This window comes from Kitasatospora sp. NPDC058162, assembly GCF_042884005.1.
GTDB lineage: Bacteria > Actinomycetota > Actinomycetes > Streptomycetales > Streptomycetaceae > Kitasatospora.
This window is the reverse complement of sequence record NZ_JBHVUS010000049.1, coordinates 1-44,280: the sequence shown is the minus strand read 5'-3', so window position 1 is coordinate 44,280 and position 44,280 is coordinate 1. Positions and strand designations below refer to the sequence as shown.

Here is a 44,280-nt window from a genome sequence, read left to right as displayed (position 1 = left end):
GCCGTGTTATCTCCGTGTACTAACTCTCGCCCCCCCCCGCCCATGCCTTCCCCGGGGGCATATTCGCGGCCCGGCCCTATTCCCCCCCCAACGGCGGTCAGACGTCGGGAGTCCCGTCGTCGCGCACCTGCTCGAACTCGACCACCAGGGAGCCCCGGCGGCGCATCCGGGAGCCGGGGGCGGGATGCTGGGCGGTGACGACCCAGACTCCCGGCCAGGTCAGGGCCCGGAGCGGTGGGCCGTCCGGATCGGCGGCGGCGATGACCAGGCCCGCCTGCCAGGCGACTTTCCGCGCGTGGGTCACGGTCAGTCCGACGATGTCGGGAACTGTCACCTCGTCAGCGGTGCTCGGGCCCGTCCAGCTCACGTCGGCTCCCCCTCCGTGCCGTGTTTCGCCGAGGCCCACTGCCACGGCGGTCCGGTGATGCCTACCCGTGCGAGGACTCGGCCACGGCGACGACTTGGGAGCCTTCGCGGCGTACCCGCTCAGCGCCCCAGGCGCCGAGCGGTCTGAGGGCCTGGTCGAGGGTGCGGCCGTGCTCGGTCAGGGAGTACTCGACCCGCGGCGGCACCTCCGCGTAGACCTCCCGGTGGACGAGGCCGTCCTCCTCCATCTCGCGCAGGTGCTGGGTCAGCATCTTCTCGCTCACGCCCGGCAGGGCGCGCCGGAGTTCGGCGAAGCGGCGCACACCGTGGGTGGCGAGTTCCCAGAGGATCAGCCCCTTCCACTTGCCGCTCACCACGTCGAGCGCGGCGTCGATGCCGCAGATGTAGGGCCCGTTCCTCGGTGCCTTGGCCATCACCGATCCCCCTTACGAAAAGGTAAGTACCACAGAAAATAGTGGGTACTTCCGAGGATAGTGACCCTCTCCGAGCATGGAGGGGTGAACGAACGACAGAACCGAACCCCCCGTCAGAACAGCCCCGTCACCGTGATCGGGCTCGGCCCGATGGGCCGGGCGATGACCCGGACCCTCCTCGACGCCGGCCACCCGGTGACCGTCTGGAACCGCACCGCCGCCCGGGCCGACGGCCTCGTCGCCGCCGGCGCGAGGCTCGCGGCGACACCCGGCGAGGCGGTCGCGGCGAGCGACCTGGTGATCCTCAGCCTCACCGACTACCGGGCGATGTACGACATCCTCGACGGCGCCACCGCGGCGCTCGCCGGCCGGACCCTGGTCAACCTGAGCTCCGACACCCCCGACCGCTCGCGCGAGGCGGCCGGCTGGGCGGCGGGCCACGGCGCTGCCTTCCTCACCGGGGGCGTCATGGTCCCCGCGCCGATGGTCGGCACGCCGGCGGCCCACGTCTACTACAGCGGCCCCGAGCAGCTGATGGAGCGCCACCTGCCAGCGCTGGCCCGGCTCGGAACGCCGAAGTACCTGGGCGAGGACCAGGGCCTCGCCCAGATGATGTACCAGGCCCAACTCGCCGTCTTCCTCACCACCCTGTCCGCGCTGATGCAGGCCACCGCGATGCTGGGCACCGCGGGGATGAAGGCCGGGGAGGCGCTGCCGGAACTGCTCGCCGCCGCCGACTCGATCGGCGCCATCCTGCGGGCCGGCGAGGCGAACCCCGGCACCGCGCTCGACGCGGGGGAGCACCCCGGCGACCTCAGCACCGTCACCATGATGGGCGCGACCTCCGACCACATCGTCGAGACCGGTGCCTCACTCGGCCTCGACCTCGCGCTCCCGCTGGCCGTGCAGGCCCACTACCGGCGCGCGATCGAGGACGGGCACGGCGCCGACAACTGGACCCGCATCATCGACGGCATCCGGGCACCGCGCTGACCGGATGCAGATGCAGCGCTGCGCGAGAAGTCGGCCGGGCCGACTTCTCGCGCACACCCGGGTTCACGCCGGGCAGCCCGAGTCGGCGAGCACGTAGTAGCCGGGGGAGGTCTCGGCCAGGGTGTGGGTGGTGAAGAGGTTCCACAGGCCCATGTTCTGCTCGGAGCCGTCGGCGTAGGTGTAGCCGCCGCTCTGGTGGGCGCGGCCGGCCGTGGTCTGGTGGTAGTTGTCGGTGGTGTAGCAGGTCACCGGACTCCCGCCGGTGGTGGTCGCGTCGACGGTGGCGGACCGGGGGCCGACGGTGCCGGAGGAGTCGACGGCGGCGACGCTGTAGCCGTACGGGGTGCCGGCCGCCAGCCCGGTGTCGGTGAAGGAAGTGCCGCTGACCGCACCGGTGTTGACCTGCACCCCGCCGCGGTAGACGTCGTACGAGGTGGCGCCGGCCACGGCGTTCCAGGACAGGGCGACCGAGGAGGCCGTGGTGCCGGTGACGGCGAGGCCGGTCGGGGCCGGGAGCCCGCCGGTGGCGGGGCCGGTGAGGCCCCAGAACCGGGCGGTGTAGTAGCTGGAGCAGATGCCGGCGAGGAAGTACGGGCCGGTCGTGCCGCACTGCTCGGGGCCGGAGCCCGGGTCGACGGCGAGGCCGTGGCCCATGCCGGAGACGGAGTACAGCTGCACGGCGGGGTGGCCGGCGCCGTCGGCGTAGCTGGTCAGGGTGGTGCCGCCGGGCAGGCTCTGGGTGGTGGACGGCGTCTGGCCGATGCCCCAGACGTCGGTCCACTGGTCGCGCAGTTCGGTGCCGTTGACCGGCCGGACGGTGTAGTCGGCAGTGCCCTGCCAGATCGCCACCCGCGGCCACGGGCCGGTGTAGCCCGGGTACGAGCCGCGGACCTTGTCGCCCCACTGGGCCGGGGTGAGGTTCTGGCTGCCGTTCTGGCAGCCGGACGCGGCGCTCTGGGTGGTGGCGCACTGGGCGGGCAGGCCCGAGTCGACGGCGCCGCCCGCGAACACGTCGGGGTAGTCGGCCAGCAGGTCGGCGGTCAGGCCGCCGCCCGCGGACAGACCGGTGACGAACACCCGGTGGGGGTCGGAGCCGTAGCGCGACTCCGCCTCGGTCACCATCTGCACGACGGACGCGGCCTCGCCGTTGCCCCGGGTGTCCTTGCCCGCGTCGAACCAACTGAAGCAGGACAGCGGGTTGTTGCCCGAGTCGGTCTGCGGGAACACCACGGCGAAGCGGTACGCGTCCGCGTACTTGGGCCAGCCGGAGTCGCTGTCGTAGTCGTTCGCGCTCTGGCCGCAGCCGTGCAGGGCGACCACCAGCGGTGCTCCGGCGGGCAGGCCGGCCGGGACGTAGGTGTACATCGCGAGCCCGCCGGGGTTCGAGCCGAAGCCGCTGACCTGCTGGAAGGTCCCGCTGTCGGCGGAGGCGTCCGGTGCGGCGGTGACGGCGAGGCCGGCCGCGAGGGCGAGGGCGAGTGCGGCGCGGGTCAGGGCGCGGGCGAGTACGGGTCGGTGCATGGCGGGGCTCCAAGACGGGTGGGGGCGAACCCGTGGGTGGGGGACGGGATCGTGACGTGAAGCATGGGGGCCCCGGACGGCCGGGGACATGGACCGGGTGCCCATCCTTCGGCGCCGGGCCATGTGCCGGACCGCCATCCCGGTGGGTGCCGCGCCGGACTGGGACGGAGTCGTCGCAAACTCGCTGATGTTCTGTCACACAGAAGCTCTACGTTGTGCCCATGATGCGAATGACTCGTGTGGTACCCGCCGTACTCCTCGGCACCTCCGTCCTGCTGCTCTCGGCCTGCGGCCCCTCCGACTCGTCCGGCTCGTCCCCCTCCACGAAGGCCGCCGCGCCGGACAGTTCGGCGCCGGGCGCCGCCATATCGAGCACCACCGGCTCGGCGCCGGCCGACGCGCCGACGCCGACCGCCCCCGCGACGGCGGCCGCCCCTTCGAAGCCGGCCGGTGGATCGGGCGGCGCGGCGGCCCCCGGCGGTGCGAACACCCTCACCATCACCGGGAGCAAGGGCGGTACGTTCCAGTTCGACCCGGCCGGCTGCCTCGGCAAGAAGTCCCCGTCCGGTGGTCTGACCCTGACCGCGGCGGGCGGGCCCGACAAGAAGGTCGCCCTGGTCGTCACCTTCGACGGCCAGGGGCAGGTGGCCCTGGTGCTGACCGTCGGCGGCGATGCCGGAGACGACAAGGCGGCCGTGTGGGGCGGAAAGGCCGCGGTCGGCGCGACGGTCAGTCGCACCGAGGACGCCGTCAAGATCGTCGGCCTGCCGGTGTCCCAGCTGCCGGACGCCGTCGACGCCACGGTCAGTGGCTCCCTGAAGTGCGAGTCGGCCGACGCCCTGTTCTGACGGCGGCCGGACGGCTCCGCCCCGTCGAGCCGCACGCTCGACGGGGCGGAGTGGTGCGGGCCGGGCTCAGCCGGCCCGGACGGCGCTGACCAGGTCCGGCAGCAGGTTCGCCGCGTTGGGCGTGCCCAGGCCGGTGACCGGGTCCCAGCCGGTGCCGGCCGGGTAGCCCGGGACGGTCGGGTCGGTGGTGTTGTTGCCGAGCGTCACGTCGTTGAAGTCGGCCGCGTACTTCGCCGGGTCGGTGCCGAGCTTGTACAGGGCCGGGTTGATCTGGCCCAGGCCGCCGCCGTTGAGCTGGTCGGCGATCGACACCAGGCCGGCCCACTGCGGGCAGGACAGCGAGGTGCCGCCGATGTCGTACCAGCCGGTGCTGCACGGCGTGGCACCGCACTTGAGGCCCGAGGAGCCGTCCGGCGGCAGCGACAGGTACACCAGCGCGCCGGTGCTGGAAGCGGCTTGCAGGGACACGTCCGGCACGCCGCGCTTGGCGCCGATCGCGGTGGAGCCGGCCGGCAGCGCCGCCTGGTAGGCGGGCTTGTCGAAGACCTGGCTGAAGCCGCCACCCGAGTTGGTCCACCCCACCTCGGCGGAGCCCGAGTCGGCCTGGCAGACGGCCGGGTTGTCGGTGCTGTCCACGGTCCGGGCGCCGCTCGCGCCGGGGTCGGTGCACAGGTAGCTGCCGCCCACGCCGGTCACCAGCGGGTCCGAGGCCGGCCACTCGACCGACGGGTACGGGAGGGTGGAGCCGCCGGACTTCACCGGGGTCTTCTCCGAGCCGGCCGTGCCGTTGTCGCCGGAGGAGCCGAGCACCGTGACGCCGTTCTGCGCCGCCGACTTGAAGGCGTGCCGCAGCGGCTCGATCGACTGGGGGCTGGCGAAGGCGCCCTCGGCGGAGGCGAAGGACTGCGAGATGACGTTCGCCAGGTGGTGGTCGACCACGTACTGCTCGGCGTTCATCAGCGTCGGCAGGCCCTGGACGCCGAGCGTCTCCGCGGTCGGCGTGCTCACCAGCAGGATGTTCGCACCCGGCGCCATCGCGTGCGCGGTCTCCACGTCGAGCGCGACCTCCAGCGCCCACCCGGCCTTGCTCTCCTGGCCGGTGCCGTGGCTGGTGGGCGGCGGCGCGGTGGTGCCCGGGTCGCCCTGGACGTGCAGTTCGCTGAAGGTCGGCATGCCGGGCTGGCAGGTCACCGCCTCCTCGCCGCACATCGCGGTGACGCCGAACGCCTGGTCGAAGACGTGCAGGTCGTGCGCCATGGTGTCGCTGCCGTACGAGTCGAAGACGGCGATCGTCTGGCCGCGGCCGTCGAACCCGCCCGCGTACAACGGCCCGAGGTTGTAGGCGGCCCTGATCGCCTGGGGGGAGAAGCAGCGGCGACCCGCGCTCGCGCACTGGGCCTGGGTGGGGGGCGTGGTGCTCGCCGACACCTGGGTGTAGTCGGCCACGGCGGGGTGCGCGGTCGGGTAGTCGGCGGCCGCGGCGGTGCCGACCACCGGGGCGGCGAGCGCGCCGGAGGCCGCCAGGGCCAGGCTGCTCGCCCCTGCCAGGAGCATGCGGCGTATCGTTCGAGCCTTCAAGTAGTCCTCCACGAGGGATGGTTGGGGGACATCGGCCGGTGACCGGGGCCGGATCGGACGGCCCGGGTGGATGGGGGCTCCGGGACACCCGGTCACGGACGGCCGCGAGTGTAGGCACGGGGGCTGGTGGGCCTCAAGGGGCTCGCACGCCGGATCGACGCCCGTTCGCGGCATCGAAGGGGCGCGTCCGGGCGGTGGCGGCCGGGGGCGGCCGCCCACAAGTCCGTTCGGGTGAACTGTCGCCCGGTCGCTTCGTCCACGGCCGGTCGACCCGCCAAGCTGGGCCGCGAATCCGTAAGAACCTGGTGAGGAAAGGCCGTTCGATGACGCGCGCGCTGATCGTGGTGGATGTGCAGAAGGACTTCTGCGAGGGCGGAAGTGTCCCGGTCGGCGGCGGTGCCGACCGGGCCCGGGCGATCGCCGCACTGCTCCAGGGGCCGGAGCGGGAGGGCTGGTCCCGGGTGGTCGCCACCCGCGACCATCACGTCGATCCGGGCGGCCACTTCTCCGAGCATCCCGACTACCGCGACTCCTTCCCGGTGCACTGCGTGGTCGGCACCGAGGGCGGCGAGTTCCACCCCGACTTCCTGCCGGCCGTCGAGGGCGGCGCGGTCGACGAGGTCTTCTACAAGGGCGCCCGCTCCGCCTCCAAGAGCGGTTTCGAGGGTTTCACCGCCGACGGCACTCCGCTCGCCGACTGGCTGCACGACCGGGGCGTGGACGCCGTCGACGTCGTCGGCATCGCCACCGACCACTGCGTCAAGGCCACCGCCCTGGACGCCCGCCGGGCCGGCTTCGACGCCCGCGTCCTGCTCGATTACACGGCCGGCGTCGCCGCGGACACCACCGACGCCGCCCTCACCGAACTGCGCAGCGCCGGCGTGCACCTCACCGGCGCCCCGGTGGTCCAGGGCTGAACGCCCCACCCGCGCGAACGACGGGGCCGGAGCGCCGGGAGTGCCCGTCGCTCCGGCCCTTGGGGCGTGGGGCGGGTCAGGAGGTGACGGTCCAGGACTGGCCCGCCGCCGAGGAGTTGGCCGGGTCGGTGAGGACCGTCGCGCCGGGCGTGCCGCTGGGCGCGTCCAGGGTCAGGCCGTTGCCGACGTTGGTGATGGTGAGGGCCCCGGCGCCGTTCTGGGTGACCTTCCACTCCTGCCAGGGGTTGTTCGCGGTGGGGTTGAGCAGGTAGGCGCTGCCGGTTCCGCCGCCGGCGGCGAGCACGGTGTGCGACTGGGTGCCGGTGCCGCAGGCGTCGCTGATCCGGACGGTGCCGTCGGGGTTCGCGGTGAACAGCCACTGCTCGGAGGTGTGGGTCGGGTCGTAGGCGTTGACGTCGGCGTTGGCGCCCGGGTTGGCGCTGCAGGTGCCCTGCACCTCCAGTGCCAGGCCGCCGGTGCCGCCGGCCGTGAGGCTGTGGTACTTGCCGTCGCCGACGATGCCCGCCTGGGTGCCGCCGTTACCGCCGTTGCCACCGGTCGAGGTGCCCCCGCCGACGCTGATCCGGTAGAGCGCGGTGCCGTGCGCCGGGATCCAGCTGCCGCCGAGGGTGCCCGTGGTGGTGCCGGTGGCGCCGCTCCAGATCTCCTTGTACGCGTAGCTCGAGCCGGTCAGGCCGAGTTGGCCGAGCGTGACGCTCGGCATGGCCCAGTTGCCCGGGTCCTGGTTGACCAGGGCGACGGCGAGGTCGCCGTTGGCCAGGGTGCGCTTGAGGACGACCGGGGCGGTGGAGGTGGCGGGCGGGTTGCCGACCAGGGTGGCGGGCTTGGCGAGGGCGTCCTGGTCGATGGCGATCATGTCGGGGTTCTTCAGGACCGCCAGCGCCGAGGAGTTGATGCCGGTGGACCAGGTGTACCCGTTGGCGCTGTGCTGGGCGTCGGCCGCGTTGCGCAGGTCGGCGCCGGAGATCAGCGGGGCGGCCATCATGGTGAGGACGGACATCTCGGTGCGGGACTCGTCGTCGGTGAACGGCTTGTTGCCGGGGGAGTTGTCGGTGGTGCCCCAGAGCCCGTTGACGTCCTGCCAGCCGGTGAACAGCATGTCCATGTCGTGCCAGCCGCCGGGCTGGACGGTGCTCGCGTACTTGAGCGCAGTGCCGAGCTGCTGGTCGTAGAGCACGCCGTTCAGCTCGCTGTCGCGGTCGCCGCCGATCCGGCACATGTTGGCGACCTGGCCGCACCAGACGCCGGTGGGGGCGTAGCCGGGGGCCTGGTGCGCGGGGGTGCCGGCCGCCTGGATCAGCGGGTCGGTGCGGGCCGGGTCGTCGGCGCTCAACAGGTAGGGGATGCCGGTGTGGGCGGGCTGGGCGGACAGGCTCAGGATGACCTTGGGCTTGCCCGTGGCGGCGGTGGCCGCGTCGAGGGCGCGCTGGAAGGTCTGGGTGCGGGCGTAGACGGACCGGGTGAGCTCCTTGCCCTCGCCCTGCGGGTAGTAGGCGTAGCCGTCGGGGCCGTAGATGGTGGGGCCGTAGGGGCAGTCGTCGTACTTGACGAAGTCGACGCCCCAGGCGACGAAGTCGGCGGCGTCGGTGCTCTCGTGGCCCAGGCTGCCGGGGTGGCCCTGGCAGGTGGTGTAGGTGTCGGTGGCGTACAGGCCGAACTTGATGCCCTTGCTGTGGGCGTACTGGGCCAGGTACTGGATGCCGTTCAGGGTCCGGCCGTTGACGGTCTGCGGGGGGAACTGGTTGGGGTCGGGCGCCAGGTGGCCGCTGGTGGGGTCGTTGCCGCCGCCGTCGCTGCCGGCGACCGGGTTGCCGTTGGCGTCGTAGAGCTGCATCCCCCAGGTGGAGTTCTTCACGAAGTCCGTGCTCTGGCCGTCGCGGTGGCGCAGCGACCAGCCGTCGTCGATGGTGACGGTGTTGTAGCCGGCCTGCACCAGGCCGTTGGCCGCCATGAAGTCGATGGTCTGCTTGACCTGTTGCTCGTCGACCTGGGGGCCGAGCGAGTTCCAGGAGTTCCAGCCCATGGGCGGGGTGAGGGCGTTGCCGTTGTTCAGGGCGGCGGCCGGGGTGGCGGCGCCGAGGGTCAGGGCGCCGAGGCCGGAGGCGGCCAGGGCCATCGTGACCAGGGCGCCGGCCAGGCGTCGGCGGGCGGGAGCGGGCATGGGGGGACTCCAAGAGGGTGGGGGTGGCGTGCGAGCGGCGGGCGGTGGCTGGGGGAGGGGCGCCGGTCGCAGCGAGAGTGCCACATGATATTGCACTGAACCGAACAGAAGTCAACGCACCTGACAGGATTCGGTTTCCCCTTGTGCTGCCTGCTCCGGGGGTCTTGACGGCACGGGGAGCGCGGGCGTTTGCTGTGTCCCGCTCGTTCGAACCTGTTGGGTTGTGGTCTGTTCTGCGCTTTTGAACGTTCAAATCGCCAGGCCGGTCGAGCGGCCGCCCCACCCCCTCCTTCCCTGCCCCCGCCGCCCATCGAGAGGGATGCAATGTCACACCTTTCCCGTCGCGACCTGCTCCGCTCCTCCGGAGCCGGCCTGCTGGCCCTCGCCGCCGGCGGCGCCTTTACGGCCTGCGGCGGCTCCGGCTCGGGCGGCGGCTCGGGCGGGGACGCCGAGACCGGCACCGTCACCGTCTGGTCCTGGGCCACGGCCGCCGCCGCCCTGCGCGGGGTCGTGCCGGCCTTCGAGAAGGACAATCCGGGGATCAAGGTCGACGTCCAGGACATCGGCAACCCGGCCATCTGGGACAAGATCACCGTCGGTCTCGCGGCCGGCGGCCAGGGCCTCGGCGACGTCCTCCACATCGGCTGCGACTACCTGCCCGGCTACCGGGAGAAGTTCCCCGGCGGCCTCGCCGACCTCTCCGCGTACGGCGCCGACGCCCACAAGGACAAGTTCGCCAAGGGCCTGTGGCCCGTCGTCACCGGCCAGGACGGCCACGCCTACGCGCTGCCCTGGGAGGTCAACCCGCTCGGCTTCTTCTACCGCAAGGACTGCTTCGACAAGGCCGGCCTCGACCCCACCGCCTTCGCCACCTGGGACGACCTGATCGCCGTCGCCGACCGGTTCAAGGCCGCCAACCCCGGGATGTCCCTGATCGGCATCAACAAGGCCGCCAACCCCGACCCCGACCTCGACTTCGTGCAGTCCCTGATGCAACTCCAGGGCGCCTTCTACTTCGACCTCCAGGGCCGGATCACCCTCGGCACCGAGCCCGGCGTCCGCGCCCTGACCACCCTGCAGCGGCTGGACCGGGCCGGACTGGTCGCCGACGCCCCCGGCGACCACGGCTGGGCGAACCTGATGAAGGCCGGCAAGCTCGCCATCGCCCCGATGCCCGCCTGGGCCGCGCACTACCTGGAAGCCAAGTTCGGCGACCAGAGCGGCAGTTGGCGCCTCGCCAAGCCCCCGGCCGTCACCGCCGGAGGCAACCGCACCGCCCTGGTCAACTCCACCCACCTGGCCGTCGCCGCCTCCAGCCCGCGCCGCCGGGCCGCCTGGAAGTTCGTCGAGTACGCGCTCACCCGGCCGGCCTCCGTCAACGCCATGTTCGCCGCCGGCGGCGTCTTCCCCGCCCTCGTCCCGGCCTACGCCGACCCGCTGTACTCCGCGCCCAGCGCCTACTACGGCGGGCAGCCCGTCCTGCGGACCTTCGCCGACCTCGCCACCACCGGCGGTGACCCCACCAACTACTCCGGCGACTACGCCCGCGCCCTCAAGCTCGCCGGCGACGCCCAGACCAAGGTCTTCCTCAAGGACGGCGACCCGGCCGCCGTCCTCCAGGACGCCGCCAAGCAACTCGCCCAGCAGACCGGACGCACCATCGCATGACCGCCGCCACCCCCTCGTCCACCGCCGCCGGCCCGTCCCGCGCCGCCTTGGAACAGCCCGCGCGGCAGTCGGCGAAACGCCCCGCCGCACCGAGCCGCCGCAGCGCGCGCCTGCGCCGCACCGCCCTGCCGTACCTGCTGCTCGCCCCCGCCCTGATCACCTTCGGCGTGTTCAAGGCCTACCCCGTCGTCGACTCCCTGCTGCTCTCCTTCACCACCGGCGCCGGCGCCGCCCGCCACAACGCGGGGCTCGCCAACTACCGCCGCCTGCTGGACGATCCACTGTTCTGGACGGCGCTGCGCAACACCGCCGAGATCCTCGTCGTGCAGGTCCCGCTGATGCTCGGGCTGGCCCTGCTGATGGCCGTCGGCATCAACTCCACCCTGGTGCGCTGGCGGGCGGTGTGGCGGCTCGGCGTCTTCATGCCCGCCGTCACCGGCCTGGTCGCCACCGGGGTGATCTTCTCCTTCCTGCTCGACGCCGGCAACGGCGCCGTCAACCGGCTGCTGGAGACGGTCGGCCTGCCCGCCGTCGACTGGCTCGGGCAGCCGTTCTGGGCCCGGATGGCCGTCGTCCTGGTGCTCACCTGGCACTACACCGGCTACAACGCGGTCATCTACCTGGCCGGACTCCAGGGCATCCCCCGGGAGCTGTACGAGGCCGCGATGGTCGACGGCGCCGGGCCGGTCCGCCGCTTCACCGCGATCACGGTGCCCGCGCTGCGCCCGGTGCTGCTGTTCACGGTCGTGCTGTCCACCATCGGCACGCTCCAACTCTTCGACGAGCCCTACGTGTTGACCGGCGGTGGGCCGGACAACGCCACCCTGACCGTCTCGATGTACCTCTACCAGAACGGCTTCCGGTACTTCGACTTCGGCTACGCCTCCGCCATCGCCTACGCGCTCACCCTGCTGGTGTCGGTGCTCGGCGCGGTCCAGATGCGCCTGATGGGAGAGCGCGACCGATGAGGATCCCCCGACTGCGCGGCTGGCCGCTGACCTTCGCGCTCGCCGCCGTCACCGGCCTGTCCGTCGGACCGTTCTACTGGCTGCTGACGGCCACCACCCGCAAGGACGACGAGATCTTCGACTGGCCGCCGAGCCTGCTGCCGGGCGGCAGCCTCGGCGACAACCTCGACCGGCTGGACCGCAGGATCGGCCTGCTCCGGGTGCTCGGCAACTCCCTGCTGGTGGCCGGGGTCCAGACGGCCGGCGCGCTGGTCGTCGCCCTGCTCGCCGGCTACGCCTTCGCCAAGTTCCGCTTCCGCGGCCGCACCCTGCTGTTCGGGCTGCTGCTCTCCACCCTCGTCGTCCCCGAACAGGTCATGCTGGTACCGCTGTTCACCATGATGACCGACCTCGGGCTGCTCGACTCCTACCAGGCGCTCATCCTCCCCGGCCTGTGCGTCCCCTTCGCGATCTTCCTGATGCGCCAGTCGCTCGCCGCCCTGCCCGACGAACTCCTGGACGCCGCGAGGGTCGACGGCGCCGGTGAGCTCAGGGTGCTGTGGAGCGTCGTGGTGCCGGTCATGCGACCGGTGCTCGCCGCCCTCGCGATCTTCCTCTTCCTGGGCTCCTGGAACCAGTTCGTCTGGCCGCTGATCGCCCTGCGCAGCCCCGAGATGCACACCCTGCCAGTCGCGCTGGCGACCCTGCACGGCAACCAGAACAGCTCCGACTACGGCGCGATCCTCTCCGGCACCGCGCTGTCCACCCTGCCGATGATGGTCCTCTTCCTGATCCTCCAGCGGCAGTTCATCTCCGGCCTGCTGGCCGGCGCCACGAAAGGCTGAGCATGTCCGAGACCGTGGACGACATCTGGGAACCGCACGCCCCCGCCGGCGCCGGCGGCCTGCGCCCGCTCGGGGCCGAGGGCCCGGCCCTGCGGGCGAACGGCACGGCGAGCGTCCGGACGCTCGCCGACGGTGTGGTCGAGGTCAGCACCGAGGGCCCCGGGGAGGTGCGGATCGAGTGGCGGGTCCCCTGCGTGGACGCCACCGCCCTGTGGACCCCCGAACCGCGCGGCACCGGCTGGCTGCCCGCCGCCTGGAGCGCCCCGCGCCGCACCCGCCTCGCCGCCGGAGCGCCGATCGCCGCGCTGGTCGGCACCGGGGACGTCGCGCTCTGCGCCTTCGCCGCCGAACGCCCCGACGTGCTGGCCGGCGCCGGAGTGGTCGAGGAGACCGGCGAGTTCCGCTTCTGGGCCCAGGCCGAGGGCCGGCTCACCGTACGGATCGACACCTCCGGCCGGCACTTCGCCCGCTGCCTGGCCGACCTGACCGCCTGGTGGGGGAGCGGCTACACCGTCGACATCCCCGAGGCCGCCCGGCTGCCCGCCTACTCCACCTGGTACGCGATGCACCAGGACGTCACGCCCGAGCGCATCGAGACCCAGGCCGCGCTCGGCAAGGAACTCGGCCTGGACGTGATCATCGTCGACGACGGCTGGATGACCGCCGACCGCACCCGCGGCTACGCCCACTGCGGCGACTGGGAGCCCGTCTCGCTGCCCGACACCGCCGAGCACGTCCGCCGGGTGCACGACCTGGGCGTGCGCTACCTGCTCTGGTACGCGCTGCCGTTCATCGGCAAGGACAGCGCCGCCCACCGCAAGCTCGGCCGCCACGCCCTCGCCGACGAGCCGAAGCTCGGCGCGATCGTGGCCGACCCGCGCTACCCCGAGGTCCGCGACTTCCTCACCGACCGGCTCGCCCGCGCCGTCGAGGAGTGGGGCATGGACGGCCTCAAGGTCGACTTCGTCGACCGCTTCGCCCACGCCGACCCCCCGGCGGCCGGCCCGGAGGCGGACTGCGCGGACCTGGACGAGGGCGTGGAACGCCTGCTCGCCGCCATCCGCCGGCGGGTCACCGCCGCCCAGCCCGAGGCGATGGTCGAGTACCGCCAGCCGTACGTCAGCCCCGGCCTGTGGCCGTACGTCACCATGATCCGCGCCACCGACTGCCCGCTCGGCGGGCAGGAGAACCGGCAGCGGACCGTCGACCTGCGGCTCGCCGCCGGCCCCGTCCCGGTCCACTCCGACATGCTGATGTGGCACCCGGCCGAGCCGCCCGAGCAGATCGCCTGCCACCTGATCGACGTGCTGTTCGCCGTCCCGCAGATCTCCGTCGACCTCGCCGCGTTGAGCACCGGGCAGCGGGAGGCGTTGGCCTTCTGGCTCGGCGTCTTCCGCACGCACCTCGACACCCTGCAACGCGGCGAACTGCGCCCGGCCCGCCCGGACCTCGGGTACCCCGTGGTCACGGCGCTGGGCGCGGAGACGGTCGCGGTGGCCCGCTACGCCGCGCTGCCGGTGGACGCCTCGGGGGCGGGGTGGCGGACCCTGCTGGTGGCCAACGCCGACGCCGACCCGGACGTCCGGCTGGTCGGCGGCAGCGGGACGGCCGTCGCCACCGTGCAGGACGCCCGGGGGCGTACCGTACGGCGCGGCGAGGTCGAGCTGGAGCGAGCCGAGCCGATCCCGGTGCCGCGCGGCGGACTGCTGACCCTGCGCCGCGCCTGACCCGCGCCCGATCACCGCTGGAGGACCGCATGCCCGAGGGAGCACACCGGCCGCGTGGTGGCGCCACCACCATCGAGGAGGTGGCCCGCGCGGCCGGGGTGTCCCGGCAGACCGTCTCCAACGCGCTCAACGCCCCGCAACTGCTCCGCCGGGAGACGCTGGAGCGGGTGACTGCGGCGATCCGCGAACTCGGCTACCAGCCCGACCAGTCGGCCCGCTCGCTGCGCAGCGGCGCCCGCCGCACCCTCGGCTACCTCGCCCCGGCCGACGACCCCTACGACCCCAACCCGCTGATGGCCGGTTTCCTGGAGGCGCTGGTCGACGCGGCCGGGGCCGAGGGGCAGCGGGTGCTGCTGTTCCGGCCCGTCCCGCCCGCGGCCGATCCGGTGGCCGCCATCGACGAAATGGTGGCGGCCCGGCAGGTCGACGGGCTGGTCCTGGCGGACGTCCTGCCCGAGGACGCCCGGATCGGCCACGTCGCCCGGCTCGGCATCCCGTTCGCCGCCTTCGGCCGGACCGGGCCCGGGCAGCCGCAGCACTGGGTGGACGTCGCCAACGACGCGGCGACGGCCGCGGCCGTGCGCCACCTCGCGACCCTCGGCCACCGCCGGATCGGCTACCTCGGGGCCGCCGAGGACCTGCCCTGGATGGCGGCGCGCCGGGCGGGCTTCCTCGCCGAGACCCGCCGCCTGGGGCTGTCCGCCGTCACCGCGGACGGCTTGGACCGCTTGGACGGCCCGGACCCGGCGGCCGTACGGACCCTGCTGCGCGGGCCCGACCGCCCGACCGCCGTCGTGGCCGGCAGCGACCTGCTCGCCCTGGACGTGTACCAGGCGGTGCGGGCGGAAGGGCTCACCGTCGGCCCGGGCGGCGTGTCGGTCACCGGCTTCCACGACACCCCGCTCGGCCGGCAGCTCCGCCCCGCGCTCACCTCGATCCGGCTGCCGCTGCGGGCGATCGCCACCGCGCTGGTCGGGCGGCTGCTCGACCAGGTGCGCGGGGCGGCGGTGCCCGCCGCGGGGCTGGAACTGGCCGCGCAGCTGGTGGTGCGGGGCAGCTCGGGCCGACCGGAGTGAGGTTGCGTTACGCCCGGTGCGCCTCCGGTCGCTCGGGGGACGCCTCGGCGAGCGCCCGGGTGACCGCCTCGACCCCGGCCCGCAGCCCGTACACCGGCGTGGCCGGCTGCTGCCGCCAGGAGTCGTCGATGCCGCCCGCGTCCACGGTGTCGAAGCCCAACTCGTCGACCAGCGCCCGCACGACCGCCTTCGCCGCCGCGTCGTCCGACGCGATCGGCACGGCCAGCCGCTCCGGGTCGCCCGCCGGGAGCGGCCGCTCCAACAGGTCCTGCGCGTAGGTGCCGTTGAAGACCTTCACCACCGGGTGGCCCAGGTGCTGCTCCGTCCAGCGGCTCTCCGTCAGCCCGCCGTCCTCGATCGCGTCGATCCGGCCGTCGCGCTCCTTGGGGTAGTAGTTGCCGGTGTCGATCACCGCGAGCCCCTCGGCGGCGCCGTCGAACAGCCCCGCGGGCAGGTCCGGCACGTTCTTCAGCGGCACCGTCACCACCACGACCTGCGCGCCCTTCGCCGCCTCGGTGGCCGGCACCGCCTGCGCGCCCGTCTCCTCGACCAGGGCCTTCAAGGACTCCGGCCCGCGCGAGTTCGCCACCGAGACCTCGTGCCCCAGCGCCCTCAGGCGCCGTGTCAGGTTGCCGCCGATGTTGCCCGCGCCGATGATGCCGATCTTCATGGGAACGCCCCTTCACGAGTGCCGTACCGGCCCGTCACTGGCCCGTCGCCCTGCCCCAACCACGCCGTCAGCGCATCTGTTCCCCTCCGTCCGCCACGATCGGGTGGTCCTGCGGAACCCACGGTTGACGCGGGTCTGGTTCCGCCCGGCCGCCCGCCATGAGGATGGAGCCCATGAACAACCCCTCCACCGTCCCCGACCTGCGGGCCCTCCTCGACGGCCTCCCCGCCGCCTTCTCAACCGCCGCCCGTCCCACCGGCATCGACGCCTGCCCGTGCTGCACGTCCCCGGCTGAGCTGGACGCCCTCCTGCGCACGCCCCGCGAGCAGCTCGGCCCCGACGAGCTGGGGCACTACGCCGCCTCCGCGCTGAACACCGTCGGCTCGCCCGCCGACCTGCGCTACTTCACGCCGCGGATCCTCCAGCTCGTCCTGACGAGCGAACTCACCTGGCCCGACCTGGAGCTGGTCGGCATCAAGCTCGCCCAAGCCAGCTGGCAGGACTGGCCGGAGGCCCCGTACCTCCGCCGACTCCTCGACGCCCTCTGGTCGGACGTCCTGCACAACGCCGAGGAGTGGTGGGACGCCGAAGCCGTCCTCTGCGCCCTGGCGGCCGCGGACCCGGACGGCACCGGCGACCGGCTAGCAGAATGGGCCCGGTTCGCGACCCCGGTAGCCGTCGAGCGCCTGTACGAGTTCGCCCTCGGCGGCCGCCTCGAACCGCGGGACCCCTTTTGGGACGAGCAGGGAGCCCCGTGCCGGGCCTTCGCGCAGTGGCTGCGCGGCGCCGACCTCCAACTCGCCGTCGAGGCGGCCGTCTTGCGGATCGATGACCCCACCCAACTCGATCAACTCTTCACCGTCCATGGCATCCTGGCGACATGACCCACGACATGGTGCCGCCCCTGCTCGCAGTCGCACCACTCCTGCTCGTCATCAACCTGGCGCGACGGCGCCGAAACGGCAAGCCCCTGAACCTACTTCCGCGATCACGGCCGGCCCGCGGGACGGCGATGGCCGTCATCGCCCTGGTGGTGGCCTCGGGGGTGGCGGCCGGTCAGCCCTGGGACACGGCGGTCATCGGCGCCGTGGCGCTCGGCGGCCTCCTGGGCTCATTGGTGGACCTCCGCCACCGCTGAGCCCGGGGCCGCCGACCGCTCAACTCGAATCACTCGAAGCGCGCGGGGTCGCCGGCCCCCCGGCGGACGATCTCCGCCTCGCCGTCGGAGAAGTCGATGACGGTGGTCGGTTCGGTGCCGCAGTCGCCGGAGTCCACCACGGCGTCCAGCACGTGGTCGAGGCGTTCCTTGATCTCCCAGCCCTGGGTCATCGGTTCGTCCTCGCCGGGGAGGATCAGGGTGCTGGAGAGGAGGGGCTCGCCGAGCTCGGCGAGCAGCGCCCGGGTGACGGCGTGGTCGGGGATCCGGACCCCCACGGTCTTCTTCTTGGGGTGCATCAGCCGGCGCGGGACCTCCTTGGTGGCGGGGAGGATGAAGGTGTAACTGCCCGGCGTCGCGGCCTTGACGGCCCGGAAGACGTTGTTGTCGAGCTGGACGAACTGCCCCAGCTGCGCGAAGTCCTCGCACATCAGGGTGAAGTGGTGGCGGTCGTCGAGGCGTCGGATCGACCGGATCCGCTCGAGGCCGTCGCGGTTGTCCAGGCGGCAGCCGAGGGCGAAACAGGAGTCGGTGGGGTACGCGATGAGGGCTCCGGAGCGGAGGCTGTCGGCCACGGTGCTGATGGTGCGGGGCTGGGGGGACTCGGGGTGCACGTCGAAGTACTTCGCCATTGGCCGACCTTAAGGGATCCGGGCCGGTGATCGCCGCAACCGCGACGTTCCGGACTTCCGCGAACCACCGGAGATCCGCCACCGAACCACCAACGAACCACCGATGAACCGCCGCCGGACTTCTGGCGGTTCACCGGGGCCCGGCGTACGGTCGGTCACCATGGCACTGGACCAGGCACGGGTGAACCGGATCTTCCTGCCCGGGACGTACGCGGACGGTGTGCCGTACGGGCTGTTCCGCGAGCTGCGGGCCGAGGCACCGGTCTGCTGGGTGGAGGAGCCGGCCGTGGGGGACTGGCCGGCCGGGTCCGGCTACTGGGCGGTACTGCGGCACGCGGACGTGAAGCACGTGCTGCGCAGCCCGGAGCTGTTCTCCTCGCACCTCGGGGCGACCCAGATCCGGGATCCGGACACCCCGGCCGACCTGGCCTTCGTCCGCACGATGATGCTCAACCAGGACCCGCCGGACCACGCCCGGCTGCGCCGGATCGTCGCCGCGGCGTTCTCCCCGCGCGCCCTGGCCGAGTTGGCGGCGGCGGTGGACGAGCGGGCGCGGGAGCTGGTGGAGGCCGTACGGCCCGCCGGGGCCGCCGACTTCACGACGGTGGCGGCGGACCTGCCGGTGTGGACGCTGGCCCGGGTGATGGGCGTGCCGGAGCGGGACCGGGGGCTGCTGCTCGACTGGGCGAACCGGGTGATCGGCTACCAGGACGCCGACTACGCCGATGCGCGCACGGTCGACCCGGCCGCGCTGACCGACCTCGGCCGCGCCGCCCTCGCCCACCGTCCGACGGCCCGGACCACCCCGGACGGCCGTCCGGTGAACCCGCGTTCCCGGGCCGCGCTGGCCGACATGTTCGCCTATGCCCACGCCCTGGCCCGCCGGCCCGCCCCCGACGGCCTGCTGGCCCGCACGCTCCGGGCGGGCCTGACGGCCGAGGAGTTCGAGACGATGTTCTTCCTCTTCGCCGTCGCCGGGAACGAGACCGTGCGCAACGGCTTGCCGGGCGGCCTGCTGACCCTGCTCGGCCATCCGGACCAGTACCGACTCCTGTGCGAGCGGCCGGAGTTGACCTCCTCGGCGGTGGAGGAGATGCTCCGCTGCTGGCCGCCGGTGGTGCACTTCCGCCGCACCGCGACCCGCGACACCCGGATCGCCGGGCAGCCGGTCCGCCGGGGCGACAAGGTGGTGGTGTACCACGCCTCGGCGAACCGCGACGGGGCCGTGTTCCCGGAGCCGGAGCGCTTCGACGTCTCCCGCACCCCGAACGACCACGTCAGCTTCGGCTACGGTCCGCACTTCTGCGTCGGCGCCCAGCTCGCCCGGCTGCAGCTGCGCTCCGCGCTGCGCCACCTGCTGGACCGCCTCCCGGGCCTGGAACTCGACCCGGACCGGCCGCCGCAGCGCCTGGAGTCCAACTTCCAGAACGGCCTGAAGAGCCTGCCGGTCCGCTGGGGGGCGTAGGGGGGCAGGGAGGTGATCAGCCCGCGCAGGCCGGGCAGAGCCCCCGGTAGGTGACCTCGGCGCCCGAGACGGCGAAGCCGAACCGCTGGTCGGCCGGAAGGTCGGCGAGCGGGTTGCCGAGGGGGTGGACGTCGCGGATGGCGCCGCAGCCGGTGCAGACCAGGTGCTGGTGCGGGTGGTGGGCGTTGGGGTCGTAGCGCTTGGCGCGCCCGTCCGTGGACACCTCGATGACCTCACCGAGGGTGACCAGTTCGCCGAGGGTGTTGTAGACCGTCGCGCGGGAGATCTCCGGGAGGCGCTCGGCCGCGCGGGCGTGCACCTCGTCGGCGGTCAGGTGCACGTGCTCGCCGTCCAGGACCTCGGCCACGACACGCCGCTGGGAGGTGAGGCGCCAGCCGCGCTCGCGCAGGCGCTCCAGCAGGTCACTCATAACGGTTCACCTATTCAGGTCATGGGGGAAGACCGGAGTTTACCAATGCGGATCCGTGGGGCTCCGGATCCCGATCCGGTTCGGGCTTGGTGTCTTTCTTGACTTGGATTCCGTCCATCGTAGGATCGGCTCCGGCGCTAGCCTGGGTAGCAGCAGTAGTGCACTCCCTGCACACGCGACCAGCGCTGATGCAGGAGGAGCAGGCAGTAGCAGTAGGTGCCGCAGGTAGCAGATAGACACCGTGATCCGCCTTGTACGGAAGGATTCCCATGTCTGAGAACCACGATGCAACCGGTGTAGAGGCGAGTGCGGGCGGCTGCCCGGTCAACCACGGGCGCGCGCTCCACCCCACCCAGGGCGGCGGCAACCGCCAGTGGTGGCCGGAGCGGCTGAACCTGAAGATCCTCGCCAAGAACCCCGCCGTCGCCAACCCGCTCGGCGCGGACTTCGACTACGCCGCGGCGTTCAGCGCCCTGGACCTCGCCGCCGTGAAGCGGGACATCCAGGAGGTGCTCACCACCTCGCAGGACTGGTGGCCGGCCGACTTCGGCTACTACGGCCCCTTCATGATCCGGATGGCCTGGCACAGCGCCGGCACCTACCGGATCAGCGACGGCCGCGGCGGCGCGGGCGGCGGCCAGCAGCGGTTCGCCCCGCTGAACAGCTGGCCGGACAACGCGAGCCTGGACAAGGCCCGCCGCCTGCTCTGGCCGGTGAAGAAGAAGTACGGGCGCAGCCTGTCCTGGGCCGACCTGATCGTCCTGACCGGCAACGTCGCCCTGGAGGGCATGGGCTTCGAGACCTTCGGCTTCGGCGGCGGCCGGGTCGACGAGTGGGAGCCGGACGAGGACGTCTACTGGGGCCCGGAGACCACCTGGCTCGGCGACGAGCGCTACACCGGCGACCGCGAGCTGGAGAGCCCGCTGGCCGCCGTCCAGATGGGCCTGATCTACGTCAACCCCGAGGGCCCCAACGGCAACCCGGACCCGATCGCCGCCGCCCGCGACATCCGCGAGACCTTCTATCGGATGGCGATGAACGACGAGGAGACCGTCGCGCTGATCGCCGGCGGCCACACCTTCGGCAAGACCCACGGCGCCGGCCCGGCGGACCACGTCGGCCCGGACCCGGAGGACGCGCCGATGGAGCAGCAGGGCCTCGGCTGGAAGAGCGGCTACGGCACCGGCGTCGGCGGCGACGCCATCACCAGCGGCCTCGAGGGCATCTGGACGGCCACCCCGATCACCTGGGACAACAGCTTCTTCGAGACGCTGTTCGGCTACGAGTGGGAGCTCACCGAGAGCCCGGCCGGCGCCAACCAGTGGAAGCCGAAGGACGGCGCCGGCGAGGGCACCGTGCCGGACGCCCACGACCCGGCCAAGCGGCACACCCCGATCATGCTCACCACCGACCTGTCGCTGCGCTTCGACCCGGTGTACGAGCCGATCTCCCGCCGCTTCCTGGAGAACCCGGCGGAGTTCGCCGACGTCTTCGCCCGCGCCTGGTACAAGCTCACCCACCGTGACATGGGTCCGGTCGTGCGCTACCTCGGCCCGGAGGTCCCGAGCGAGCACCTGCTCTGGCAGGACCCGCTGCCGGCCGCCTCGTACCAGCAGATCGGCGCGGCGGACGTCGCCGACCTCAAGCGGCGGATCGCCGGGACCGGGCTGTCGGTCTCCGAGCTGGTCTCCACCGCCTGGGCGGCGGCCTCCTCGTTCCGCGGCAGCGACAAGCGCGGCGGCGCCAACGGCGGCCGGATCCGGCTGCAGCCGCAGGCCGGCTGGGAGGTCAACGAGCCGGACCGGCTGGCCGCGGTGCTGCGGGCGCTGGAGGGCGTGCAGCGGGACTTCAACGCCCAGGCCGGCGACAAGCAGGTCTCGCTGGCCGACCTGGTGGTGCTGGCCGGCGGCGTCGGCGTCGAGCAGGCGGCCAAGGCGGCCGGGCTGGCCGTCGAGGTGCCGTTCGCGGCCGGCCGGGTGGACGCCCCGCAGGAGCTGACCGACACCGAGTCCTTCGCCGCGCTGGAGCCCAAGGCGGACGGCTTCCGCAACTGGGTCGGCAAGGGCAACCGGCTGCCGGCCGAGTTCCTGCTGCTCGACAAGGCCAACCTGCTGGGCCTGAGCGCGCCTGAACTCACCGTGCTGGTGGGCGGCCTGCGCGTGCTGGGCGCCAACCACCAGCAGTCCGCGCACGGTGTGCTGACCGAGACCCCGGGCGTGCTGACGAACGACTTCTTCGTCAACCTGCTGGACCTGGGCACGAGTTGGTCCTCCACCTCGGAGGACGCCCACGCCTTCGAGGCCCGGGACGCCTCCGGGGCGGTCAAGTGGACCGGCACCCGCGCCGACCTGGTCTTCGGCTCGAACTCCGAACTGCGCGCCGTCGCCGAGGTGTACGCGGCCGACGACGCCAAGGAGAAGTTCGTGGAGGACTTCGTCGCGGCCTGGGTCAAGGTCATGAACGCGGACCGCTTCGACCTGGTGTGACGCGGTAGCGAGTGACAGAACGGGAGCCCGGGGATGCACCCCCGGGCTCCCGTGCGTGGTCAGGGCGCTCCTGCCGCCCCCACGCTGACCAGCCCGGTCTCGTACGCCGCGACCACCACCTGGGCCCGGTCCCGCAGCCCCAACTTGCCCAGGATCCGGGCCACATGGGTCTTCACCGTGGCCTCGGAGAGCTGCAGCCGGACGGCCAGCTCGGCGTTGCTGAGGCCCCGGGCGAGCAGCCCCATCACCTCCAGCTCGCGCGGGGTGAGGGTGGCCAGTTCGCGGTGCGGGGCGGCCGCCTCCGGGGCGGCGGGGCGGGCGAAGCGCTCGACCAGGCGGCGGGTGATCGCGGGGGCGAGCAGCGCGTCCCCGGTGCGGACCAGTCGGACGGCGGCGGCCAGGTGCTCCGGGGTGACGTCCTTGAGCAGGAAGCCGCTGGCCCCGGCGGCCATCGCGGCGTAGACGTAGTGGTCCAGGTCGAAGGTGGTCAGCATGATGATCCGGGGCGCGTCGGCGGCGCGGTCGGCGAGGATCCGCCGGGTGGCCTCCAGGCCGTCCAGGCCGGGCATCCGGATGTCCATCAGCACCACGTCCGGTCTGTTCCGGCGCACGGCGGCGACGGCCTGCTCGCCGTCCTCGGCCTCGGCGACCACCTCGATCCCCTCGGACTCCAGGATCAACCGGAAGCCGATCCGGACCAGGGCCTGGTCGTCGGCGACCACCACGCGGATCGCTTGCTCGTTCATCGACTCTCCAGGGGTATCGAGGCCGTGACGCGGTAGCCGCCGCGCGGCCGGGGGCCGGTCTGCAGGGTGCCGCCGTAGACGGCGAGGCGTTCGCGCAGGCCCAGCAGGCCGCGTCCGTTGCCGGTGGCGGCGGCGCCGGTGGGGCGGCCGCCGGTGTCGGTGACGTCCACCCTCAGGTGGTCGGGGGCGTACTCGACGGTCACCGCGGCGTTCGCGCCGCCCGCGTGCTTGACGGTGTTGGTGAGCGCCTCCTGGACGACCCGGTAGGCGGCGAGCTCGACCCCGGGCGGGACGGGCCGGCGCTCCCCGCGCACGGTCAGCTCCACCGGCAGTCCGGCCCGGCGCACACCCTCGACCAGGGCGTCGAGCCGGCCGAGGCCGGGCTGCGGGCTGAGGTCGGCGTCGGTCGCGGGATCGCCGCCGGTCTCCGAGTCGATGGTCAACAGGCCCATCACCTGCCGCAGTTCGGTCATCGCCGCGCGCCCGCCGGCCTCGACCGCGGCCATCGCCTCGCGGGCCTTGTCCGGGGCGGTGTCCAGGATCTTGCGGGCGGCCCCGGCCTGGATCGTCATCATGCTCACGTTGTGGGTGACCACGTCGTGCAACTCCCGGGCGATGCGCGCTCGTTCGAGCTCCACCGCGCGGTCGAGCGCGGCCAGCTGCTCCCGCTCCAGGGCGGACATCCGCTCCCGGCCCTCCTCCACCCGGCGCCGCCACATCCGCAGTTCGTAGGCGACCGCGAGCACCGGCACCAGGACGAGCACGGCCATCACCCAGTTGTCGAACTCCGGTAGCAGGGCGTCGTTGAAGAGCACCACGAGCGCCACGGCGGCGGCTGCCAGGCTGAGCAGCACGGCCCTCGGGCGGCGCCCGTACGCGGCCGCGCTGTAGGCGGCGACGATCACCACCACGCCCACCCAGAACGCGATGTCCTCGTGCTGCTCCCGCACCAGCAGCGCGGCCGGCAGCACCGTCCACAGCACTGCCAGCGGGTGGCGTCGGCGCAGCACCAGCGGCAGCGGGACGAAGGGGACCAGCAGCAGCATCCCGTTCCAGGACGATCCGTGCCGGTCCGGACCGTACTGGCCGTGGTTGTGGGCCGCGACGGTGGCGTAGCGGGCGCAGACGGAGACCAGGAACAGGGCGAGGGCCAGGTCGAAGGCCTGGCCGCGCCGGGTGGGCCGGGGCGGGGGTGGCGCGTCGTCATCGGCGCCGCCGTCCAGCAGGCGTCGCACCGTGGGGTGGTTGATCACCGGGACATTGTGGCGGTCGGCCGCCGCCCGGGACAGCCCCGCGAGCGGCGGCAGTCGCTACACCGGGCGACTACCTCGCAAGGATGACACCGGCGGCCGTACGCCGGACGCGGTACGGAAGTTGCGGCGGGCGGCGGACGTGGCGGTGTGCCGTCCCTCCGTACCTTCGTCCTCGTCACCAGCGGCGGAACGGCGAGGAGCGGGGAAATGAGCAGCGATCCGGTGATCGAACTGAGCGGTGTGAGCCGCCACTACGAGGGTGCCCGGGCGGCCCTGGACGGGGTGACGCTGAGGGTGCGCGAGGGCGAGTCGGTGGCGCTGCTCGGCCCGTCCGGCAGCGGGAAGTCCACCCTGCTGAACCTGGTCGCCGGGCTGGACCGGCCGAGCACCGGTACGGTCACGGTGGCCGGGGTCCGGGTCGACCGGCTGACCGAGTCCGGCTCGGCCAGGTACCGGCGCGCCACGATCGGGATGGTGTTCCAGTTCTTCAACCTGCTGGACGACCTGACGGTGGCCGACAACGTGGTGCTGGCCGGCGAGTTGGCCGGCGTCCCGCGCGCCGAGGCCCGGCGGCGGGCCACCGAACTGCTGGAGTCGCTCGGCATCGACCGGCACGCCCGCGCCCACCCGGGCCGGCTCTCCGGTGGTGAGCGCCAACGCGTGGCGGTGGCACGGGCGTTGATGAACAATCCGGCGCTGCTGCTGGCCGACGAGCCGACCGGCGCGCTGGACTCGGCCTCCGGCGAGGACGTCAAGGAGCTGTTCCGGGAGCTGCACCAGGACGGTCAGACCATCCTGCTCGTCACCCACGACCTGACCCTCGCCGAGGACTGCGCCACCCGCACGGTCCGGATGCGGGACGGCCGGATCGAGTCGGACTCGGCGGATTCGTCGACCTCGTCGGACTCGGCCAACTCGTCAGCGGAGGCGGCGGCATGACCGCGCTCGGAAGAGTCGTCCGCGCCGGGGTGCGCCGCCGCCGGACCCAGTCGGTCGCCATCGGGCTGTCCGCCCTGGTGGCCACCACCTGCTCCGTGCTCGGCGGTTCGCTGCTGGTCGCCTCCCAGGCCCCCTTCGACCAGGCCTTCGACGGCCAGCACGGTGCCCACCTCACCGTCACCTTCGACGGCACCCGGGCGAGCGCCGACCGACTCGCCGCCACCGCGCACGCCACCGGGGTGACGGCCGCCGCCGGCCCCTTCCGCACCGTCACCGTCGACCCCGAGCCGGGCGTCGGCTCGACCGCCCCGGCGGGCCTGACGATGTCGCCGATGACCGTAGCCGGCCGCGCCTCGGCCACCGCCGGGGTCGACAACGTCACCATGATGGAAGGGAGTTGGCCGACCAAGCCGGGCGAGGTGGTGATCTCCGCCGGGTACGGCAACCCGGGCGTGCCGATCGGCGGGACGCTGCGCCTGCCCGGCCTGCCGGGCGCACCCTCGCTGACCGTCGTCGGCCTCGCCCGCTCCGTCAGCCGCACCGCCGACGCCTGGGTCACCCCCGACGCCATCCCGGCGATCACCGCCCCCGGCAGCACGCCCGGCTACGAGATGCTCTACCGCTTCGCCGATGCCACCACCGCCGACGCGATGGCCGCCGACCGGGCCGCCGTCGCCTCCGCCGCCCCCGCCGGGGCGCTCACCGGCGCCCAGTCCTGGCTCAGCGCCAAGCAGGGCTCGGACCGCAACACCGCCCTGTTCCTGCCCTTCATGGTCGCCTTCGGCCTGCTCGGCATGGCGATGTCGGTGCTGGTCGCGGGCAACGTGGTGGCCGGCGCGGTCGGCAGCGCCACCCGGCGGATCGGCGTGCTCAAGGCGATCGGCTGCACGCCCGCCCAGGTGATGCGCGCCTACGTCGCCCAGGCGATGGTCCCGGCCACCCTCGGCACCCTGCTGGGGGTGGTGGCCGGCAACCTGCTGACCGTCCCGGTGCTCGCCACCGCCGGGAACCTCTACGGCACCGACGCCTCCGGGGTAGCCCCCTGGGTGGACGTCGCGGTGGCCGGCGGCACGCTGGCCGCCGTCGCCCTGGTCGCCTGGGCGGCCGCCGCCCGCGCCGGACGGCTGCGCACCGTCGACGCGCTGGCCGTCGGCCGGACGGCCGGCACCACCCGGCGCGACGCCCTCGCCCGCCGGGCCACCGCGCTGGCCGCCCGGCTGCCGCTGCCCCGGCCGCTGAGCCTGGGCCTGGCCCAGCCCTTCGCCCGCCCGGCCCGGGCGGCCGGGATGCTCGCGGCCGTGCTGTTCGGCACGGCGGCGGCGGCCTTCGCGGTCGGCATGGGCGGCACGATGAACTGGGTGCAGGAGGCGAAGAACCACGACCACGCGGACGTCGTCGTGCACCCCCAGCGGTCGGACGCGGTGCCGGGTTCGAGGGCGGCCGCGATGCCCGTCGCCGCCGACCGGTCCGTCGTCATCGCCGCCCTGACCGCCCAGCCGGGCACGGCCGGCTGGTTCGGCAACGGCGCCGAGGACGTCACCGTCCCCGGCGTGGCCGGCAGCACCACCGTCACCGCCTTCGACGGCGACGCGACGGCGGCCGGCTACAAGATGGTCTCCGGCCGCTGGTACCAGGGCCCCGGCGAGGCGGTCGCCCCCGCGACCTTCCTGACCGAGGCCTCGGTGAAGCTCGGCGACCAGGTGACCTTCGCGTCCCACGGCCGGTCCGTCACCGTCCGGCTCGTCGGCGAGGTCTTCGACCCGCACATGCAGACCAACGAGCTGATCACGGACGCCGCCACCTTCCCGTCCGGGACGGCCCCCAGGCCCGACTTCTGGTTCGTCACGCTCAAGCCCGGCACCGACCGCGCCGCCTACGCCACCGCCCTCGGCGCCGCGCTCGCCCCCGCGCACATGACCGCCGAGGCCGGCGGGCCGCACAGCTCCAGCGACTCGATCGCCGCGCTCGACTCGATCACCGTCACCCTGACCGTGCTGCTGGTCATGGTCGCCGGGCTCGGGGTGTTCAACACCGTCGTCCTGGAGATCCGCGAGCGCACCCGCGACCTGGGCGTCACCAAGGCCCTCGGGATGACCCCGGCGCAGACCGTGGGCGTGGTGCTGGCCTCGGTGCTGCTGGTCGGGGCGGTCGGCGGCGCGATCGGCCTGCCGGCCGGGCTGCTGCTGCACCGCCTGACGGTGCCCGCGATGGGCCACAGCGCCGGGCTGAACTTCCCGGCCGCCGCCCTGGACGTCTTCGGCACGCCCGCGCTGGTCCTGCTCGGCCTCGGCGGGGTGCTGATCGCCCTGCTCGGCGCCCTGCTGCCCGCCGTCCGGGCGGCGCGGGCGCGGACGGTGGAGGCACTGCGGGCGGAGTGACCCACCAGGAGCACCGCCGGAGCAACACCGGGAGCAGTACCGGAGGGCCGGGCCTCAGGACTCCTCGTCCGCAGCCCGGTCCTCCTCGGCCTTCTTCTCCGCCGCCCGGACCTGCTCGGTGAAGGCGTGCGCGTCGATCCGCTCGACCGTCGCCCCGTGCTCGGCGGCCAGCCCGTCCGCCGGCCCGGGCGAGGACTCCCGCAGCTCCACGGCCACCAGCGCCCCGCCGTCCGGCACCCGGGGCGACAGCACGATCAACGCGGCGCCGCCCTCCGAGGCCGCGTGCTCCTCGGCCGCGTTGCCGATCGCCGCCCCCGCCGCGAAGCCCAGCAGCACCCCCACGGGCCCGCCGAGCAGCCCCACCAGCCCGCCCAGCACCCCCGACCCGACCGTGGCCACCCCGGCGCCCCGGGTGAAGGTGTCCTTGATCTCCAGCAGGCCGTCGGCACTGCGCTCCATCGCCGCCGCGTACCGCAGCCCCGGCAGGTGCTGCGCCGCCTCGAAGGCGGGGCGCCAGGCGGTGGCATCGGGGAAGGTCAGCAGGACCACGTTGTGCTGCTCGCTCATCGCACTCCGATCGGGCAGGGGCGGCTCGGGCCTCCATCGTCACGCCCGGCCCGGGGCCCTGCCACAGGAACCGCCCCGAACACCGGGGACCTCCCGGTGACTGAGAGCGGAAACGGAACGGCGTGAACGGAACGGTGCGAACGGAACGGTGGAAAGGGAACGTCGGCCCGGAATTCGGGCGACGGGACGGCCGGATGCGGGGACGATGACGACATGCTGAGCAACGGGGAACCCGAAGTGGACGCGACGGACGAGGACCGGCTGCTGCAACGCCTGGTCGGCGAAGTGTGGGTGGACGTCTACCGGTTCGGCGGTATGGGCGTCGTCGACTTCGGCGAGACGGTCTCCTGGCCGCTGGGCGACGACGGGGAGGAGTCGACGGGCAGCCGGTTCGCCGTGCACGCCGGGTGCCCGTTCCGGATCGTCCAGTGCGGGGAGGTCTACCTCGGCTCCGACGACCTGGTGCCGGCCGGAGGCGGTGACCGCCTCGCCTACGACACCGGCGCCGACGCGCTCCGGGAGTTCCTGGGCCGGGAGTCGCCCCGGGTGCTGTCGGTGGAGCGGGCGCCGGAGGGCGACCTGCGGATCACCCTGGAGCACGAGCTGAGGATCGACGTCCTGCCGACGAGCTCGAAGGTCGAGGAGTGCTGGCGCTTCGTGGTCCGGCTCGAGGACCACGTGGTCTTCCCACCGGTCGGCTGACCGTCCGCGCCGCGACCTCGCGGGGCCCGTACGGTCAGCGCCCGGTCCTGGCCACGGCCCGCAGCCGGCGCCAGGTGCGGCCGACGGATCCCGTCGCGGTCGTGTCCGCCCAGGCCCGGGCCGTCCCCGCGAAGGTGTCCGGACCTGCGGGCGCCGGCGGCTTCGCCCGGCCCGCCCGGGCGGCGCGCAGCAGCTCCTCCGGGGTGATGCCGTCGAGCCGGGCCCGGGCGTGGTCGAGCAGGGTGGCGCAGGCCGCGGCGATCGCGGGCTCGCCCAGCGGTCGGGTCGGCAACTCCAGCCCCTCGGAGAGCAGTTGCTCCAGGGCGGTCCGCAGGTCGGGGACGGAGAGGTCGCGGACCGTCAGCGACAGGTGGCCGGAGAGCCCGTCGGCGCCCACCGCGCGGTGGGCGAAGGCGCGCGGGACGTAGAGCACGTCGCCGGGTCCGAGGACGGTGTGCAGGCGCTGGGCCGAGTGCTCGTCGTCGGGGAGTTCGCCCAGCGACCACTCGGCGGCGGCCGGCGCGTCGTGGACGTACCAGGTCTTGCGTCCGGCGACCTGGAGGACGAACACGTCGGCGTCGTCGCGGTGCACCGCGAGGCCCTGGCCGCCCGCAGGGGTGAGGAAGAAGAAGGCCTCGATCCGGCGGTCGAGTTCCTCGGACAGCCGGGCGACCAGCTCGCCGGTCGGGCCGTGCCACTGGTCGACGCAGCGCAGCAGTAGCGTCGCCCCGGTGCGCAGCAGGGCCAGCACCTTGGCGCGGTCGGCGTAGCCGTGGTGGGCGGTGCCGTTGACGGTGCGGGAGGTGGTGAAGGCCTCGGCCGGGATGGTCACCTTGTCGGCGCGGACCATCTCCAGGTACGGGGTGCGCAGCAGCCCGGCGTCGAAGGCGGCGTCGAGTGAGTCGAGGTCGAACGGTGCGGCGGGCCGGTCGGGGGTGAAGACGGCGGGCTCGCGCTGCCACCGGCGGTCGGCGAAGCCGTCGAGGTCGCCGACCCAGTCGGCGAGCGTGGGCGATTCCATGGGGTGTCCAGTGCTGTGGGGGTAAGGGGTGTTCAGGTGCCGACGGCGGCCTCGAACCGTACGGCGAGCAGGGAGCGCAGCGGGACGGGCGCGTCCTGCCGGGGGCTGCGGATGGTGAGGCCGTGCTCGAGGGCGACGGTGAGCAGGCGTTCGGCGAGCGGGACGACCAGGTGCTTGGCCCAGCAGCGGGCGCCGTCGAAGCCGAACGGCATGAACCCGGGGGTCTTCTCCGGGTCGGCGACCCCGGTCCACCGCTCCGGCCGGAACTCCAGCGGGTCGGACCAGTGCTCCGGGTGGCGGTGCATCAGCAGGGGGAGGAGCGCGATGTTGCCCTCGGCGCGGATCTCCGGGTGGAGCCCGGCGTAGGCGTCCCCGCCGTTGCGGTAGAGCATCCACGCGGGCGGCAGCAGGCGCAGGGTCTCCCACAGGACGGCGGTGAGCTCCTCGCGCGGTTCGGGCGCCGCCCGCAGGAGCCAGAGGGCGTTGCCGGCCAGGGCGGCGACGCCGTCGCAGAGGGTGGCGGAGGCCCGCCGGTACATGGCGACGGCCTGCTTGCGCTCCAGCGGGTTCTCGGCGCCGCGGATCAGTCCGGCCAGCGCGGTGGTTCCGTCCGCGCTGTCGGACTCGGGCCGGGCGGACCCGGTCCCGGACCCGGGCCAGGCGGTGACGGCCCGGTCGACCAGCCGGGAGAGGGTGTCGGAGCGGGTGATGCCGCGCTTGGCCAGCAGTGAGACCGGCAGGGGGTCGGAGCCGAACAGCCACCGGCGCAGGTAGGAGGTGGGGGCGTAGGGCCAGGCGCCGGCCAGCCCGCGGGCGGGGGGCGGCGGCTTCCGGATGCCCGCCGTGACGTCCTGCCCCAGGGCGCGGATCGTCCGGGTCGCGCTGTCGTGGGGGATGTCCGCGCCGCCGGCGGGCTTGTAGACGGAGCGCTCCGTCTGGCGCACCGGGCGGGCCGCGACGATTTCGGCCATCAGGTGGGCGTCGGACACGCCGACCGTGGTGGCGTCGGCCCGGAACACTTTGGTGTCCCGGGACAGGAGGTCCTGAATTCGTGGGGCATAGACGACGGAATGTCCGCGGACCGTGTCCGGCGTCGTTTCTTGCACGAGGATCCCGCCTCCGTGGGAATAGCGATGAAATGCGGCGCCGGTGGGGGGCGGTATCGTCGCCGCCCCACCGGCCGTGGTGCATCAGATGACGTGCAGGATCCACGCGTGGTTGGCGAGGTCCTCGTCACGCTTGAACTTCTTCACGATCGCCTTGATCATCTTCATGGCTGTCCCCTTTCCGGGAATACGGGTGCGACGAATTGGTGTAGCCGCACGGTCGGTGAAATCCGGCTCTCCGGTCCGGAAGGCCGGACGGCTTCAACTGACTCAGGACCTTAACCGAAGCGAGGGGTTCCTGATACCCCTTCGACGACTGGAGTTCGATTTCTACGAAGCGTTGCAGTCAATTCGAATGGCGAATCGTTATAACCTCTTCCGGTGGGGGGCTTTCGGTCCCGTTATTCCCGTTATTCCCGGTGTTCAGAGGTGTGCCAGGACGGGTGCCCGACGCGGTGCCTGGCACGGTGCCCGGCACGGCCCGCCGTGGGGGACCATGGCGGTATGGAGCTGAGGATCGAGGCCGTCGACCTGCCCGGGCGCGAGTGCGGGGGCGGGCCGGGCTTCCCGGGGTACCGGGACATCCACGTCGCCGTCCAACGCCGGGGCCGCCCGGCCGAGTTGCTGGATCCGCACCCCGGTGACGCGGCGCGGGCGCGGTGGTCGCTGGAGTGCGCGGCGAAGCGGCTGCCGGACGGCGGGGCGGACATCACCGGCCGGTACGTCCAGGGCGGGCCGGGCGGGCGCTTCGTCTACCTGAACTGGGTGACCAGGGACGGCGACGCCTGGTCGCTGTTCCGCCGGGCGAAGCTGCTGCTGACCGCGGTGGACGAGGACGTCCTGGCGGAGGCGCTGGACACCGGCCTCCTGGTGGCCCGCCTGGGCCTCACCGACGCCAAGGGCCACCCGCTGTGCGCCGCCGTCCGCCCGCCCCTGGTCACCTGGTCGGCGACGGCCTGAGCACCGCGCCCGTCACCCGGTCGCGCCGTCACCTGGCCGGGATCGGCCTGAGCACCGCGCCCGTCACCTGGCCGCCATCGGCCTGAGCGCCGCGAACTCCAGCGGCGCCGACGGGTCCACCGACACGTCCGCCGGCGCCGGTTCGACTCCGGCCCGGACCAGCAGGTCGCCGACGGCCGCGACCATCGCGCCGTTGTCCGTGCACAGCCGCAGCGGCGGCACCCGCAGGGTGATGCCGGCCGCGGCGCACCGCTGCTCGGCGAGCGCCCGCACCCGGGAGTTGGCGGCGACCCCGCCGACCACCACCAGGGTGTCGATCCCGTGGTCGGCGCAGGCCCGCACCGCCTTGCGGGTGAGCACGTCCGCGATGGCCTCCTGAAGCGCGGCCGCCGCGTCCGGCACGTGCGGTTCGGCGCCGGCCGTGCGCTGCGCCTCGACCCAGCGGGCGGCGGCGGTCTTGAGGCCGGAGAAGGAGAAGGCGTACGGGTCGTCCCGCGGCCCGGTCAGCGGGCGCGGCAGCCGTACGGCCGCCGGGTCCCCGTCCCGCGCCGCCCGGTCGACGGCCGGTCCGCCGGGGTAGGGCAGTCCGAGGATCCGGGCGACCTTGTCGAAGCACTCGCCGGCCGCGTCGTCCAGGGTGTCGCCGAGGTGGACGATCCGGTCCCGGGCGAGGTCGCGGACCAGCAGCAGCGAGGTGTGCCCGCCGGAGACGATCAGCACGATGCACGGGTCGGGCAGCGGCCCGCCGTCCAGGGTCGCGGCGGCGACGTGCCCGGCGAGGTGGTGCACCCCGTAGAGCGGGACGCCGAGCGAGAAGGCGTAGCCCTTGGCGGCGGCGACCCCGACCTGGAGGGCGCCGGCCAGCCCGGGGCCGGTGGTGACGGCGACGGCCCCGACGTCCCGGAGCGTCAGCCCGGCCCGGTCCAGGGCCTCCTGCACCACCGGGGCCATCGCGTGGACGTGCGCCCGGGCGGCGATCTCCGGCACCACCCCGCCGTAACGGGCGTGCTCGTCCATCGAGGAGGCCACCGCCTGTCCGAGCAGCACGCCGTCCCGGACCAGGCCGGCGCCGGTCTCGTCGCAGGAGGACTCGATGCCCAGCACGACCACCGGCGACCCTGTCACAGTCACTCACCCTCTTCAGTCATTACACGTACGGGTGACCATTGTGCCCGACGGGATGTGAGGAATAAGCAGGAGCCCATGCTTCGTTCCTGCAAGCCATACGCAATAGTGTTGTCCCGGCACGATCGTCAACGCTCAACCCGCCGAAAGGGGCCGTGTCCTGATGGGCACCTACTCGCTTCCCGACCTGCCGTATGACTACTCCGCGCTCGAGCGGGCCATGTCCGCCGAGATCCTGGAGCTGCACCACTCCAAGCACCACGCCGCCTACGTGAAGGGGGCGAACGACACCCTGGAGCAGCTCGCCGAGGCGCGCGACAAGGAGCAGTTCGGCGGCCTGGTCGGCCTGCAGAAGACCTTCGCCTTCCACCTCTCCGGCCACGTGCTGCACTCGCTGTTCTGGCAGAACCTGTCCCCGGAGGGCGGCGACCGCCCTGAGGGCGAGCTGGCCGACGCCATCACCGAGCACTTCGGCAGCTTCGAGGCCTTCAAGAAGCAGCTCACCACCGCCACCACCGGTGTCCAGGGCTCCGGTTGGGGCATCCTGTCCTGGGAGCCGCTCGGCAAGCGCCTGATCGTCGAGCAGGTCTACGACCACCACGGCAACGTCGGCCAGGGCACCACCCCGCTGCTCGCCTTCGACGCCTGGGAGCACGCCTACTACCTGCAGTACCGCAACGTCCGCCCGGACTACGTCACCCGTCTGTGGGATGTCGTCAACTGGCAGGACGTCTCCTCCCGCTTCGCCGCCGTCAAGGGCGCCTGAGCACCGGGCGAGCGGAAGGGCCCCGGACCGGTCGGGCGGTCCGGGGCCCTTCCCCGTGCGCCCCACCGTGACGGCCCGCCACGGCCGTTGACACCGGTCACGTCGGCCACACCGAACCGAAGACTCGCCGCCACCCGTTGTTCGCCCGGGAACGGCCAGCGGTCGCTACGCTCGGATCACCGCCGGTCACCGGCGGTCGGCGGCCGCCCGGCCGACCGGCCCGTCCGCTCCTGAGCGAAAGGCCGTCCGATGGCCCCTCGTCTGTCCGTCGTCGTCCCGATCTACAACGTCGAGCGCTACCTCGCGGAGTGCCTGGACTCGATCGCGGCCCAGACCTTCGAGGACTTCGAGTGCGTCATGGTCGACGACGGCTCGACCGACGACGGCCCGGTGATCGCCAAGCAGTACGCCGCCAGGGACCCCCGCTTCCGGCTGGTCCAGCAGGAGAACAAGGGCCTCGGCGCCGCCCGCAACACCGGCTGGCGCCACCTCGCCCCCGGCACCCAGTACCTGGCCTTCGTCGACAGCGACGACACCCTGCCGCCGCACGCCTACCAGCTGATGGTCAGCACGCTCGACGAGACCGGCTCCGACTTCCTCGCCGGCAACGCGATGCGCCTGCGCACCACCGGGCTCACCCCCTCGCACGCCCACCGCCGCCCGTTCCGCGAGACCCGGCTGCGCACCCACGTCAGCGAACTGCCCGCCCTGGTCACCGACCGCACCGCCTGGAACAAGGTCTACCGGCGCTCCTTCTTCGACGCCGCGGGCATCCGCTACCCCGAGGGCATCCTGTACGAGGACGCCCCGGTCAGCGTCCCGCACCACTTCCTCGCCGAGCGGGTCGACGTGCTCGCCGAGCCGATCTACCACTGGCGGGTCCGCGAGGACGGCAACCTGTCCATCACCCAGAAGAAGACCGACCCGCGTGGCCTGATCGACCGGGTCCGCTCGATGGAACTCGTCCGGGAGTGGCTGCTCGGCCGCCCCGAAACCCTCTTCAGTGAGCAGTACTTGCGCGCCTACGACCGCAACTGCCTGACCGAAGAGATCCCGATGTTCTTCTGGTCCATCCCGGACGGCGACCGCAACTACTGGGAGGTCTACCAGCGGCACGTCGGCCGCCTCCTCCAGGCCATCGGCCCCGACCGAATCGCCGGCCTCAACGCCCAGCTGCGGCTCAAGTACCGCCTCACCCTCGCCGACGCGATGAACCGCTTCATCGCCGTCCAGCGCCTCCACCGCACGGTCCGCCGCACCCGTCAGGCCGCCGCCCGCCGGGTCGCGGCCGCGCGGCGGGGCTGAACGGGGCCGGGCGCCCTGCCCGCTTGACCACTCGGCCGCTCAGTCGCCCGTGGGCGCTGTCAGCCGGCGGACCAGGGTGACCACGGCCGCCCGGTCCGTCGCGGGGTCCGCCGTACCGGCGAGCAGTAGGCGGACCATCTGCGGCAGCGTGAACCAGGCGTTCACCAGGCCGATCACCGCGAACATCAGCCGCGCCGGATCCACTTCGCCGCCCACGTCCCCGCTGCGCTGCGCGGCGGCGACGGCGGCGACCTTCTCCCCGTAGTGCGCGGTGCGTTCCGGCCCGGCCGCCAACTCCTCGGAATCCGCGCCGCGTTGCAGGCCCTCCCAGGCCAACAGCCGGGAGAGGTGCGGGTTGGTCGAGTGGTAGTCGAAGACCCGCCCGGCGTAGTCGCCGAGGTCCAGGCGCGCGGTCGGGGCGAGCGGCACCGCCTCCGCCAGCTTGCCGAGTTCGGAGGTCAGCACGGCGGAGAAGAGCTGCTCCTTGTTGCCGAAGTACTGGTAGATCCGCTCCTTGTTCACCCCCGCCCGGGTCGCCACCCGGGCGATCCGGGCCCCGTCGGGGCCGAACTCGGCGAACTCCTCGACCGCGGCGTCGAGGAGGAGCTGCTGCGTGCGTGCGGTGTCCCAGGCCATGGCCCAAGGGTATCCCAAATTTCCAACCCAATGGTTGGACATCCGCGTCCGCGCGTGCCAAACTCCAACCGAAGGGTTGGAGATGTGGTCTCCACCCGCTCACCAAGGGGAGGACCCGCGCCATGACCACCGACACCATCACCCCAGCAGCCCCCGCCACCGCCCAGGTCGCCGTCGCCCCCGCGGCCCCCTCGGTCCACCGCCGCGCCCTGCTCACCTGGCTCGCCGTCTACCCGACCATCACCACGGCCTTCCTCCTTCTCGGGCCCCACCTCGGCAGCCTCCCGGTGCCGCTGCGCACCCTGGTGATGACCGCCTTCGTCGTCCCGGTCGTCGTCTACGCCCTGATGCCCCTGCTCCTCAAGGCGGAGACCAGGCTCGCCCGCCGGGCCGGCGGCCGGAAGTAGCGCGCGACCCGACCCCGGCCCTCCGCCCGGCCGACTGTCGGGCGGGACATACCTTCAGATCGAACTCTTAACGCGGGTACGGCAATTCGAATGATTCTCCGCAACGCGAAAGAGCCTCCGGGCAATGGTTCTTGTACGTCCCCATGCGGGCTGCTTCCATCGCGCATGCGGCTGTCGAAGGGCCGTGAAGTCCGGGGAGAATTCGCAGAAGGAGAAGACCTTGTTCGACACCAGAACGGCCATCGCCGCAGGCGCTGTGGCGCTGGCCCTCGTGGGTACGGTGGTCTCCACCGGGCAGGCGGCGGCCGGCGATCGCCGACAACTGTCCCAGAACGTCCGGTTCTTCAACGAGGCGGCGAACGGAATGCTGGACGGCAACGGTGGCGGGCCGTCGCCCATCACCTATCCGGCCAACGGCAGCGCCATTCAGGCCTGGGTCCTGACCTCCACCGCCCAGGGAGCGTTCCAGATCAGGAACGTCTACAAGAACACCCTCTGCCTGCAGGCGCCCTCCACCTCCGGGGACCCGATCCTCCTGATCCCGTGCAACGCCAACAACCCGGCCCAGTGGTGGAACCTCGAGAGGAGCAACGACAAGGTCGTCATCACCGAGTTCCTTGACAGGAACTACGTCATTGAGTCCATCGGTGGCTTCAACTCCGTGGTGAAGGCGGTCTCCGACCACGACGAGCTCCAGGAATGGGACGTCCTGGCCGCGTAGGAGAGCAGGCCCGTCGAGCCCCTGCCGCCCCCTCGGGCCGCAGGGGCTCGACGGGTTCGGCGACCTGCCGGTGCGGGCCCCGGCGCCGACTCACCGCCGCTGTCGCATCGGGGTGAAGCGGACCGGGGTGCCCGGGGCGGCCTGGGCGGCGGCGGCCAGTGCGGCGGCCGGGACGACGCCGATCACGGGGTAGCCGCCGGTGGTGGGGTGGTCGGCGAGGAAGACCACCGGGCGGCCGTCGGGCGGGACCTGCACCGCGCCCAGGACCATGCCCTCGCTGGGGAGTTCACCCTCGCGGGCCCGCTCCAGGGGCGGGCCGTCCAGGCGCAGGCCGATCCGGTTGCTGGTGGGGGAGGCGCGGTAGCCGGGGCCGGTGAGGACGGCGAGGGACCGCGCGGTGAACCAGTCGTCGCGCGGGCCGAGCAGCACCGGCAGGAGCAGCGGGTCCGGTGGCGCGGGCGTCGGCACCACGTCCACCCCGGCGGGCGGACCGGCCGGCTCGCCGAGCGGCAGCACGTCCCCGGGGGCCACGGGAGCGGGGCCCAGCCCCGAGAGCAGATCGGTGGAGCGGCTGCCGAGGACCGGTGCGGCGGCGATCCCACCGGCGAAGGCGAGGTAGCTGCGCACGCCCCGGGTCGCGGGGCCCACCTCCAACAGCGCCCCGGCGGGCAGCCGGACCGGGGCGGCCCAGGCGGCGGGCCGCCCGTCGACCCGTACGGCGCACGGCGCGCCGGCCACGGCCACGGTCACCGCGCGGTCCACCCGCACCGCGCAGCCGAGCACGGTGGTCTCCAGGGTGGCGGCCGTCGCGGGGTTGCCGACCAGGCGGTTGGCGAGCCGGTGGGCGGGCTGGTCGAGCGCGCCGGAGCGCGGCACGCCCAGGTGCGCGTGCCCGGGCCGGCCGAGGTCCTGGACGGTCGTCAGCAGGCCGGAGCGGGTGACGGTGACGGTCATGCTTCCTCGCTCTCCTGGCTCTCCTCGCCGACCTCGCTCATCTTCCCCGCTCATGCTTCCTCGCTCACGAACCGGACCCGGGTCCCCGGGCTGAACAGGGCCGCGGGTTCACGGGACGGCTCCCACAGCACGGCGTCGGTGCGCCCGATCAGCTGCCACCCGCCCGGGGACGAGCGCGGGTAGACGCCGGTGTACCGGCCGGCGAGGGCGATCGCCCCGGCCGGGACGACGGGTCGGGGGACGGCCCGCCGGGGCACCCGGTAGCGCTCGGGCAGGCCGGTCAGGTAGCCGAAGCCGGGGGAGAAGCCGCTGAAGGCGACCCGGAACTCGGTCGCGGAGTGGATCCGCGCGACCTCGTCCTCGGCGACGCCCCACACTGCGGCGACCTCCGCCACGTCGGCACCGTCGTAGCGCACCGGGACGGTCACGGTCTCGTCGCTGGTCGTCCGCAGCGGCGGCACGCGCCAGCCGGGCAGTTCGGTGGCCAGGGCGTCCGGATCGGCCACGCCGTCGAGCAGGACGGTGCGTTCGGCCGGCACGACCTCCGTGACGGACGGGAACCCGGCCGCCGTGCGGCGGCGCTGGAGTTCGGCGTGGAAGGCGATCGTCTCGTCGGCGCCGTCGAGTTCGACCAGCAGCGCGTCCGGGCCGACCCGCAGTACGCGCAGGTTCATCCCGTACCTCTCCCCGCCCGGTCCGGCGCCGGTGCCGCTGCCGGTGCGAACGCCTCGATGCGGACCCCGGCCCGCCACAGCGCGGTCCGCACCCGCTGGGCCAGGTCGGCGGCCCCCGGGGTGTCGCCGTGCACGCACAGCGAGCGGGCCCGCACCCGGATCCGCTCGCCGGTGCGGGCGGTGACCTCGCCGTCCCGGGCGATGGCGACCGAGCGGTCGACGACGGCGTCGGGGTCGTGGACGACGGCGTCGGGTTCGCGGCGTGGCACGAGCGTGCCGTGCGGGGTGTAGGCGCGGTCGGCGAAGGCCTCGGCGACCGCCGGCAGTCCGGCCCGCCCGGCCGCCTCGTGCAGTCGCGAGCCGGGCAGCCCGAGGACGGGCAGGTCCCGTTCCCGCGCGGCCAGGCGGATGCCCCGGACCACCGCCTCCGCCTGTTCCTCGTCGTGCACCGTCCGGTTGTACAGCGCGCCGTGCGGTTTGACGTACGCCACGTCCGCTCCGGCTGCCCGGGCGAACACCTGCAACGCCCCGATCTGGTAGGCGACTTCGTGGGCCAGTTCGTCGGGCGGGACGTCCATCGCGCGGCGGCCGAACCCGGCGAGGTCCCGGTAGGAGACCTGGGCGCCGATCCGTACGCCCCGGGCCGCGGCCAGCTCGCACACCCGCTGCATGGTGCTCGGGTCCCCGGCGTGGAAGCCGCAGGCGACGTTGGCGCTGGTGACCACCGACAGCAGGGCCTCGTCGTCGGTGAGCGTCCAGCGGCCGAAGCCCTCGCCGAGATCGGCGTTGAGGTCGACGACCGTCGTGGGGGCGCCTTCGGTGCTTTCGGTGCCTTCGGGCGCCGTCACGCCGAACCGTCCGACGCGGAGTGGTCCGACATGGAGCCGTCCGTCATCGCGCGGACGATCACCGCGCGCGCGTCGTCCAGATACCTGGTCAGCTCCACCTCGGCGTCGTCGATCTCGCCGGTCTCCAGCAGCCCGGCGAGCGTCTGGTTGCGGCGCAGGAACGGTGCGTGCAGCCCGCTCGCCGACGGGACGGCGGCGAAGGCCAGGCGGAGCTCGGCCATCAGGCGGGCCATGCACTCGTCGATCCGTTCGCTGCCGGCGATCCCCGCGACGGCCTGGTGGAAGTGCAGGTCGGCGGTGCCGACGGTGATCCAGTCGCCGGCCGCCTCGGCGGCCTCCGCGTCGTTCAGCGCGGTTCGGACCGCGGCCAGGCGTTCGGGCGTCGCGCTCCGCAGGGCGCGCACGCCGGCGGTCTCCAGGGCGAGGCGCAGCGTGTAGATGTCGGCGACGTCGTCCGGTTCGAGGATCCGGACGAACACGCCCCGGTTCATCTTGTGGACGACCAGCCGCTCGTCGGCCAGCAGTCGGAACGCCTCGCGGAGTGTGTTGCGCGAGACGGTGAGCGCTTCTCCGAGCGCCTCTTCCGAGAGCCGGGTGCCTGGGGCGAGCAGGCCCTCGGTGATGTGGTCGCGCAGCACGTCGGCCACGCGTTGGGCGGCGCTGGCGCGGTCGAGCCGGCCCCGGTCGGCCGCGAGTGCGTCGAAAACTCCGGTCACGTTCCACCTCCTGAACTCTTGTCGGATTGTTCCACAATCCCCTAGCCTCTCGGCAACCCCCGCACGGTCGCGGCCCACCCAGGCTGCGACCTCCTCCGCCCGTGGTGCCCCAGACGGTCACCCGCGGGGTGGAGGCCCGTCCGAAAGGCGGCCAGGAACATGATCGTTCTTGTCGGCATCCTCGTCGTGGTGGCCGGGTTCGCCACCCGGCGAAATCCACTCCTCGTCGTCGGCGCCGCCGGCGTCCTCACCGGACTGCTGGGCGGGATGAGCCCGCTGAAGGTCCTGGAGGCCTTCGGCACGGGCTTCGCCTCCAGCCGCTCGGTGACCCTCTTCGCGATCACCCTGCCGGTGATCGGCCTGCTGGAGCGCCACGGCCTCCAGGAGCAGGCCCGCACCCTGATGAACAAGCTGGCCAAGGCCAGTGCCGGACGCGTACTCGCGGTCTACCTGGTGGTCCGCCAGCTCACCGCCGCCTTCGGCCTCACCAGCCTCGGCGGACCGGCCCAGGCGGTGCGCCCGATGGTCGCGCCGATGGCCGAGGCCGCCGCCGAGCGCCACCACGGCACCCTGACCGACAAGGCCCGCGAACGCGTGCGCTCCTTCGCCGCGAGCGCCGACAACGTCGGGCTGTTCTTCGGCGAGGACTGCTTCCTCGCCGTCGGCTCGATCCTCCTGATCACCGGCTTCGTCGACGCGACGTACCACGCCGACCTGGAGCCGGTGCAGCTCGCCCTGTGGGCCATCCCCACCGCGGTCTGCGCCACCCTCATCCACGGCGCGCGCCTGCTGCGCCTGGACCGCGCCCTCGCCCGGGACCTGCCCGCGGCGACCGCTGGGGCGACCACCGCCGGGGCGACCACCGTCGGGGTGCCCGCCGCCGACCGCATCGAGGAGAGCAGCAAGTGATCAAGGTCGAGTGGTTGTACTGGCTGGTCGGAGCCGTCTTCATCGCGATGGCGGCGCAGATGGCCGTGGACCGCGGCAACCCCAAGCGCTACGGCAGCGCCGCCTTCTGGGGCCTGCTCGGCGCGAGCTTCGTCTACGGCACGTGGGTCGCCGACAAGAGCGCGCCCGCCGCGCCGCTGGGCGTCGCCGTCCTGGCGATGATCTGTCTGGCCGGCTTCGGCTTCACCGGCCGCGGCACGTCCACGGCCGCCGCCCCCGAGCGGCGGGCCGCCTCCGCCGCACGCCTCGGCAGCCGGCTGTTCATCCCGGCGCTGGCGCTCCCGCTGGTCGCGCTGGCCTGCGGGACGCTCCTCAAGGGCGTGCACCTGGGCGGCGGTCTGCTGCTGCAGACCGGCAGCGAGACGCTGCTCGGGCTCGGCATCGGCTCACTCGTCGCCCTGGGTCTGGCGCTGCTGCTCACCCGCGAGCGCAACCCCGCCGTTGCCCTCCACTCCGGCCGCGGACTGCTGGAGGCCATGGGCTGGGCCCTGCTGCTGCCCCAACTCCTCGCCGTACTGGGCTCGATCTTCCAGAGCGCCGGCGTCGGCACCCAAGTCGGCAGGATCACCACCCACTTCCTGCCGGACAACAGCAAGTACCTTGCGGTGGCGCTCTACTGCGTGGGCATGGCGCTGTTCACGATCATCATGGGCAACGCCTTCGCCGCCTTCCCGGTGATGACCGCCGCGATCGGCTGGCCGATCCTGATCACCCAACTGCACGGCAGCCCGGGCGTGGTCCTGGCGGTCGGCATGCTGGCCGGCTTCTGCGGCACCCTGGTCACGCCGATGGCGGCCAACTTCAACCTCGTCCCGGCGGCACTGCTCGAACTCAAGGACCAGTACGGGCCGATCAAGGCCCAACTCCCCACCGCGGGGGCATTGTTGGTCTGCAACATCGCCATCATGTCGCTCTTCGCGTTCTGACCCGTCCCGCCCGCCCCGCTCCCAGAAAGGCCGCTCCATGACCAGGGTCCTGCTCACCGGCTTCGAACCGTTCGACGGCGCCGACGTCAACCCGTCCTGGGAGGTCGCCCGCCTCGTCGCCGACAACCCGCCCGAGGGGCTCCTGGTCACCGCCACCCGGCTGAGCTGCGTCTTCGGGCAGGCGGCCGAGGAACTGCGCACCGCGATGGAGGAGTCCTCCCCGGACTTGGTGGTCTGCCTCGGCCAGGCAGCCGGCCGACCGGACGTCACCGTCGAACGCGTCGCCATCAACGTCGATGACGCACGCATCCCCGACAACGCGGGCCGGCAACCGGTCGACCGGCCCGTCGTCCCCGGCGGCCCCGCGGCCTACTTCGCCACTCTGCCCGTCAAGGCGTGCGTGGCCGCCGTCCGGGAGGCGGGCGTACCCGCCTCCCTCTCCCACACTGCGGGGACCTTCGTCTGCAACCACGTCTTCTACGCCCTGATGCACACGCTCGCGACCGAACACCCCACCGCCCGTGGCGGGTTCGTCCACATCCCCGCCCTGCCCGAACAGGTCCTCGACGGCTCGGCGCCGGCCCTGCCGGCCGACCTCGTCGCCCACGCCCTGCGGGCCCTCCTCACCGCAGCCGCCACCCGCACCGCCGACCTCCGCATCCCCGAGGGGGCGACCCACTGAGGCCGCCCCGCCCGGGCGGACCGGCGGCTCAGGCGTCGAGCACCTGGCCGGGGCGCTTGACGACCGGGTCCTGCGCCGACCACGGGAACTCGATCCAGTCGTCGGTCCGCTTCCACACGTACTCGCACTTCACCAGGGAGTGCGACTTCTCGTAGATCACGGCGGAGCGGACCTCGGCGACGTGGCTGAGGCAGAAGTCGTGCACCAGCTTCAGCGTCTTGCCCGTGTCGGCGACATCGTCGGCGATCAGCACCTTCTTGTCCGTGAAGTCGATCGCGGCGGGGACGGGCGCCAGCATCACGGGCATCTCGAGGGTGGTGCCCACACCCGTGTAGAACTCGACGTTCACCAGGTGGATGTTCTTGCAGTCCAGCGCATAGGCGAGACCGCCCGCCACGAACACGCCGCCCCGGGCGATGCTCAGGACGAGGTCGGGCTCGAACCCGTCGTCGGCGATCGTCTGCGCCAGCTCGCGCACGGCCCGGCCGAAGGTCTGGTAGTCCAGGATCTCTCGCACATCAGTCACGCCGTCCAGTTTCCTCGACACCCGCCCACCCGGCGAATCCGGCCCCCCGAACCCCGGGCGGGGAGCCCGCTCCGCCCCTTCAAGAAGACGATCTTCCGCTGATACGATCCCGGGCTCAGTTGTCCGTCCGAAGATCGCAGAAGGACAGAGATGAAGCGCTCGTCGATCACCCGAATCGCCGTTGCCGCGGCTGCGGCTCTCGGCATCGCCACCGTGGCCGTCCTCACGGCCGCCACGCCCACCGCCCAGGCCGTCGCCGGCGACCACTTCATCCTCACCATCCAGACCGCGAAGTAGGCCGGCTCGCCACTTACCGCAGCGGCCAGGCGTGCTCGGGCCGGTCGAGCCACGCCCATTGGCCCTCGGGCGTGACGGTGAGCCCGAGGCGCTCCGGCCCGGGGCGGTCGTTGTCCAGCCACCACCGGTGCGCGGCCTCGACCTCGTCCCACACGCGGCGGGGCCCGTGCTGCCACACGGTGTACTGCGCGGTGCCGTCGGTGCCGTCCCAGTCGACGGCGGCCCAGGAGCCGCCGTCGGCCGTGGCCACCCAGAGGCGGATCTCGACGCCGTCGACGCCGGGATCGTGGTCCCAGGCGTACCAGAGGTCACCGAGACGGAGGCCGAGCGGGAACTGGGTCTCGATCGGGGAGTCGGCCACCGCCCACGGGTCGAGCGTGGTGGTCGACTCGACCGGGACGTGGTCGTCCATGACCACGTCCCGGAACAGGAAGAGGTCGCGGCGCTGGGTGCGCATCAACATGAAAGCGCTGTCGGAGGTGAAGCGGCCGGTGGCGATGCCGTCCTCGCCGACGGTGAGGCGGAGCAGACCGCAGTGGGTCCAGTCGTCACACCAGGGAGTGAGGATGACACCGCCCGGCCTGGCCTGCTCGATCCAGGCGTAGGGAACCCGCCTCACCGAGCACGTGGTACGGAGCTGCGGACCCCCACCCGAGAGCTCCGTCGCCGCAGACGACGGTGGGGGAGTACCCGTTGGCCGCGAGGTTGGACCGGGCGAGCCCGGCCACAGTGGGATCGATCTCGATCGTGGTCACATTGTCGTCGCCCAGCCGGTGCGAGAGAAGCGCGGCGTTGTACCCGGTGCCCGCGCCGACCTCCAGGACACGCATCCCCGTTGTGAGATCCAGGAGTTCGAGCATCCGGAAGACGATCGACGGCGCCGATGCGGACGAGGACGGCAAGGCGTCGGAGAGGTCCGCCGGCTCCTGCCCGTCGTTGACCTGCGTCACCACGGGCACGTCCCCGTAGGCCGCAGCGAACCACCGCTCGGGCTGACGCTCACGGTCGCACGGCGTCAGCACCTCGTCGTCACCGGAGAGCCAGACCCGGTCCGGCAGGAACCGGTGGCGCGGGGGGGCGGGCGCCCGCCCCCCCCCCCCCCGCCCCCCCACCCAGGCGCGGGGGGTGGTGTGGAC

46 protein-coding genes are annotated in these 44,280 nt (G+C 73.2%); 24 read left to right on the top strand and 22 right to left on the bottom strand.

Translation table 11 applies throughout. The features are described from left to right. Positions 1-97: 97 nt before the first annotated feature. Complete coding sequence (locus ACFVXG_RS42415; RefSeq protein WP_387935843.1) at positions 98-367, bottom strand: PASTA domain-containing protein; 270 nt, start codon at positions 365-367, stop codon at positions 98-100. A gap of 61 nt (positions 368-428) precedes the next feature. Further along, a complete protein-coding gene (locus ACFVXG_RS42410; RefSeq protein WP_387935842.1) occupies positions 429-800 on the bottom strand; it encodes a winged helix-turn-helix transcriptional regulator in 372 nt (123 codons plus the stop codon). Between the two features lie 84 nt (positions 801-884). Here ACFVXG_RS42410 and ACFVXG_RS42405 point away from each other — a divergent pair, with 84 nt between their 5' ends. Then, positions 885-1,793, top strand: a complete 909-nt coding sequence (locus tag ACFVXG_RS42405) for an NAD(P)-dependent oxidoreductase (RefSeq protein WP_387935841.1) — start codon at positions 885-887, stop codon at positions 1,791-1,793. 63 nt (positions 1,794-1,856) lie between these two features. On the opposite strand, the gene ACFVXG_RS42400 is transcribed toward ACFVXG_RS42405, so the two are convergent. Further along, entirely contained in the window at positions 1,857-3,314 is a 1,458-nt protein-coding gene (locus ACFVXG_RS42400) for a PHB depolymerase family esterase (RefSeq protein ID WP_387935840.1), read from the bottom strand. A 230-nt stretch (positions 3,315-3,544) separates the two neighbouring features. On the opposite strand from ACFVXG_RS42400, the gene ACFVXG_RS42395 reads away from it, so the two are divergent. After that, a complete protein-coding gene (locus tag ACFVXG_RS42395; protein WP_387935839.1) occupies positions 3,545-4,162 on the top strand; it encodes a hypothetical protein in 618 nt (205 codons plus the stop codon). A 66-nt stretch (positions 4,163-4,228) separates the two neighbouring features. On the opposite strand, the gene ACFVXG_RS42390 is transcribed toward ACFVXG_RS42395, so the two are convergent. Beyond that, a complete protein-coding gene (locus tag ACFVXG_RS42390) occupies positions 4,229-5,716 on the bottom strand; it encodes a protease (RefSeq protein WP_387935838.1) in 1,488 nt (495 codons plus the stop codon). Positions 5,717-6,063: 347 nt separating this feature from the next. Between ACFVXG_RS42390 and ACFVXG_RS42385 the strand changes: the two genes are divergently transcribed. After that, a complete protein-coding gene (locus ACFVXG_RS42385; RefSeq protein WP_387935837.1) occupies positions 6,064-6,657 on the top strand; it encodes an isochorismatase family protein in 594 nt (197 codons plus the stop codon). A gap of 76 nt (positions 6,658-6,733) precedes the next feature. Here the strand turns inward: ACFVXG_RS42385 and ACFVXG_RS42380 are convergent, their stop codons facing one another. Then, the gene (locus ACFVXG_RS42380) at positions 6,734-8,839 is read right to left on the bottom strand and encodes an alpha-galactosidase (protein WP_387935836.1); all 2,106 of its coding nucleotides are present in this window, start codon (positions 8,837-8,839) and stop codon (positions 6,734-6,736) included. Positions 8,840-9,163: 324 nt separating this feature from the next. Between ACFVXG_RS42380 and ACFVXG_RS42375 the strand changes: the two genes are divergently transcribed. Genes ACFVXG_RS42375 through ACFVXG_RS42355 form a run of 5 tightly spaced genes read left to right on the top strand, consistent with a single transcriptional unit; the run spans position 9,164 to position 15,102 of the window. After that, positions 9,164-10,507, top strand: a complete 1,344-nt coding sequence (locus ACFVXG_RS42375; RefSeq protein WP_387935835.1) for an extracellular solute-binding protein — start codon at positions 9,164-9,166, stop codon at positions 10,505-10,507. Next, positions 10,504-11,475: a carbohydrate ABC transporter permease gene (locus ACFVXG_RS42370; RefSeq protein ID WP_387935834.1), complete on the top strand. Its 972-nt coding sequence runs from the start codon at positions 10,504-10,506 to the stop codon at positions 11,473-11,475. The genes ACFVXG_RS42375 and ACFVXG_RS42370 overlap by 4 nt, the downstream gene beginning before the upstream one ends. Next, on the top strand, positions 11,472-12,299 hold the full coding sequence (locus ACFVXG_RS42365) for a carbohydrate ABC transporter permease (RefSeq protein ID WP_387935833.1): 828 nt from the start codon (positions 11,472-11,474) through the stop codon (positions 12,297-12,299). Before ACFVXG_RS42370 ends, ACFVXG_RS42365 begins: the two co-directional genes overlap by 4 nt. A 2-nt stretch (positions 12,300-12,301) precedes the next feature. Then, on the top strand, positions 12,302-14,026 hold the full coding sequence (locus tag ACFVXG_RS42360; RefSeq protein WP_387935832.1) for a glycoside hydrolase family 36 protein: 1,725 nt from the start codon (positions 12,302-12,304) through the stop codon (positions 14,024-14,026). A gap of 29 nt (positions 14,027-14,055) precedes the next feature. Beyond that, positions 14,056-15,102 (top strand): LacI family DNA-binding transcriptional regulator, encoded by a 1,047-nt coding sequence (locus ACFVXG_RS42355; protein ID WP_387935831.1) that lies wholly within the window; start codon positions 14,056-14,058, stop codon positions 15,100-15,102. 7 nt (positions 15,103-15,109) lie between these two features. On the opposite strand, the gene ACFVXG_RS42350 is transcribed toward ACFVXG_RS42355, so the two are convergent. After that, positions 15,110-15,772 (bottom strand): NADPH-dependent F420 reductase, encoded by a 663-nt coding sequence (locus ACFVXG_RS42350; RefSeq protein WP_387935830.1) that lies wholly within the window; start codon positions 15,770-15,772, stop codon positions 15,110-15,112. Between the two features lie 173 nt (positions 15,773-15,945). On the opposite strand from ACFVXG_RS42350, the gene ACFVXG_RS42345 reads away from it, so the two are divergent. Beyond that, positions 15,946-16,656: a hypothetical protein gene (locus tag ACFVXG_RS42345; RefSeq protein ID WP_387935829.1), complete on the top strand. Its 711-nt coding sequence runs from the start codon at positions 15,946-15,948 to the stop codon at positions 16,654-16,656. Continuing rightward, entirely contained in the window at positions 16,653-16,910 is a 258-nt protein-coding gene (locus ACFVXG_RS42340) for a hypothetical protein (protein WP_387935828.1), read from the top strand. The genes ACFVXG_RS42345 and ACFVXG_RS42340 overlap by 4 nt, the downstream gene beginning before the upstream one ends. Before the next feature lie 29 nt (positions 16,911-16,939). Here the strand turns inward: ACFVXG_RS42340 and ACFVXG_RS42335 are convergent, their stop codons facing one another. Beyond that, positions 16,940-17,560, bottom strand: coding sequence for an L-threonylcarbamoyladenylate synthase (locus tag ACFVXG_RS42335; protein WP_350506445.1), 621 nt, complete (start codon positions 17,558-17,560; stop codon positions 16,940-16,942). 160 nt (positions 17,561-17,720) lie between these two features. Between ACFVXG_RS42335 and ACFVXG_RS42330 the strand changes: the two genes are divergently transcribed. Beyond that, a complete protein-coding gene (locus ACFVXG_RS42330) occupies positions 17,721-19,025 on the top strand; it encodes a cytochrome P450 (RefSeq protein ID WP_387935827.1) in 1,305 nt (434 codons plus the stop codon). 16 nt (positions 19,026-19,041) lie between these two features. On the opposite strand, the gene ACFVXG_RS42325 is transcribed toward ACFVXG_RS42330, so the two are convergent. Further along, on the bottom strand, positions 19,042-19,455 hold the full coding sequence (locus tag ACFVXG_RS42325) for a Fur family transcriptional regulator (protein WP_387935826.1): 414 nt from the start codon (positions 19,453-19,455) through the stop codon (positions 19,042-19,044). Between the two features lie 269 nt (positions 19,456-19,724). Between ACFVXG_RS42325 and katG the strand changes: the two genes are divergently transcribed. After that, on the top strand, positions 19,725-21,941 hold the full coding sequence (gene katG, locus ACFVXG_RS42320; RefSeq protein ID WP_387935825.1) for a catalase/peroxidase HPI: 2,217 nt from the start codon (positions 19,725-19,727) through the stop codon (positions 21,939-21,941). Between the two features lie 59 nt (positions 21,942-22,000). Here the strand turns inward: katG and ACFVXG_RS42315 are convergent, their stop codons facing one another. Next, positions 22,001-22,687 carry a response regulator gene (locus ACFVXG_RS42315; RefSeq protein WP_387935824.1) on the bottom strand — a complete coding sequence of 229 codons (687 nt, stop codon included), beginning with the start codon at positions 22,685-22,687 and terminating at the stop codon, positions 22,001-22,003. Then, the gene (locus ACFVXG_RS42310; protein ID WP_387935823.1) at positions 22,684-23,940 is read right to left on the bottom strand and encodes a sensor histidine kinase; all 1,257 of its coding nucleotides are present in this window, start codon (positions 23,938-23,940) and stop codon (positions 22,684-22,686) included. Before ACFVXG_RS42310 ends, ACFVXG_RS42315 begins: the two co-directional genes overlap by 4 nt. A gap of 207 nt (positions 23,941-24,147) precedes the next feature. Here ACFVXG_RS42310 and ACFVXG_RS42305 point away from each other — a divergent pair, with 207 nt between their 5' ends. Beyond that, positions 24,148-24,879 carry an ABC transporter ATP-binding protein gene (locus ACFVXG_RS42305; protein WP_387935822.1) on the top strand — a complete coding sequence of 244 codons (732 nt, stop codon included), beginning with the start codon at positions 24,148-24,150 and terminating at the stop codon, positions 24,877-24,879. Continuing rightward, complete coding sequence (locus ACFVXG_RS42300) at positions 24,876-27,257, top strand: FtsX-like permease family protein (RefSeq protein WP_387935821.1); 2,382 nt, start codon at positions 24,876-24,878, stop codon at positions 27,255-27,257. The genes ACFVXG_RS42305 and ACFVXG_RS42300 overlap by 4 nt, the downstream gene beginning before the upstream one ends. Positions 27,258-27,311: 54 nt before the next feature. Here the strand turns inward: ACFVXG_RS42300 and ACFVXG_RS42295 are convergent, their stop codons facing one another. Next, complete coding sequence (locus ACFVXG_RS42295) at positions 27,312-27,824, bottom strand: histidine kinase (protein WP_387935820.1); 513 nt, start codon at positions 27,822-27,824, stop codon at positions 27,312-27,314. 213 nt (positions 27,825-28,037) lie between these two features. Here ACFVXG_RS42295 and ACFVXG_RS42290 point away from each other — a divergent pair, with 213 nt between their 5' ends. Further along, complete coding sequence (locus ACFVXG_RS42290) at positions 28,038-28,526, top strand: hypothetical protein (RefSeq protein WP_387935819.1); 489 nt, start codon at positions 28,038-28,040, stop codon at positions 28,524-28,526. A 34-nt stretch (positions 28,527-28,560) separates the two neighbouring features. Here ACFVXG_RS42290 and ACFVXG_RS42285 read toward each other — a convergent pair whose 3' ends face one another. Both ACFVXG_RS42285 and ACFVXG_RS42280 read right to left on the bottom strand, forming a co-directional pair. Then, on the bottom strand, positions 28,561-29,547 hold the full coding sequence (locus tag ACFVXG_RS42285; protein ID WP_387935818.1) for a JmjC domain-containing protein: 987 nt from the start codon (positions 29,545-29,547) through the stop codon (positions 28,561-28,563). Positions 29,548-29,579: 32 nt separating this feature from the next. Next, positions 29,580-30,566 carry a cytochrome P450 gene (locus tag ACFVXG_RS42280; RefSeq protein WP_387935817.1) on the bottom strand — a complete coding sequence of 329 codons (987 nt, stop codon included), beginning with the start codon at positions 30,564-30,566 and terminating at the stop codon, positions 29,580-29,582. 591 nt (positions 30,567-31,157) lie between these two features. Between ACFVXG_RS42280 and ACFVXG_RS42275 the strand changes: the two genes are divergently transcribed. Beyond that, positions 31,158-31,613 (top strand): DUF5990 family protein, encoded by a 456-nt coding sequence (locus tag ACFVXG_RS42275; RefSeq protein ID WP_387935816.1) that lies wholly within the window; start codon positions 31,158-31,160, stop codon positions 31,611-31,613. A gap of 63 nt (positions 31,614-31,676) precedes the next feature. Here ACFVXG_RS42275 and tsaD read toward each other — a convergent pair whose 3' ends face one another. Further along, complete coding sequence (tsaD, locus tag ACFVXG_RS42270) at positions 31,677-32,738, bottom strand: tRNA (adenosine(37)-N6)-threonylcarbamoyltransferase complex transferase subunit TsaD (protein WP_387935855.1); 1,062 nt, start codon at positions 32,736-32,738, stop codon at positions 31,677-31,679. 163 nt (positions 32,739-32,901) lie between these two features. Between tsaD and ACFVXG_RS42265 the strand changes: the two genes are divergently transcribed. After that, positions 32,902-33,504, top strand: coding sequence for a superoxide dismutase (locus tag ACFVXG_RS42265; RefSeq protein ID WP_387935815.1), 603 nt, complete (start codon positions 32,902-32,904; stop codon positions 33,502-33,504). Between the two features lie 249 nt (positions 33,505-33,753). Next, the gene (locus ACFVXG_RS42260; RefSeq protein WP_387935814.1) at positions 33,754-34,809 is read left to right on the top strand and encodes a glycosyltransferase family 2 protein; all 1,056 of its coding nucleotides are present in this window, start codon (positions 33,754-33,756) and stop codon (positions 34,807-34,809) included. A 39-nt stretch (positions 34,810-34,848) separates the two neighbouring features. Here ACFVXG_RS42260 and ACFVXG_RS42255 read toward each other — a convergent pair whose 3' ends face one another. Further along, positions 34,849-35,445, bottom strand: a complete 597-nt coding sequence (locus tag ACFVXG_RS42255; RefSeq protein ID WP_387935813.1) for a TetR family transcriptional regulator — start codon at positions 35,443-35,445, stop codon at positions 34,849-34,851. Between the two features lie 122 nt (positions 35,446-35,567). Between ACFVXG_RS42255 and ACFVXG_RS42250 the strand changes: the two genes are divergently transcribed. Continuing rightward, on the top strand, positions 35,568-35,852 hold the full coding sequence (locus ACFVXG_RS42250; RefSeq protein WP_387935812.1) for a hypothetical protein: 285 nt from the start codon (positions 35,568-35,570) through the stop codon (positions 35,850-35,852). Between the two features lie 220 nt (positions 35,853-36,072). Continuing rightward, complete coding sequence (locus ACFVXG_RS42245; protein WP_387935811.1) at positions 36,073-36,573, top strand: RICIN domain-containing protein; 501 nt, start codon at positions 36,073-36,075, stop codon at positions 36,571-36,573. Positions 36,574-36,663: 90 nt separating this feature from the next. Here ACFVXG_RS42245 and ACFVXG_RS42240 read toward each other — a convergent pair whose 3' ends face one another. Genes ACFVXG_RS42240 through ACFVXG_RS42225 form a run of 4 tightly spaced genes read right to left on the bottom strand, consistent with a single transcriptional unit; the run spans position 36,664 to position 39,765 of the window. Continuing rightward, positions 36,664-37,527, bottom strand: a complete 864-nt coding sequence (locus ACFVXG_RS42240; RefSeq protein WP_387935810.1) for a biotin-dependent carboxyltransferase family protein — start codon at positions 37,525-37,527, stop codon at positions 36,664-36,666. A gap of 50 nt (positions 37,528-37,577) precedes the next feature. Further along, positions 37,578-38,201, bottom strand: a complete 624-nt coding sequence (locus ACFVXG_RS42235) for an allophanate hydrolase subunit 1 (RefSeq protein ID WP_387935809.1) — start codon at positions 38,199-38,201, stop codon at positions 37,578-37,580. Next, on the bottom strand, positions 38,198-39,049 hold the full coding sequence (locus ACFVXG_RS42230) for a LamB/YcsF family protein (RefSeq protein WP_387935808.1): 852 nt from the start codon (positions 39,047-39,049) through the stop codon (positions 38,198-38,200). The genes ACFVXG_RS42235 and ACFVXG_RS42230 overlap by 4 nt, the downstream gene beginning before the upstream one ends. Then, entirely contained in the window at positions 39,046-39,765 is a 720-nt protein-coding gene (locus tag ACFVXG_RS42225; protein ID WP_387935807.1) for a GntR family transcriptional regulator, read from the bottom strand. Before ACFVXG_RS42225 ends, ACFVXG_RS42230 begins: the two co-directional genes overlap by 4 nt. A 159-nt stretch (positions 39,766-39,924) precedes the next feature. On the opposite strand from ACFVXG_RS42225, the gene ACFVXG_RS42220 reads away from it, so the two are divergent. The 3 genes from ACFVXG_RS42220 to pcp are packed head-to-tail and all read left to right on the top strand — an operon-like array spanning position 39,925 to position 42,321. After that, positions 39,925-40,674 (top strand): DUF969 domain-containing protein, encoded by a 750-nt coding sequence (locus ACFVXG_RS42220; protein ID WP_387935806.1) that lies wholly within the window; start codon positions 39,925-39,927, stop codon positions 40,672-40,674. Next, on the top strand, positions 40,671-41,639 hold the full coding sequence (locus tag ACFVXG_RS42215) for a DUF979 domain-containing protein (protein WP_387935805.1): 969 nt from the start codon (positions 40,671-40,673) through the stop codon (positions 41,637-41,639). The genes ACFVXG_RS42220 and ACFVXG_RS42215 overlap by 4 nt, the downstream gene beginning before the upstream one ends. Positions 41,640-41,676: 37 nt before the next feature. Beyond that, positions 41,677-42,321 (top strand): pyroglutamyl-peptidase I, encoded by a 645-nt coding sequence (pcp, locus tag ACFVXG_RS42210; protein WP_387935804.1) that lies wholly within the window; start codon positions 41,677-41,679, stop codon positions 42,319-42,321. Positions 42,322-42,349: 28 nt separating this feature from the next. Here pcp and ACFVXG_RS42205 read toward each other — a convergent pair whose 3' ends face one another. After that, positions 42,350-42,847, bottom strand: coding sequence for a phosphoribosyltransferase (locus ACFVXG_RS42205; RefSeq protein WP_387935803.1), 498 nt, complete (start codon positions 42,845-42,847; stop codon positions 42,350-42,352). Between the two features lie 150 nt (positions 42,848-42,997). On the opposite strand from ACFVXG_RS42205, the gene ACFVXG_RS42200 reads away from it, so the two are divergent. Further along, on the top strand, positions 42,998-43,144 hold the full coding sequence (locus tag ACFVXG_RS42200; RefSeq protein ID WP_387935802.1) for a hypothetical protein: 147 nt from the start codon (positions 42,998-43,000) through the stop codon (positions 43,142-43,144). Positions 43,145-43,157: 13 nt separating this feature from the next. Here the strand turns inward: ACFVXG_RS42200 and ACFVXG_RS42195 are convergent, their stop codons facing one another. Next, a complete protein-coding gene (locus ACFVXG_RS42195; protein ID WP_387935801.1) occupies positions 43,158-43,763 on the bottom strand; it encodes a hypothetical protein in 606 nt (201 codons plus the stop codon). Further along, on the bottom strand, positions 43,693-44,280 hold a 588-nt coding region (locus tag ACFVXG_RS42190), incomplete at its 5' end, for a methyltransferase domain-containing protein (protein ID WP_387935800.1). The genes ACFVXG_RS42190 and ACFVXG_RS42195, both read right to left, overlap by 71 nt.

Bases quoted from the DNA above. Each gene is read 5' to 3' on its own strand.
- ACFVXG_RS42220 (WP_387935806.1), top strand. From the start codon at position 39,925: ATGATCGTTCTTGTCGGCATCCTCGTCGTGGTGGCCGGGTTCGCCACC.
- katG (WP_387935825.1), top strand. From the start codon at position 19,725: ATGTCTGAGAACCACGATGCAACCGGTGTAGAGGCGAGTGCGGGCGGC.
- ACFVXG_RS42255 (WP_387935813.1), bottom strand. From the start codon at position 35,445: ATGGCCTGGGACACCGCACGCACGCAGCAGCTCCTCCTCGACGCCGCG.
- ACFVXG_RS42290 (WP_387935819.1), top strand. From the start codon at position 28,038: ATGCTGAGCAACGGGGAACCCGAAGTGGACGCGACGGACGAGGACCGG.
- ACFVXG_RS42330 (WP_387935827.1), top strand. From the start codon at position 17,721: ATGGCACTGGACCAGGCACGGGTGAACCGGATCTTCCTGCCCGGGACG.
- ACFVXG_RS42260 (WP_387935814.1), top strand. From the start codon at position 33,754: ATGGCCCCTCGTCTGTCCGTCGTCGTCCCGATCTACAACGTCGAGCGC.
- ACFVXG_RS42350 (WP_387935830.1), bottom strand. From the start codon at position 15,772: ATGAAGATCGGCATCATCGGCGCGGGCAACATCGGCGGCAACCTGACA.
- ACFVXG_RS42345 (WP_387935829.1), top strand. From the start codon at position 15,946: ATGAACAACCCCTCCACCGTCCCCGACCTGCGGGCCCTCCTCGACGGC.
- ACFVXG_RS42315 (WP_387935824.1), bottom strand. From the start codon at position 22,687: ATGAACGAGCAAGCGATCCGCGTGGTGGTCGCCGACGACCAGGCCCTG.
- ACFVXG_RS42200 (WP_387935802.1), top strand. From the start codon at position 42,998: ATGAAGCGCTCGTCGATCACCCGAATCGCCGTTGCCGCGGCTGCGGCT.
- ACFVXG_RS42380 (WP_387935836.1), bottom strand. From the start codon at position 8,839: ATGCCCGCTCCCGCCCGCCGACGCCTGGCCGGCGCCCTGGTCACGATG.
- ACFVXG_RS42335 (WP_350506445.1), bottom strand. From the start codon at position 17,560: ATGGCGAAGTACTTCGACGTGCACCCCGAGTCCCCCCAGCCCCGCACC.
- ACFVXG_RS42375 (WP_387935835.1), top strand. From the start codon at position 9,164: ATGTCACACCTTTCCCGTCGCGACCTGCTCCGCTCCTCCGGAGCCGGC.
- pcp (WP_387935804.1), top strand. From the start codon at position 41,677: ATGACCAGGGTCCTGCTCACCGGCTTCGAACCGTTCGACGGCGCCGAC.
- ACFVXG_RS42355 (WP_387935831.1), top strand. From the start codon at position 14,056: ATGCCCGAGGGAGCACACCGGCCGCGTGGTGGCGCCACCACCATCGAG.
- ACFVXG_RS42410 (WP_387935842.1), bottom strand. From the start codon at position 800: ATGGCCAAGGCACCGAGGAACGGGCCCTACATCTGCGGCATCGACGCC.
- ACFVXG_RS42300 (WP_387935821.1), top strand. From the start codon at position 24,876: ATGACCGCGCTCGGAAGAGTCGTCCGCGCCGGGGTGCGCCGCCGCCGG.
- ACFVXG_RS42360 (WP_387935832.1), top strand. From the start codon at position 12,302: ATGTCCGAGACCGTGGACGACATCTGGGAACCGCACGCCCCCGCCGGC.
- ACFVXG_RS42400 (WP_387935840.1), bottom strand. From the start codon at position 3,314: ATGCACCGACCCGTACTCGCCCGCGCCCTGACCCGCGCCGCACTCGCC.
- ACFVXG_RS42365 (WP_387935833.1), top strand. From the start codon at position 11,472: ATGAGGATCCCCCGACTGCGCGGCTGGCCGCTGACCTTCGCGCTCGCC.
- ACFVXG_RS42340 (WP_387935828.1), top strand. From the start codon at position 16,653: ATGACCCACGACATGGTGCCGCCCCTGCTCGCAGTCGCACCACTCCTG.
- ACFVXG_RS42265 (WP_387935815.1), top strand. From the start codon at position 32,902: ATGGGCACCTACTCGCTTCCCGACCTGCCGTATGACTACTCCGCGCTC.
- ACFVXG_RS42240 (WP_387935810.1), bottom strand. From the start codon at position 37,527: ATGACCGTCACCGTCACCCGCTCCGGCCTGCTGACGACCGTCCAGGAC.
- ACFVXG_RS42295 (WP_387935820.1), bottom strand. From the start codon at position 27,824: ATGAGCGAGCAGCACAACGTGGTCCTGCTGACCTTCCCCGATGCCACC.
- ACFVXG_RS42305 (WP_387935822.1), top strand. From the start codon at position 24,148: ATGAGCAGCGATCCGGTGATCGAACTGAGCGGTGTGAGCCGCCACTAC.
- ACFVXG_RS42385 (WP_387935837.1), top strand. From the start codon at position 6,064: ATGACGCGCGCGCTGATCGTGGTGGATGTGCAGAAGGACTTCTGCGAG.
- ACFVXG_RS42235 (WP_387935809.1), bottom strand. From the start codon at position 38,201: ATGAACCTGCGCGTACTGCGGGTCGGCCCGGACGCGCTGCTGGTCGAA.
- ACFVXG_RS42250 (WP_387935812.1), top strand. From the start codon at position 35,568: ATGACCACCGACACCATCACCCCAGCAGCCCCCGCCACCGCCCAGGTC.
- ACFVXG_RS42390 (WP_387935838.1), bottom strand. From the start codon at position 5,716: ATGCTCCTGGCAGGGGCGAGCAGCCTGGCCCTGGCGGCCTCCGGCGCG.
- ACFVXG_RS42285 (WP_387935818.1), bottom strand. From the start codon at position 29,547: ATGGAATCGCCCACGCTCGCCGACTGGGTCGGCGACCTCGACGGCTTC.
- ACFVXG_RS42275 (WP_387935816.1), top strand. From the start codon at position 31,158: ATGGAGCTGAGGATCGAGGCCGTCGACCTGCCCGGGCGCGAGTGCGGG.
- ACFVXG_RS42370 (WP_387935834.1), top strand. From the start codon at position 10,504: ATGACCGCCGCCACCCCCTCGTCCACCGCCGCCGGCCCGTCCCGCGCC.
- ACFVXG_RS42325 (WP_387935826.1), bottom strand. From the start codon at position 19,455: ATGAGTGACCTGCTGGAGCGCCTGCGCGAGCGCGGCTGGCGCCTCACC.
- ACFVXG_RS42395 (WP_387935839.1), top strand. From the start codon at position 3,545: ATGACTCGTGTGGTACCCGCCGTACTCCTCGGCACCTCCGTCCTGCTG.